Origin of the sequence: Phaeobacter sp. PT47_59 (assembly GCF_028890025.1) — a bacterium.
In the GTDB taxonomy this organism is placed as follows: Bacteria; Pseudomonadota; Alphaproteobacteria; order Rhodobacterales; family Rhodobacteraceae; genus Phycobacter.
This window is the reverse complement of the sequence record NZ_JARCJL010000015.1, coordinates 55480-105092: the sequence shown is the minus strand read 5'-3', so window position 1 is coordinate 105092 and position 49613 is coordinate 55480. Positions and strand designations below refer to the sequence as shown.

Annotated in this window: 49 protein-coding genes, 1 tRNA gene and 1 riboswitch; of the genes, 28 read left to right on the top strand and 22 right to left on the bottom strand. The window is 61.2% G+C overall.

From position 1 onward, the window contains the following. Positions 1-876, top strand: an 876-nt coding sequence (locus PXK01_RS14495) for a hypothetical protein (protein WP_274860640.1), incomplete at its 5' end; no start/stop codon positions are given. Positions 877-966: 90 nt separating this feature from the next. Here PXK01_RS14495 and fabA read toward each other — a convergent pair. Further along, on the bottom strand, positions 967-1476 hold the full coding sequence (fabA, locus tag PXK01_RS14490; protein ID WP_274849775.1) for a bifunctional 3-hydroxydecanoyl-ACP dehydratase/trans-2-decenoyl-ACP isomerase: 510 nt from the start codon (positions 1474-1476) through the stop codon (positions 967-969). Positions 1477-1690: 214 nt separating this feature from the next. Here fabA and irrA point away from each other — a divergent pair, with 214 nt between their 5' ends. Next, positions 1691-2107: an iron response transcriptional regulator IrrA gene (gene irrA, locus PXK01_RS14485; RefSeq protein ID WP_274849776.1), complete on the top strand. Its 417-nt coding sequence runs from the start codon at positions 1691-1693 to the stop codon at positions 2105-2107. 146 nt (positions 2108-2253) lie between these two features. Beyond that, a complete protein-coding gene (locus PXK01_RS14480) occupies positions 2254-3051 on the top strand; it encodes a phytanoyl-CoA dioxygenase family protein (protein WP_274860639.1) in 798 nt (265 codons plus the stop codon). 16 nt (positions 3052-3067) lie between these two features. Here the strand turns inward: PXK01_RS14480 and PXK01_RS14475 are convergent, their stop codons facing one another. After that, positions 3068-3733, bottom strand: a complete 666-nt coding sequence (locus PXK01_RS14475) for a hypothetical protein (protein ID WP_274860638.1) — start codon at positions 3731-3733, stop codon at positions 3068-3070. 10 nt (positions 3734-3743) lie between these two features. Beyond that, positions 3744-4613, bottom strand: a complete 870-nt coding sequence (locus PXK01_RS14470) for a glycosyltransferase family 2 protein (RefSeq protein WP_274860637.1) — start codon at positions 4611-4613, stop codon at positions 3744-3746. A gap of 130 nt (positions 4614-4743) precedes the next feature. Here PXK01_RS14470 and miaB point away from each other — a divergent pair, with 130 nt between their 5' ends. The 16 genes from miaB to PXK01_RS14390 all read left to right on the top strand — a co-directional run bounded on the left by miaB (position 4744) and on the right by PXK01_RS14390 (position 22404). Further along, positions 4744-6066, top strand: coding sequence for a tRNA (N6-isopentenyl adenosine(37)-C2)-methylthiotransferase MiaB (gene miaB / locus PXK01_RS14465; RefSeq protein WP_274860636.1), 1323 nt, complete (start codon positions 4744-4746; stop codon positions 6064-6066). Positions 6067-6396: 330 nt separating this feature from the next. Then, positions 6397-6927 carry an OmpA family protein gene (locus tag PXK01_RS14460; RefSeq protein WP_274860635.1) on the top strand — a complete coding sequence of 177 codons (531 nt, stop codon included), beginning with the start codon at positions 6397-6399 and terminating at the stop codon, positions 6925-6927. Positions 6928-6940: 13 nt separating this feature from the next. Beyond that, entirely contained in the window at positions 6941-7246 is a 306-nt protein-coding gene (locus PXK01_RS14455) for a hypothetical protein (RefSeq protein ID WP_274849719.1), read from the top strand. Between the two features lie 161 nt (positions 7247-7407). After that, positions 7408-8421: a PhoH family protein gene (locus PXK01_RS14450; protein WP_274849720.1), complete on the top strand. Its 1014-nt coding sequence runs from the start codon at positions 7408-7410 to the stop codon at positions 8419-8421. 13 nt (positions 8422-8434) lie between these two features. Then, complete coding sequence (ybeY, locus tag PXK01_RS14445; protein WP_274849721.1) at positions 8435-8947, top strand: rRNA maturation RNase YbeY; 513 nt, start codon at positions 8435-8437, stop codon at positions 8945-8947. 23 nt (positions 8948-8970) lie between these two features. Then, entirely contained in the window at positions 8971-9894 is a 924-nt protein-coding gene (locus PXK01_RS14440; RefSeq protein ID WP_274849722.1) for a hemolysin family protein, read from the top strand. Between the two features lie 77 nt (positions 9895-9971). Further along, positions 9972-11390, top strand: coding sequence for an apolipoprotein N-acyltransferase (lnt, locus tag PXK01_RS14435; protein WP_274860634.1), 1419 nt, complete (start codon positions 9972-9974; stop codon positions 11388-11390). Positions 11391-11452: 62 nt separating this feature from the next. Beyond that, a riboswitch (SAM-SAH riboswitch) is annotated at positions 11453-11503 on the top strand. Between the two features lie 6 nt (positions 11504-11509). Further along, positions 11510-12691 carry a methionine adenosyltransferase gene (metK, locus tag PXK01_RS14430; protein WP_274849724.1) on the top strand — a complete coding sequence of 394 codons (1182 nt, stop codon included), beginning with the start codon at positions 11510-11512 and terminating at the stop codon, positions 12689-12691. Between the two features lie 132 nt (positions 12692-12823). Beyond that, positions 12824-13717, top strand: coding sequence for a bile acid:sodium symporter family protein (locus PXK01_RS14425; protein ID WP_274860633.1), 894 nt, complete (start codon positions 12824-12826; stop codon positions 13715-13717). Positions 13718-13806: 89 nt separating this feature from the next. Beyond that, positions 13807-14532: a tRNA (guanine(46)-N(7))-methyltransferase TrmB gene (gene trmB / locus PXK01_RS14420; protein ID WP_274860632.1), complete on the top strand. Its 726-nt coding sequence runs from the start codon at positions 13807-13809 to the stop codon at positions 14530-14532. A gap of 105 nt (positions 14533-14637) precedes the next feature. Beyond that, positions 14638-15984, top strand: coding sequence for a 3-phosphoshikimate 1-carboxyvinyltransferase (aroA, locus tag PXK01_RS14415; RefSeq protein WP_274860631.1), 1347 nt, complete (start codon positions 14638-14640; stop codon positions 15982-15984). 107 nt (positions 15985-16091) lie between these two features. Then, a complete protein-coding gene (locus PXK01_RS14410; RefSeq protein ID WP_274860630.1) occupies positions 16092-16496 on the top strand; it encodes a hypothetical protein in 405 nt (134 codons plus the stop codon). Beyond that, positions 16493-17107 (top strand): (d)CMP kinase, encoded by a 615-nt coding sequence (cmk, locus tag PXK01_RS14405; protein WP_274860629.1) that lies wholly within the window; start codon positions 16493-16495, stop codon positions 17105-17107. Before PXK01_RS14410 ends, cmk begins: the two co-directional genes overlap by 4 nt. A 584-nt stretch (positions 17108-17691) precedes the next feature. Further along, positions 17692-19137, top strand: a complete 1446-nt coding sequence (locus PXK01_RS14400; protein ID WP_274860628.1) for a patatin-like phospholipase family protein — start codon at positions 17692-17694, stop codon at positions 19135-19137. Continuing rightward, positions 19055-20254, top strand: a complete 1200-nt coding sequence (locus PXK01_RS14395; RefSeq protein WP_274860627.1) for a hypothetical protein — start codon at positions 19055-19057, stop codon at positions 20252-20254. The genes PXK01_RS14400 and PXK01_RS14395 overlap by 83 nt, the downstream gene beginning before the upstream one ends. A 497-nt stretch (positions 20255-20751) precedes the next feature. Next, positions 20752-22404 (top strand): glycosyl hydrolase 108 family protein, encoded by a 1653-nt coding sequence (locus PXK01_RS14390; RefSeq protein ID WP_274849732.1) that lies wholly within the window; start codon positions 20752-20754, stop codon positions 22402-22404. A gap of 720 nt (positions 22405-23124) precedes the next feature. On the opposite strand, the gene PXK01_RS14385 is transcribed toward PXK01_RS14390, so the two are convergent. The 10 genes from PXK01_RS14385 to PXK01_RS14340 all read right to left on the bottom strand — a co-directional run bounded on the left by PXK01_RS14385 (position 23125) and on the right by PXK01_RS14340 (position 32594). Further along, the gene (locus tag PXK01_RS14385; RefSeq protein ID WP_274848001.1) at positions 23125-23943 is read right to left on the bottom strand and encodes a DUF2189 domain-containing protein; all 819 of its coding nucleotides are present in this window, start codon (positions 23941-23943) and stop codon (positions 23125-23127) included. Positions 23944-24282: 339 nt separating this feature from the next. Then, positions 24283-25068: a creatininase family protein gene (locus PXK01_RS14380; RefSeq protein WP_274860625.1), complete on the bottom strand. Its 786-nt coding sequence runs from the start codon at positions 25066-25068 to the stop codon at positions 24283-24285. Then, positions 25069-25983, bottom strand: a complete 915-nt coding sequence (locus PXK01_RS14375; RefSeq protein WP_274860624.1) for an isopenicillin N synthase family dioxygenase — start codon at positions 25981-25983, stop codon at positions 25069-25071. An 18-nt stretch (positions 25984-26001) separates the two neighbouring features. Continuing rightward, complete coding sequence (locus PXK01_RS14370) at positions 26002-26601, bottom strand: NAD(P)H-dependent oxidoreductase (protein WP_274860623.1); 600 nt, start codon at positions 26599-26601, stop codon at positions 26002-26004. Next, a complete protein-coding gene (locus PXK01_RS14365; protein WP_274860622.1) occupies positions 26601-27179 on the bottom strand; it encodes an NAD(P)H-dependent oxidoreductase in 579 nt (192 codons plus the stop codon). The genes PXK01_RS14370 and PXK01_RS14365 overlap by 1 nt, the downstream gene beginning before the upstream one ends. Beyond that, a complete protein-coding gene (locus tag PXK01_RS14360) occupies positions 27179-28603 on the bottom strand; it encodes an FAD-binding oxidoreductase (RefSeq protein ID WP_274860621.1) in 1425 nt (474 codons plus the stop codon). Before PXK01_RS14360 ends, PXK01_RS14365 begins: the two co-directional genes overlap by 1 nt. Position 28604: 1 nt before the next feature. Then, on the bottom strand, positions 28605-29879 hold the full coding sequence (locus PXK01_RS14355) for a cytosine deaminase (protein WP_274860620.1): 1275 nt from the start codon (positions 29877-29879) through the stop codon (positions 28605-28607). Positions 29880-29882: 3 nt separating this feature from the next. Continuing rightward, positions 29883-30761, bottom strand: a complete 879-nt coding sequence (locus PXK01_RS14350; protein WP_274848008.1) for an ABC transporter permease — start codon at positions 30759-30761, stop codon at positions 29883-29885. Further along, positions 30758-31543: an ABC transporter ATP-binding protein gene (locus PXK01_RS14345; RefSeq protein WP_274860619.1), complete on the bottom strand. Its 786-nt coding sequence runs from the start codon at positions 31541-31543 to the stop codon at positions 30758-30760. Before PXK01_RS14345 ends, PXK01_RS14350 begins: the two co-directional genes overlap by 4 nt. A gap of 55 nt (positions 31544-31598) precedes the next feature. Next, the gene (locus PXK01_RS14340; RefSeq protein WP_274848010.1) at positions 31599-32594 is read right to left on the bottom strand and encodes an ABC transporter substrate-binding protein; all 996 of its coding nucleotides are present in this window, start codon (positions 32592-32594) and stop codon (positions 31599-31601) included. Between the two features lie 100 nt (positions 32595-32694). Here PXK01_RS14340 and PXK01_RS14335 point away from each other — a divergent pair, with 100 nt between their 5' ends. Further along, on the top strand, positions 32695-33084 hold the full coding sequence (locus PXK01_RS14335; protein ID WP_274848011.1) for a RidA family protein: 390 nt from the start codon (positions 32695-32697) through the stop codon (positions 33082-33084). Positions 33085-33119: 35 nt separating this feature from the next. Here PXK01_RS14335 and PXK01_RS14330 read toward each other — a convergent pair whose 3' ends face one another. The 3 genes from PXK01_RS14330 to ychF all read right to left on the bottom strand — a co-directional run bounded on the left by PXK01_RS14330 (position 33120) and on the right by ychF (position 36563). Then, positions 33120-34109: an isopenicillin N synthase family dioxygenase gene (locus tag PXK01_RS14330; protein WP_274860618.1), complete on the bottom strand. Its 990-nt coding sequence runs from the start codon at positions 34107-34109 to the stop codon at positions 33120-33122. Between the two features lie 1063 nt (positions 34110-35172). Continuing rightward, positions 35173-35262, bottom strand: a tRNA-Ser gene (locus tag PXK01_RS14325). Between the two features lie 203 nt (positions 35263-35465). Beyond that, positions 35466-36563 carry a redox-regulated ATPase YchF gene (gene ychF / locus PXK01_RS14320; protein WP_274860617.1) on the bottom strand — a complete coding sequence of 366 codons (1098 nt, stop codon included), beginning with the start codon at positions 36561-36563 and terminating at the stop codon, positions 35466-35468. Between the two features lie 195 nt (positions 36564-36758). On the opposite strand from ychF, the gene PXK01_RS14315 reads away from it, so the two are divergent. Together PXK01_RS14315 and trpA are read left to right on the top strand one after the other, a co-directional pair. Continuing rightward, positions 36759-37250 carry an acyloxyacyl hydrolase gene (locus PXK01_RS14315; protein ID WP_274860615.1) on the top strand — a complete coding sequence of 164 codons (492 nt, stop codon included), beginning with the start codon at positions 36759-36761 and terminating at the stop codon, positions 37248-37250. 83 nt (positions 37251-37333) lie between these two features. Continuing rightward, entirely contained in the window at positions 37334-38125 is a 792-nt protein-coding gene (gene trpA / locus PXK01_RS14310) for a tryptophan synthase subunit alpha (RefSeq protein WP_274860614.1), read from the top strand. A 73-nt stretch (positions 38126-38198) separates the two neighbouring features. Here trpA and PXK01_RS14305 read toward each other — a convergent pair whose 3' ends face one another. Then, the gene (locus PXK01_RS14305) at positions 38199-39431 is read right to left on the bottom strand and encodes an ATP-binding protein (RefSeq protein ID WP_274860641.1); all 1233 of its coding nucleotides are present in this window, start codon (positions 39429-39431) and stop codon (positions 38199-38201) included. Positions 39432-39717: 286 nt separating this feature from the next. On the opposite strand from PXK01_RS14305, the gene PXK01_RS14300 reads away from it, so the two are divergent. The 6 genes from PXK01_RS14300 (at position 39718) to PXK01_RS14275 (ending at position 44545) form a co-directional block, all read left to right on the top strand. Next, positions 39718-40884 carry an alpha-hydroxy acid oxidase gene (locus PXK01_RS14300; protein ID WP_274848069.1) on the top strand — a complete coding sequence of 389 codons (1167 nt, stop codon included), beginning with the start codon at positions 39718-39720 and terminating at the stop codon, positions 40882-40884. Positions 40885-40997: 113 nt separating this feature from the next. Beyond that, complete coding sequence (locus PXK01_RS14295) at positions 40998-41621, top strand: 50S ribosomal protein L25/general stress protein Ctc (protein WP_274860613.1); 624 nt, start codon at positions 40998-41000, stop codon at positions 41619-41621. A 144-nt stretch (positions 41622-41765) separates the two neighbouring features. Next, positions 41766-42458, top strand: coding sequence for an aminoacyl-tRNA hydrolase (gene pth / locus PXK01_RS14290; protein ID WP_274848071.1), 693 nt, complete (start codon positions 41766-41768; stop codon positions 42456-42458). A 73-nt stretch (positions 42459-42531) separates the two neighbouring features. Beyond that, complete coding sequence (locus tag PXK01_RS14285; RefSeq protein WP_274848072.1) at positions 42532-43695, top strand: serine hydrolase domain-containing protein; 1164 nt, start codon at positions 42532-42534, stop codon at positions 43693-43695. Between the two features lie 11 nt (positions 43696-43706). Further along, on the top strand, positions 43707-44078 hold the full coding sequence (locus PXK01_RS14280; protein ID WP_274848073.1) for a DUF2237 family protein: 372 nt from the start codon (positions 43707-43709) through the stop codon (positions 44076-44078). A gap of 146 nt (positions 44079-44224) precedes the next feature. Further along, a complete protein-coding gene (locus tag PXK01_RS14275; RefSeq protein ID WP_274848074.1) occupies positions 44225-44545 on the top strand; it encodes an antibiotic biosynthesis monooxygenase family protein in 321 nt (106 codons plus the stop codon). 88 nt (positions 44546-44633) lie between these two features. On the opposite strand, the gene trpB is transcribed toward PXK01_RS14275, so the two are convergent. The 5 genes from trpB to rpsA form a co-directional block, all read right to left on the bottom strand. Beyond that, entirely contained in the window at positions 44634-45893 is a 1260-nt protein-coding gene (gene trpB / locus PXK01_RS14270; protein WP_274848075.1) for a tryptophan synthase subunit beta, read from the bottom strand. A 103-nt stretch (positions 45894-45996) separates the two neighbouring features. Beyond that, the gene (locus PXK01_RS14265) at positions 45997-46653 is read right to left on the bottom strand and encodes a phosphoribosylanthranilate isomerase (RefSeq protein ID WP_274860612.1); all 657 of its coding nucleotides are present in this window, start codon (positions 46651-46653) and stop codon (positions 45997-45999) included. 4 nt (positions 46654-46657) lie between these two features. Beyond that, positions 46658-47008 carry a lipopolysaccharide assembly protein LapA domain-containing protein gene (locus tag PXK01_RS14260; protein ID WP_274860611.1) on the bottom strand — a complete coding sequence of 117 codons (351 nt, stop codon included), beginning with the start codon at positions 47006-47008 and terminating at the stop codon, positions 46658-46660. Next, positions 47009-47293 carry an integration host factor subunit beta gene (ihfB, locus tag PXK01_RS14255; RefSeq protein ID WP_192964471.1) on the bottom strand — a complete coding sequence of 95 codons (285 nt, stop codon included), beginning with the start codon at positions 47291-47293 and terminating at the stop codon, positions 47009-47011. 334 nt (positions 47294-47627) lie between these two features. Next, on the bottom strand, positions 47628-49319 hold the full coding sequence (rpsA, locus tag PXK01_RS14250) for a 30S ribosomal protein S1 (protein ID WP_274848146.1): 1692 nt from the start codon (positions 49317-49319) through the stop codon (positions 47628-47630). Positions 49320-49613: the final 294 nt, after the last annotated feature.

Below are 49613 nucleotides of genomic sequence, written 5' to 3'. Positions count from 1 at the left end.
AGCAGGCTGGGACGACGACTTCCTACGCAACGTTCTCAATGGCTTAGCGGCGGCATGAGCCATATGCGATTGCCCTGTCTTGGGCTTAAAGTGCAGGAAGATATTGCGCGTTCTTCTAGAGCTATGGTCTGGGCTGCGCTCGGGTCAATTGTGATTGGGGTGAGCGGTGCTGCGGTCTTGATCTCCGCTCTTGTTGCTAGCCGCAAAGCAGTTGAGGCGTCGATTGAAAGCAATCGCATCGCTCTGGACACCAATGAACGCTCGCTTCGCGCGTACGTGAACGTGTCAATGACTGAAGTGTTTTATGAAGGTGGAAGATTGCGTCTGAGGATTACGATCTCAAACTCCGGGGCCACTCCCGCGAAAGACATGGTGTTTCAAGGTAGGGGAGAGTTTTCATGGTTTCCAAAAGATCACTTGCCTTCATTTCCCCCCTCTTTGGCTTCTCCATTCAGGCCGAAAGGAGGGTCTAAGACAACGCTTTCGAAGGAAGAAAGCTTTGTGGTGAACGAAGAAGTTGACCCCATCAGCATGGGAGACCTTTTCTTGCAGGCGGAAAGCAAAGATAAAAGAATAGAGGAAGCTTCTGATGCAGCCAATGAGGCAGCTAGAATTCTTAGGCGTCTCTTGAAGAATACACCAAGTCTATTCGATCATTTTCCTGATATGGGGCAGCATTTGGATTCTCTGGAGCAATATCCTCTTTCGGAGAAGAACGATATAAATTTGGGTTTCACCTATGTGATGTTCATCGCTTACCGGGATGTATTCAGAGTCAGGCGCAGGGCCTTGTACAAGGGCTATATCACCTTGGAACAGTTGGAAAACAACAAGACTATGCTGGAGGTCTGTCCGAAACACAATAGAATGACCTGAGTGGAGTTTTTTTTCATGGCCGCCAACAATCCAACAAAAAAGAGGCCCCGTGGGGCCTCCTGATCTTTTCACCGGATTGTGAGAAACCAATCAGCTCTCGCTGAGGGCGACCTTCATGTCCTTGACTTGGTAGATCACCTCTCCGTCGGCCTCTACGATGCCGTCGGCGACGCCCATGGTCAGGCGGCGGGTCTGGATGGCCTTGGTGAAATCCACCTTGTAGGTCAGCATCTTGCGGTCGGGGCGCACCATGCCGGTCAGCTTGACCTCGCCCACACCCAGGGCATAGCCGCGCCCCTGCCAGCCGCGCCAGCCGAGGTTGAAACCGGTCAATTGCCACAGCCCGTCCAGACCGAGGCAACCGGGCATGATCGGATTGCCGGGGAAGTGGCAGTCGAAGAACCACAGGTCGGGGGTGATGTCGAACTCGGCCAGGATGTGGCCCTTGCCATGGGCGCCGCCGTCGGCGCTCACCTCGGTGATGCGGTCCATCATCAGCATCGGCGGGGCGGGCAGCTGGGCATTGCCGGGGCCGAACAGCTCGCCTCGGGCGCATTTCAGCAAGTCTTCTTTGTCAAAGCTGCTCGGGTAATCGGCCATGCTGGCGGTACTCCTGCCTTCGGGTGTCAGTTGTTTAGCTGGCCCCCTGTAGCACCGCGCCAAAGGGTCCTGCAAGCCTTCTGCACGGGGTGGAAGGGGCAGGGGCATGGGGTCGCAGCAGTCAAGGTGGCTGGCATTCTAGAAGGATTCTATTTGAAAACAGCCCTGCAATGCCCCTATATATATGGTCAGCAACGCGAGGCAGGATCTGCACATGACGCCAAACAGCGAAGATCTGGCAACCAAATGGCTGGGACAGGCCGGTTTGCGCCCGACCCGGCAGCGGGTGGCGCTGGCCGAGCTATTGGTCGGGGATGGCCAGCATCGCCATGTCACCGCCGAGAGCCTGTTTGAATCCGCCAAGGACAAGGGCGCGGCCGTGTCGCTGGCCACCGTCTACAACACCCTGCGCGCCTTCTGCGAGGCGGGCGTCTTGCAGGAAATCACCGTGGACGGGTCGAAAAGCTACTTTGACACCAACACCCATGATCACCCCCATTACTACTGGGAGCAGGATGGCCGCGTCAGCGATGCGCCCTCGGATCAGCTGGTGATCCAGAGCCTGCCCGATGCGCCCGAGGGGATGGAGATCGCCTCGGTCGATGTGGTGATCCGCCTGCGCAAGAAGTGATCCGGCCCACAGCCCTTTGATGCGCCCTGCGATGATCCGCGGGGCGTTTTTCGTTGTGTGGCCTTCTGAGGCAGTTTGGGTTTGAACCCGGCGCGGATCGGGGGCAGGCTCTGGCCAGATACCGACAAGAACATTCGGAGGCCGCCATGATTCACCCGCTCCTGACCCAGGATCACATCGATCAGTACCAGCGCGATGGCGTCGTGGTGGTGCGCGGGCTGTTCCGCGATCAGCTGGAGCTGCTGCGCGCCGGGGTGGAGGCCAACATGCAGGCGCCGGGGCCCTATGCGTCGAACAATGAAAAGCCGGGGCAGACGGGGCGGTTCTTTGACGATTACTGCAACTGGACCCGCATTCCCGAGTTCGAGGAGGCGATCCAGGCCTCCCCGGTGGCCGAGGTGGCCGCCGATCTGATGCAATCGGACCGTGTGCAGATGTTCCACGACCATGTCTTGGTGAAGGAGCCGGGCACCTCGATGGCGACGCCCTGGCACCAGGATGGCCCCTATTACTTTGTCGAAGGGCAGCAGACGATCAGCTTCTGGTCGCCGCTTGATCCCGTGCGCGAGGCAACCCTGCGCTGTGTTGCGGGATCGCACGCCTGGGAAAAGGAAGTGCTGCCCACCCGCTGGGTGTCTGAAGAAGGGTTCTTCCCGGACGAAGGCCAATACATGCCGGTGCCCGATCCGGATGCCGAAGGCATGACGGTGCTGGAATGGGAGATGGAGCCGGGCGATGCCGTGGCCTTCAACTATCGCACCCTGCATGGCGCGCGCGGCAATACCTCTGACCAGCGCCGCCGTGCGTTCTCCCTGCGCCTGGTGGGGGAGGATGCGCGGTACGTAGAGCGTCCGGGCCGCACCTCTCCGCCCTATCCGGGGCACGACATGCAGCCCGGCCAGCGCCTGCGCGAGGATTGGTTTCCGGTGCTGTTGCAGCGGTAGAAAGATTGGCCGTTATCTATCGGGGGGCGGGGCAATTGGTTTTCGATTTGGGGAGAAAACCTGGGTCGATGGGGTAGAAATCGTTTCGGCGATAGCTCCACCCCATGAATTCTCCGTCGACTATCGCAATGGCGTGGCGGGGTGCCCAAGGACTGTAGATGAACGTTTGAACAGACGACCACAGGCTGCGGGTTTCAAGGCAGGTCGCGCCAAGTTCGGTGGCGCGTTTTTCCATACGTGTTTGAACGTCGCTGTTCATGATCCAAAGACTGACGATGGTTGCGGCAGCAATGGGAAGGATCAGAGCAATGTGCGCGAGGTCGCGTGCTTTGGTTTTTGTTCCGATCACAAGCAGAGCTGCACTGACACCGCCTGCGACGCCCCAAGCCAGCGTTGTTTCTGCCAGTGGCAAATGCAGGTCCTGGGCGGTTTCTATATAGAAAGATGCAGAAAGCAGCCAATAGAGCGGGAATAAAAGACCAAGAACCGCACCAAACAGGCCCAGTTGCAGCGTGCCCCACAGGGCGGAGAGCAGGCCGAATTGCAGCATGAGAGATGCGGACAATGGAAGAGCAGCCTGCCTGCGTCGCGCCCTCATGTACGCAAAGATAGGCCAGCCCCACCAGAGGGCGATGATGAGCAAACCCAAAATGGCTAAGAGGGCCAGTTTCACCCCGATCAATGATGCACCCTCAGAACCACTGACCCGGCTCCATCAGGCCCAGATCCAGCAGTTGCCGCGAGTGCCACTCGAACGGCACCGAGTTGCGCCAGCGGAAAGTCTGGATGTCGAAGGAGGATCCGGGGTTGCGCTTCAGGGCCTTGGCGGTGCGGAAGGAGCAAATGGCTGCTGTCAGGTTGTGATGCCAGGGGCAGGCGTAGGTGTTGTACTCGGCGATATTGAAGGTGTGGTTGGGCAGAAGCTCCAGATCGGCGCGGGCGCGGAACAGGCTGATCCGGTCGATCTTGCGGCTGGTCCAGGGGATGTGTTCCTCGTGCCGCCAGCGTACTCCGCCAAAGAAGTCGAGCTGCCGTTCTTCCGGGGTGCTGTTGGTCCCGATATAGCGGGCCTGGGCATAGTAGCCGGATTTGTCCAGATAGGCATCGCTCAGTGAGACGGCATCGGGCTGCGCCTCCAGATCGCCCGCATAAAGGTCGATCACATAGGTCAGCATTGCGCTGCGCTTTTCTTCGGTGTGGAAGGCCAGCATTTCCGCGACCGTGCGCGTTTCGCAGAAGGGAAAGAACAGGAATTCCGCGTTGTAGCAGTAATATAGCCAGCATCCCGGGCTGGCGGCGCGGATCACCTGGTTGACCGCGGCAAAGACCTCCTCTGATCGGCCGCAATCGAAAGAGACCCGTTCGATGCGCGCGGTCACATCGGCGGGCAGGTCGAACCCATCGGGCATCAGCGCGACCACCGACTTGAAGCCGCTTTGCAGATGGTGGCGCAGGGTGGCGGCAACTTCGACATCGTCCTCGACAAAGATCAGGGCAACCGGACCCTTTTCAAGCAGGGGCCGCCGGGCGCTCAGGAACATATCGAGGGAAGAATGGATCACGGTGGCCTGCTCCTGCCGTTCTGGCATTTGCCCCCAAAATCGGGTATCAGCGCGCGCATTGCAAGCGGCGTCATTCCCCTGTAAGGCAGGCCGCTGATTTCCCTTGTCCTGCTATAAAGGCATTGAACCCATGAGCGCGCCCAAGAAGCTGTTTATCAAGACCTACGGCTGTCAGATGAATGTCTATGACAGCGAACGCATGGCCGAGGCGCTGGGCGGGCAAGGCTATGTGGAGACGAAATCGGCCGATGACGCCGATATGATCCTACTCAATACCTGCCACATCCGGGAAAAGGCCGCCGAAAAGGTCTATTCCGAACTCGGCCGTTTCAAGGGGCTGAAGGCGGAAAAACCGGATCTGAAGATCGGCGTTGCGGGCTGTGTCGCCCAGGCCGAAGGCGAAGAGATCATGCGCCGCCAGCCGCTGGTCGATCTGGTGGTCGGCCCGCAAAGCTATCACCGCCTGCCGGAAATGGAGAGCAAGGCGCGCGAGGGGCAGAAGGTGCTCGACACCGATTTCCCTGAAGAGGACAAGTTCGAGAAGCTGAAGAACCGCCCCAAGGCCAAGCGCGGCCCGACCGCGTTTCTGACCGTGCAGGAAGGCTGCGACAAGTTCTGCGCCTTCTGCGTGGTGCCCTATACCCGTGGCGCCGAGGTCTCCCGCCCGGTTGTGCGCATCATCGGCGAGGCGCAGGAGCTGGTGGAACGCGGCGTGCGCGAGATCACCCTGCTGGGGCAGAACGTCAACGCCTACCACGGCGAGGGGCCGAATGGTGCGGATTGGACGCTGGCGCAGCTGATCTGGGAGCTTGACAAGATCGACGGGCTGGAGCGCATCCGTTTCACCACCTCGCACCCCAACGACATGATGGACGACCTGATCGAGGCGCATGGCAGCTGCAAGAAGCTGATGCCCTATCTGCACCTGCCGGTACAGGCGGGATCGGACCGGATCCTGAAGCGGATGAACCGCAGCCACACCGCCGAAAGCTATATCCGCCTGATCGAACGTATCCGCGCCGCGCGCCCCGATATCCTGATCTCGGGCGACTTCATCGTTGGCTTCCCGGAAGAGACCGAAGAGGATTTCCAGGCGACGCTGGATCTGATCGAGGAAGTCAAATACGGCACGGCCTATTCCTTCAAGTATTCGACCCGCCCCGGCACCCCGGCGGCGGAACGCGCCCAGGTCGAGGCCGCCGTGGCCGATGAGCGCCTGCAGCGCCTGCAGGCCCTGCTGAGCCGCCAGCAGCGCGAGGTTCAGGACAGCATGGTCGGGCGCGAGGTTGGCGTGCTTTTTGAAAAGGCTGGCCGCCTGCCCGGGCAGATGGTGGGGAAATCCGACTACCTGCACGCCGTCCATGTGGCCGATTGTGATCGCGCAATCGGTGATCTGGCACGGGTGCGGATCGTCTCTTCGGGGCCGAACTCGCTGGCCGGAGAGCTGATCTGATCCCGCCCTGCGATTCCGCCTGCCCCTGGCTGATGTCGCCGCTCTCCGGGTGTGCGCCCGGGTGAGTGAGTCCTTATTGCATCCATTTTGGAGACAATTTTAAGAAATTGGTTTGAGTGTTGGCTGAAACCGCATAGTTTCTTAAAAAAAATTGTTCTCACCACGCGCGCTGGGGCAAATAATCGTGTAGTTTTGCGTGTGTATATCGAATGTTGCCTGAAATCGCCAAGTTTGCGTATGGGTGGCAGGCTCCCTGGGGGCTTAGGGGAAGGAAATCTGGTTGTGCTGAATTTCAACAGAAAGAACATAGGCGCTGTGTTGGTCGCTGCCATGGCCGCACTCAGCCTGTCGACGGCGCCGGTTGCGGCGCAGGATTCCGGACAGCGGACGGTCGTCGGTGAACGCTACATTCCGACCATCTGGGTCGATCCGGATGGGTGCGAGCACTGGGTCATGGACGACGGCGCCGAAGGCTATATGACCCCGCATGTGACACCGGATGGCAAACCGGTCTGCCGCCGCGGGCTGTTGTGCGGGATGATGCCGACCGATCAGTTCTTTGCAACCGACAAACACTATATCAATGCCGCAGGCCGGTCGCGTCTGACCGAATTCTTCCGCAAGGCCATGCCGGGAACCCGCTATTTCGTGATTGCCGGTCACACCGACAGCCGCGCTTCGGATGAATACAACATCCGCCTGTCGCAGCGCCGCGCCAATGCGGTGGCTCAAGTTGCCCAGTCGGCCGGGGCGCGCATTGGGGATATCCGCGCCTATGGCGAACGTGACCCGCGCGTTCCCAATACCAGCGCGGCCAATATGGCGCAGAACCGTCGCGTCGAAATCTATTGTGTCCGCTAGGGGAGATTGCAAGATGACCATTCTCAAAGGAGCCGCTGCCCTGTGCCTGGCGCTCACGGTTTCCGCCTGTGGCGATGTGACCGACAAGACGCGGGACCAGAACATCTTTGACGGCAAGAGCGGAGACCTGTCGCAGCTGACCGCAGGCATCTGGGTGGACCCGCAGGGCTGCGAACACTGGATCATTGACGACGGGGTCGAAGGCTATGCCGACCTGCGCCGCACGCCGGACGGCAAGCCAGTCTGTAACAGCGAATTGCCGCGCAATGTCGCAACCGGCCCGTTCAAATCCGGATCGACCTTCGGCGATCCGCTCTGACGCGCGCCTGACCTGTCGCCAGACAGTACAGCCGTCCCATCCGGGGCGGCTGATCTCTTTTGCGTGTTTTGTTTCAGCCTTGTGAATTTTTGGTGCCTGCGCTTGCACAAGCCGCATGACAGGTTCACATTGAAAGGAACAACCAAGCAGAGGACCGCAGATTGGCCACCAGCGCCCCGACATCGACGCCCCACACTCATCCCGAGACGGCACATGAAGTGCTGCTGGAATTTCCTGACAATCGCCTGCTGATCGACCTGTGCGGAGAATACGACCGCAATATCGCCGAAATCGAGCAAAAGCTTGGGGTGCAGATCCTGCGCCGGGGCAATCTTTTGTCAGTGGTCGGCGAGGAGGGCGCCCGCGAACAGGCGGCTGCCGTTCTGACCGCGCTTTATGATCGGCTGGAGACCGGGCGCAGCGTCGAACACGCGGATGTGGATCGCGAATTGCGGATGGAACAGTCCGAGGCCGCGGATGCGGGCGGCCAGATGGAGATGTTCAGCGGCGGCAAGGTCGAGATCAAGACCCGCAAGAAGCTGGTGGAGCCACGCACCGATGCACAAAAGGCCTATGTGAAGGCGCTTTATGAACATGAACTGGCCTTTGGCATTGGCCCGGCAGGCACCGGCAAGACCTATCTGGCCGTTGCCGTGGGTGTCAGCATGTTCATCACCGGACAGGTGGACAAGATCATCCTCTGCCGTCCCGCCGTTGAGGCCGGAGAGCGGCTCGGCTTTCTGCCCGGCACCCAGGAAGAGAAGGTCGATCCCTACATGCAGCCGCTCTATGACGCGCTGAATGACTTCCTGCCCGGAAAACAGCTGGCCAAGCTGAAGGAAGAGAAAACCATCGAGATCGCGCCGCTGGCCTTTATGCGGGGGCGGACGCTCTCCAATGCATTCGTGGTGCTGGACGAGGCGCAGAACGCCACCACCATGCAGATGAAGATGTTCCTGACCCGCCTTGGCGAAGGCTCGCGCATGGTGATCACCGGCGACCGCAGCCAGGTGGACCTGCCGCGCGGGGTGCCTTCGGGGCTGGCGGATGCGGAACGGCTGCTGAAGTCGATCCCCAAGATCAGCTTCAACTATTTCACTGCGCGGGACGTGGTGCGCCATCCGCTGGTGGCCGCCATCATCGAGGCCTATGACGCCGATACCCCGGCGGGCTGAGTGAAGACCGGCCATGACGCTTGAGATTTCCCTTGAAGATGATCGCTGGAACGCGGTGGCGTTTGACCAACTGGCCGAGCGCAGCATCGCGGCCGCGCTGGATCATTTCGGGCTGGATGCGGAGGAATGCGAGATTTCGCTTCTGGCCTGCGATGATGCGCGTATTGCCGACCTCAACGCCGAGTTCCGCGACAAGCCCACCCCGACCAATGTGTTGAGCTGGCCTGCCGAGGATCTCGCGGCCGAGGAACCGGGCGGCACACCGCTGCCGCCTGAGGCCGATTTCACCGGCGAAATCCCCTTGGGCGACGTGGCGATCGCCTATGACACCTGCCTGCGCGAAGCGCATGAGGCGGGCAAGCCGCTGGCCGATCACCTGACGCATTTGCTCGTTCACGGAGTGTTGCATCTTTTGGGCTACGATCACATCCGCGACCCGGACGCCACAGTCATGGAAGCACTTGAGGTCGAAATACTTGGCAAACTGGGTATCGCTAACCCATATACGGAGAATGGAAGCCCCTGAACGGGGCGTATTGGATAGGACAGATGGGCGACATAGAAGGCAGTTCTAACGCAGCGCAAGGCGCGCTGCATATCCAGAGCGAGGCCCAAGAGGCTGCGGTCAACGGCAAGGAACACACTCCGGAGACGGAGGAAAAGACAGGGCTTCTGGGCCGTCTGTTGGGATCATTTTCCACGTCATCTGCGGATGCGCCAGCCGAGGAGGACCGTGTCACGGCCCCACAGGCGCAGCCCCATGGCATGATCAACCTACGCCGGATGCGGGTTGAAGACGTCGCCATCCCCTCGGCCGAGATCGTGGCCGTACCCGTCACCACCGACAGCGAGGATCTGGTCAAGGTGTTCCGTGAAAGCGGCCTGACCCGGATCCCGGTCTACGAGGGCACGCTGGACACGCCGCTGGGATTTGCCCACCTCAAGGATTTTGCCCTGACCCATGGCTTCAACTGCAGCGAGGAAGCCTTTGATCTGCGCAAGATGCTGCGGCCGCTGCTGTTCGTGCCGCCCTCGATGCCGATTGGCGTGCTGCTGTCGAAAATGCAGGGCGAGCGGCGCCACATGGCGCTGGTGATCGACGAATATGGCGGCGTGGATGGCCTGGTGACCATCGAGGATCTAATCGAACAGGTCATCGGTGAGATCGAGGATGAACATGACACGGGCGAGGATCAGACCTGGTTCCGCGAGAAATCCGGCTGCTATGTCGCCCAAGCCCGCACGCCCCTGGCCGAATTCGAGGCCGAGATCGGCCAGTCGCTGACCAATCACGATGATGTAGACGAGGAAGAAATCGACACGCTGGGCGGTCTTGTCTTCATGCTCTCGGGCCGGGTGCCCGCGCGGGGCGAGGTGATCGTTCACCCGGATGGTGCCGAATTCGAAGTGGTGGATGCCGATCCCCGCAGGATCAAGCGGCTCAGGGTTCTGGTCCCCAAATCCGAGGAATGAGGCGGCTGTCGCGCCTGCGCCACGGAGGATGGCAGCCCTGGCTGCCCCTCCTTTTGGCCGTTGCCTTGGGCGCGCTGATGGCGCTGGCCCTGGCGCCTGGCCATATTCTGTGGGTGCTGCCGGTCTCCTTGGGGGGGATTTCTGCCCTGCTGCTGCGGGACGGGAGCGTGCGCCGCGCCGCGCTTCTGGGCTGGGGCTTTGGATTTGGCTATTTCGCCCTTGGACTGTCCTGGATCCTTGAACCCTTTCAGGTGGATGCCGAGCGGCACGCCTGGATGGCGCCCTTTGCCGTTGTGTTTCTGGCGGGCGGGCTGGCGCTGTTCTGGGGCGCGGCTTTTGCCGGGGCGGCGCGTTGGGGGCGCGGCGCTGCAGGGCTCCTCCTGCTGATCGCCCTGTGGAGCCTTGCGGAATTCGCCCGTGCCTATGTGCTGACCGGTTTTCCCTGGGCTGCCTTTGGGCAGTTCTGGGTCGAGACCCCCGCCATGCAGCTGTTGCCATGGGTTGGCCCGCAGGGGCTGGCGCTTTTGACGCTTGTGGCCTTCCTGCCGCTGGCCATGCTCAGGACGAACCCGGTCTGGGCGCTGCTGCCCGGGGTGATGCTGGCCGCGGGTGTGGCGCTGCTGCCCCCCCCGCCCGAGGCCGATCGGACCGACCGCAAGGTGCGTCTGGTGCAGCCCAATGCGCCGCAGCATCAGAAGTGGGACCCGGAGTTTCGCTGGAATTTCGTGCGCCGCGCCATGACCTTCAACGCCGAAGATCCCCGTCCGGATATGATCATCTGGCCGGAAACCTCGGTGCCGCAGCTGTTGAACCATGCGGAGGACACGCTTGCGGCGATCACCGAGATGGCACCGGGGGTGCCGCTGCTCTTGGGGATCCAGCGCGAGGAAGACGGCGCCTATTTCAATTCGGCCGTTTTTGTCGGACCGGAGGGCAGAGTGCGGCAGATCTATGACAAGGCGCATCTGGTGCCCTTTGGCGAATATGTGCCTTTCGGCAACCTGATGGCGCGTTTTGGCATTCACGGCTTTGCCTCGCAGGCAGGCGCAGGCTATGCCGCCGGGCCGGGTGCGCAGCTCTTGGATCTGCCGATCGGCAGGGCGCTGCCGCTGATCTGCTACGAGGCGGTGTTTCCCCAGGATGTGCGCGCCGCGCCCGAACGCCCCGATGTGCTGGTGCAGATCACTAATGATGCCTGGTTCGGCACCCGGTCCGGGCCCTATCAACATCTGGTGCAGGCGCGCATGCGGGCTGCAGAGCAGGGCCTGCCGATGCTGCGGGCCGCAAATACCGGCATATCCGGCGTGATCGACCCTTATGGGCGCCTTGGACAGGCGCTGCCCCTGGGGGAGGCGGGCTATGTGGATGTGCTTCTGCCCGCGCCCCTGCCCGCGACGCTCTACAGCCGCACCGGGGATGGGCCGGTGCTGTTTCTGGCGCTGCTGCTGGCGGGGCTGGGCCTGCGTCGCGGCGTAAAATCGCCCGCGCGTTCATAGCTGATCAACCTATTCCTGCAAAAGCATTGACGACAGGCTGATCCCTGCGTACTGAGTTTTGATTCCTCCCACAACGGCTTCCTGGCGTGGTGAGGCGAAACCCAAATGGAGCACTTTTCATGACCCGCAAGAACTACATTTTCACTTCGGAATCCGTTTCCGAAGGACACCCGGACAAGGTCTGCGACCGCATCTCCGATGCCGTGCTGGACGCCTTCCTCGCGGAAGAGCCCGAAGCGCGCGTCGCGGCAGAAACCTTTGCCACAACAAACCGCGTGGTGATCGGGGGCGAGGTGGGTCTGTCCGACCAGGACAAGCTGCACGATTACATGGGCAAGATCGACGAGATCGCCCGCGCCTGCATCAAGGACATCGGTTACGAGCAGGACAAGTTCCACCACGAGACCGTGGAAATCACCAACCTGTTGCACGAGCAATCCGCCCATATCGCGCAGGGCGTCGATGCCTCTGGCAACAAGGACGAAGGTGCGGGCGACCAGGGCATCATGTTCGGCTTTGCCACCAATGAAACCGAGGCGCTGATGCCGGCGCCGCTGCAATACAGCCACGCCATTCTGCGCCGTCTGGCCGAAGTGCGTAAGAACGGCACCGAACCGGCGCTGGGCCCGGATGCGAAATCGCAGCTTTCGGTACGCTATGAGAATGGCAAGCCGGTGGGGATTTCCTCGCTGGTGCTGTCGACCCAGCACCTGGACGAGGCGCTGAGCTCTGCCGATATCCGCGCCATCGTGGAGCCTTACATCCAAGAGGTGCTGCCCGAGGGCTGGCTGACGGATCAGACCGTCTGGCACGTGAACCCGACCGGCAAATTCGTGATCGGTGGCCCCGATGGCGATGCGGGTCTGACCGGTCGCAAGATCATCGTGGACACCTACGGCGGTGCGGCGCCGCATGGCGGCGGCGCCTTTTCCGGCAAGGATCCGACCAAGGTGGACCGCTCGGCAGCCTATGCGGCGCGCTACCTGGCGAAGAACGTCGTGGCGGCGGGCATGGCGGATAAATGCACCATCCAGCTGTCCTATGCGATCGGCGTGTCCAAGCCGCTGTCGATCTATGCCGACACCCATGGCACCGGTGATGTCGCCCCCGCAGATATCGAAAAGGCCATCGATCAGGTGATGGATCTGACCCCGCGCGGCATCCGCTCGCATCTGGGTCTGAACAAGCCGATCTACCAGCGCACCGCAGCCTATGGCCACTTTGGCCGCGAACCCGATGCGGATGGCGGTTTCAGCTGGGAGCGCACCGATCTGGTCGAGGCCCTGAAAAAGGCGATTTGAGCCGGGTGGTTCTTCAAGATTGCAAGGCCCGTCGCATTGCGGCGGGCTTTTGCTTTGCCGGGCCGCTGAGGAGACTGTCTTCCGAGGCCTGAGCCCATGCCCTGACGAAACCTTTGGTACTCTTCCGCTTCTGTGCCACCCTCGCGCGGCGAACAGGGAGGAAGACCAATGCTCATCGATGTGGGGCTGCCGCTATCACTTGCGTTCATCATGTTCTCATTGGGCTTTGGCCTGACCTTTGCCGATTTCGCCAGGGTTTTGGCCATGCCCAAGGCGGTTCTGACTGGCGTGGTGATGCAGGTCGGGGCGGTGCCCTTGGTCGCCTATCTGCTGCTCATGGTCTTTGACCTGCCGCCCGCGATGGCCTTTGGCGTGATGATCCTGTCGTTCTGTCCCGGTGGGGTGACCTCGAACATCCTGACCAAGCTGGCAGGGGGCACGGTGGCGCTGTCGATCACCTTGACGGCCGTGGTGAGCCTTTTGTCGGTGATCACCGTTCCGATCTTGGTGGCATGGGCCGGGGCGGTGTTTTTGGGCGCGGCCGCGCCCGAGGTGGATGTATTGGCCATCGGCCTGTCGATGTTTGCCATCACGGCGGTGCCGGTGATCATCGGGCTTCTGGCCCGGTGGATGGCGCCGGGTGTGGCCGACAGGTTCGAGAAGGGCGTGTCAGCCCTGTCCTTGCTCCTGTTCATCGTGATCGTGATGGCGGCGCTGGCCACGAACTGGGATCTTATGACCGCCAATATGTGGACGCTGGGTCCGGTGTTGATGCTCCTGAATGCGGCTCTGCTGGTGGCGGGCATCGGTGTGGCGCGTCTGATCGGGCTGTCCGGCCCGGATGGGCTCTGTATCTCGGTGGAGATGGGGGTGCAGAACGCGACGCTGGGCATCGCTGTCGCGGGCATGGTGGCGCAGGCGTCCGGCATTCCGGAATATGCGGTTCCGACCGCTCTTTATGGCATCACGACCTATGTGGTGACCATTCCCGGCATGTTCATTCTCAAGCGTGTTTTCACCTGGTGACCGCGTAGTGCAGCCCGTCGAAAGGGGCTTTGACTTGACCTTGGGCGCCTCGTGCGGCAAAGGCACGGGCGATCCAAGCGAGAGAGACGATGTCTGACAAGCCGAGCGACAATCACCCGTCGGGCGCGCCCTGGCGTAATTTCTATGGCCGCTTCAGTGGCAAGACCCTGAAGGACAGCCAGCGCCGCTATCTGGAAGAAGACCTGGGCGCGCTTAGCCCTGGGGCCGTCGATTGGGACGAGAACCCCGACCGGACTCCTCTGGATCTGCAGGCACTGTTTGGCGGGCGCGATGTCTGGCTGGAGGTCGGTTTCGGCGGTGGCGAACATCTGGTGCATCAGGCGGTGAGCAATCCGGACGTGGGCATCATCGGTGCGGAGCCCTTCATCAACGGGGTGGCCATGCTGCTGGGCAAGATCCGCAAGGCGGGGGCCGACAATATTGCAGTCCATCCCGGCGATGCGCGCGATCTGATGGACGTGCTGCCCGAGGCGTCGATCTCGCGGGCCTTCCTGCTCTATCCCGATCCCTGGCCGAAGAAGCGCCATCACCGCCGCCGCTTTGTGACGCCCGAACACCTGGAGCCGCTGGCCCGCTGCCTGAAGCCCGGTGCGATCTTCCGTGTGGCGACCGATATTCCCGACTACGTGCGCCAGACCCTGGAAGAGGTGCCAGGGGCCGGATTCGAATGGCTGGCGGAACGGCCTGCCGACTGGCGCGAGCCGTGGGAGGACTGGATCTCCACCCGCTATGAACAAAAAGCCCTGCGGGAAGGGCGCACGCCCCATTACCTGACCTTCCGCCGTCTGGGGTGATTTGCGGCTGATCTGCGCTGGACCGAGGGTCGGCAATTCGGTACCGATAGCGGAACCAGGCGCGCATGCGATGCGGCCCGCGATACTTTGACGAAGGAACCCCATATGTCCGGACACGGTACGCCCATCCCGATGACCTCTCACCGTGCTGCCGCGCTCACTGGCGTGGCCGAGGTGCCGGGCGACAAGTCGATCTCGCATCGTTCGCTGATCCTGGGCGCCATGGCGGTTGGCGAGACCAAGATCTCGGGGCTGTTGGAAGGCGAGGATGTGCTGGACACCGCCAAGGCGATGCAGGCCTTTGGCGCCGAGGTGGTGAACCATGGCGGCGGCAACTGGTCGGTGTTTGGCGTGGGCGTCGGCGGCTTTGCCGAGCCGGACAATGTGATCGATTGCGGCAACTCGGGCACCGGGGTGCGGCTGATCATGGGGACCATGGCGACCTCCCCCATTACGGTGACCTTCACTGGCGATGCCAGCCTCAACAAGCGCCCCATGGCGCGGGTGACTGACCCGCTGGCTTTGTTCGGCGCGCAGGCCGTGGGCCGGTCCGGCGGGCGGCTGCCGATGACCATCGTCGGCGCGGCAGATCCCGTGCCGGTGCGCTATGTGGTGCCGGTGCCCTCGGCACAGGTGAAATCGGCGGTGCTGCTGGCGGGGCTCAATGCGCCGGGCCAGACCGTGGTGATCGAACAGGAAGCCACACGCGACCACACCGAGCGTATGCTCGAAGGTTTTGGCGCCGAGATCACCACGGAAGAAACCGACGAGGGCCGCGTCATCACCCTGACCGGGCGGCCCGAGTTGAAACCGCAGGTGATCGCCGTGCCGCGCGATCCCTCCTCGGCGGCCTTCCCGGTCTGCGCGGCCCTGATCACGCCCGGATCGGATGTTCTGGTGCCGGGCATCGGTCTCAATCCCACCCGTGCGGGCCTGTTCACCACCCTGCGCGAGATGGGTGCCGATCTGACCTATGAGAACGAGCGGATCGAGGGCGGCGAACCCGTGGCCGATCTGCGCGCGCGCTACTCCCCCGAGATGAAGGGGATCGAGGTGCCGCCCGAGCGCGCCGCGTCCATGATCGACGAATATCCGGTGCTGTCCATCGTCGCCTCATTCGCCACGGGCGAGACCATGATGGCGGGCGTCAAGGAATTGCGTGTCAAGGAAAGCGACCGGATCGATGCCATGGCGCGCGGCCTGCGCGCCAATGGCGTTGCCGTGCGCGAGGGCGACGACTGGTGGGCAGTCATGGGGATGGGCCCCGAAGGCGTCCCCGGTGGTGGCACCTGCGAAAGCTTCCTCGATCACCGCATTGCCATGTCCTTCATGGTGATGGGGATGGCGGCGCAGAACCCTGTGTCCGTGGATGATGGCGGCCCCATTGCCACCTCCTTCCCGATCTTCGAGCCGCTGATGACGGCGCTGGGCGCCAAGTTCACCCACGCATGATGAGCTGGCGCGCTGCATATTGGGTCTCCGTTCTGGCAGCACTCGCAGTCTATGCCGCAATGGTGTTCTGGACTTTGCCGACGATCGCACACGAGGCCGGAGGGCTGGTGCCCTTCGATCTGCGCCCCTTGGGCTATACCGAGGCTGAGGCGCGAGCCTTTCTGGCCGCGCTTGGTGCAGAAGGGCACGCGATCTATAGTGGTCCGCAGCGAATTCTGGACCTGTTCTACCCGGCGCTGCTCGGCATTTCTTTGGCGGGCCCGATATTGTGGCTGGTTGCCTCTAGGCGATTGCAGGCCGTGTTCATTTGCGTGATCGTGGCTGCGGTGGCGTCTGACTATCTGGAAAACTTTTTTGTGGCTCGCTTGCTGGCCGGGGGTGTCAGCGGCGGTGCAATCGCTTCCGCCTCCTACGCGACGATGGTGAAATCGGGGCTGGACAGCATCGCCTTCCTGATCGTTCTGGCCGTATCACTGCGCGCGGGTGTCTTGAAGTGGAAGAAAAGAACATGAACCGGAGCTTCACCATTGCAATCGACGGTCCGGCGGCTGCCGGGAAGGGCACGATCTCCAAGGCCGTAGCGGAACATTTCGGGTTTGCGCATCTGGATACCGGCCTGTTGTACCGCGCCGTGGGGGCGAAAGTTCTTGCCGGTGAAAAGCCGGTCGCGGCCGCCCAGGCCCTGGTGGCCGAGGATCTTGAGGTCGATGGCCTGCGCACGGCCGAGGTTGCCCAGGCCGCATCGAAGGTGGCGGTGATCGCAGAGGTGCGCCAGGCCTTGGTGGATTTCCAGCGCAGCTTTGCCCGCCGGGCAGGGGGGGCAGTGCTGGACGGGCGCGATATCGGCACGGTGATCTGTCCCGATGCCGAGGTGAAGCTCTTCGTGACCGCCAGTGCCGAGGTGCGCGCAGAGCGCCGCTTCAAGGAGTTGCGCGCGGCGGGATCGGACAGCAGCTACGAGACCGTGCTGGCCGATGTGAAGGCGCGCGATGATCGTGACATGAATCGCAGCGAGGCGCCCTTGAAACCGGCTGAGGATGCGGTGGTCATCGACACCAGCGCGCTGAGCATCGAGGCGGCGATCGCCGCCGCCGTTGCCGCTATCCATCAATCACAGGGCTGATGGCGTCTTCCCGAACCCGTGGCGGGTTTCGGGTTTGTACCGCTCAGCCCGCATAGCCCCCGCATTGTGAAGGTGTCCCGCCGCACCCTCAGGGCCGAGATTGGCTTTTCCAGGTCGGTCGTGACATGAATGCCTTATCCCGGTGCGAGCGCCATTGGTGAAGCCATGCTGGACATGTGTTGCTGTCTTATCTCGAAGGCCAACATCGGGCCGAACAGATGCCAATAAGGCCGATTTGCTTCGTGGCTCACGGCGGCATCCCGTTTGTGCATCAGTCGCTCCACTTTCACTTTAGATTATGGAGAGCGGTTATCGAGAATCCCTGCCAATCGAATGATTTCACGTTTCGCTTGAAAGACTTATATGGATGCGCTCCCAGCGCATGAGAAATATGGTTGATAAACGGGGCAGCACGTAAAGTTCGCATCCTGCGCATTTCTAAAAATCCCCATTGTGGCCACTCCGGTGTGCGAGTGCGCACTTCATTCAAATTCTTACACCCCACTGTAAGTCGCCATTTCATCCTGTGGTATACTGCATTCAACATATGTTGAATTGCGTTGTAACGAATGAGAGTCCGGAAAATGAATTCAGATCAAAAAGCCGCCGAGGCCTTTCTGGCGGAAATGCGCACCAGGCTGGCGACACAACCGCTTCCATTCAAACATGGCGACGAGACGGCCGCTCTGGGTAGCCTATTCAGCCTGTTTGGGCTGGCACGGGAGATAATAAAGGCGAACCCGGGCTGCCGAGAATTTGCCGATTTGGCTGATGAGATTCTCAATACCGATATCCGCCCGTTTACGGCGCGCTGGCAAAAGTTCAAGGAAGACGGGCATTTGCAAACACGAAACGGCGCGGTCGAGTTTCGGGCCGGGCTCGTGGAGATTCAGGGTAAGCTCAATGGGCGCATTGGCACGCTTTGGCAGATGGCCTATGGCGAAGAAGAGCAGGAAGAAGCCCATAAGGTTGAAGCTGCCTTTGCCGCGCGCAGCATGCTGTTGAAAACCGCTGAGCGCCCGTTTGCCCCAGAAACTGTTGGCGTATGGGCGGCGGGGGAACCGGAGGACGAAGAACAGCCGCCGATGGTATTTGGAATACCCGAAAACAAGTTGATAGACGACGAAACGACGGCCCTGATCAACAACGCCGAAGCCAGGGAAATCCGCACCATTCGGGACGCGAATGGAAAAGCTAAGGGGGCAAGGGATTCCCCGATCACTGACGCGGCCGGCCTGGCATTTTCCGGGGGTGGCATACGCTCGGCGACCTTCTGTCTTGGTGTTGCGCAGGTCCTGGCGGACAAGGGTTTGTTCAAGGACTTTGACATCATGTCCACCGTATCTGGGGGCGGCTATACAGGTGCATTCATCACCCGGCGCCTGGGTGACCGGCCCCTGGAGCCTGGAACCAGCCGCAAGGACATATTCGGGAGCGCAGACGGACCCGATACCGATGAAATCGCCTATGTCCGCACCCGTGCCTCCTACCTGTCGATGGTGTCACCTTTGGCCACGTTTGTTGCGGCGTGCCGATTGCTTGGCGGGACATTGCACAACTGGTCCGCACCGGCCTTTGTGATTGCGGTATTGGTCTGGATCAGCTTGGCCGTAAGCAGGTGGGGGCCGGACATTGACTGGTCGTCGCTCCCGCTTTTCGCCCTGAGCGTGATTGGGCGGCGGTGTCGTTGTTTTTGGCCTTCTGTCTTTTTGGGAAAGTGCGCGCAGCTGTGCAGTGCGGCTTTTTGCCTTGGCCATTGCCGCGGCGCTTGCCTTACTCTCTGTCTGGGTGATCCATCTGTTGTACCAAACGGTCACTATGAGGGGGCAGGGCGTCTCACCTTTCACCGCCTTGGCTCCAGCGATTTTGGCGATTGTTCCCACGCTTGGAAAAGCTCTTCCGGCCATAGACAAGACCATCATCAGCACAGCACTGGCTGGCGGCTCCTTGATCGTTGCAGCCGTGGCGACCCCCATTGCGGCATTGTTTTTCGGGTTTTATCTGTTCAATCTGGGATACCCTTTGATTGATGGCGACCTGTCAGCGGCCTGGATGTTGCTAGTTGTGACGACGATTTTGGGCGTGTTGTCGTCATCTTTGAACATCAACGCGACCGGGCCACATGGTTTCTACCGCATGCGTCTGGCCCGCACATTTGTCGCGCAAAAGAAAGCCCACAACGGCGATGTAACCCTTGCAGAGCTGAACAAGTCGCACCACGCGCCGTATCAGCTGATCAACGCTGCGATTAATCTTCCCTCGAGTAAATCTCTCAGGCTGCGCGAACGCAAAAGCGACTTTTTCCTGTTTTCCAAGTGCTTCTGCGGTTCGCCCACGACCGGCTACCTTAGCTCTGAGCAATACAAGAACGGTCGGAAGGACATGGACATAGCGACTGCTGTCGCCGTGTCGGGCGCTGCTGTTGCGCCGCTCATGGCCTTGAACACGATTGCGCCAGTGCGCATGCTGTTGGCCTTCTTGAACATCCGTCTTGGTTTCTGGATGAAACAACCAAACATCAAATCCAGGGTGCCTAAACCAGTTCCCGGCCTGTTGTGCCTTCTGCGAGAGATGTTCGGAATCGGAATGGACGAGCACAAACCCTGGATCAATCTCTCGGATGGTGGCCATATTGAAAACTCTGGCATCTACGAGCTGCTGCGCCGCCGGTGCCGTTTCATCGTTTCTGTTGACTTCGGGCAGGACGGAGGAAACGACTTTGCGACGCTGACAACCCTGATCCGGCACGCCCGGATCGACCTGGGTGTAAAGATCGATCCGGCATTTGACCCGCTCCGCGTGGATGAAGAAACCGGCCACTCCCCGGCCCATTCAATTCTAACAAGAATTCAATATCCAGACACCGAAACCACAGGATTGCTGCTCGTTCTCAAGCTGTCGTTGACCGGTGATGAAAGCGAGTTGATCAAGGGATACCACCGCGCAAACCCCAACTTTCCGCATCAATCGACTGCCGATCAGTTCTTTGACGAAGCACAGTTCGAAGCCTACCGCCAACTGGGCGCGCACAGCGCCAAGGAATTGTTCCAACCCGCGCTGCTTGACAACAGCATGGAGCCAAAGACCGTGGGCGAATGGTTGACAAAACTGTCAAAGACAATATCGGCGTCGAGTTCACAAGACTAGCTAGGTTCAGAATTAATGGGTGCTGAACATAACAGAGCAATTCCTTGCGTGGCTTTGCGATTGTCCTTGAATTGGAGGTCGTTGTCGTCAGCTGTTTCGGCACGCTTGATGCGGTTTTGAAAGGCTTAGTCAGTTTTTTGCTTGGGTCATCTCGGGGGTCGTCTGGCCTATCGTAGTGTTTTGGAAACGCGAAATGATGTTGCGGGCAGATCTTTGGAAAGGCCGAAATGTCGATCGAGGTGCGTTTTTGGTGTTCAGGTTTTGGGTATGTCAATTTCAAGCCCGGTGGGCGCTCAAGACCTCCCGCTCCCCAAGGCTATACGATGATGTGACATTTCCTTAAGGTTGTGTTAGAATTCGCGATGCGCGTCAATCGTGTCCTTTTCAGTTCCATGCAATGCACAGATTGCACTGGCCGCATTCGCTCAGGTCGCCTGATAAGGCTTTGAAAAACAGCTTTTTCAAAAGGAAATACGAATAGCCGAAAGGAAATTACCATGGCAAATCCCGCAGCCAGAGACAGTGACATTTCCAAGCTTCACCCCGCAATCCGCGAAAAGGTCCGCGCGATCCGGGACCAACTGCAGGCAGAAGGCATCCCATTCGAAGTATTTGAAGCCTTTCGAACACCAGAGCGACAAGCGAAACTGCAGGCAAAACGACCCAAGGTCACCTGGGTCGGTCCTTGGGGCTCGATCCACCAATACGGATTGGCGGTGGACTTCGTTCTGAAGCTCGACGGGAAATGGTCGTGGGACGACAAGGGGGCAGAAGCGCCCTACTGGGACCGCATGCACGAATTGGCCAAAGAACACGGCATGACGCCGCTTTACAACAAGAATGGTGAGTTGATCGAAAAGCCTCACATTCAGTTGATCGGTGCCTCGGCTTCCGAAATGCGAAATGGGCATTATCCCGAAGGCGGAGACGACGTCTGGGCAGAGTACCTGATCCAGCTCATCGACAACTGGGAAGGTGGCAATGCACCGCGCAAACCCACGATGGCCGCAGAACGGCCGCCTCTGAACGCCGATCATGTCCCCGACAACGACGGCTCTGCGGATCCGTCGACCGCTACCGCGATAGCCGCATCGGACGCAAAGTTTCAAAGGCTGCACGGGTTCATCAAGCACTGGGAAGGCGGCTTTGTAAATCACCCGGCTGACAAGGGCGGGGCCACGAACATGGGTATCACGATCGGGACACTGGCCGCTTGGCGCGGCCAGGAAGTTTCGATCGAGGACGTGCGCAATCTATCTCGGGCCGAAGCCGACGAGATTTTTCGAACTCGCTACTACGCGGTCAGCCGCTGTTCCGAGATGCCTGAGCGGATGGCGATGGTGGTCTACAATTGCTCGGTCATGTCAGGGCCAAAAAGGGCAATTGAGCTCGTGCAAAAATCGTTCAATGCACTAGGCATGACCGTTGATGGCGCAAAGTTGGTTGTCGATGGCATTCTGGGGCGGCTGACCATGGCCGCGATTCAAAAGACGGATGCCAGCGTCCTGGCCTCGGGTTTCATGGACGAGCAGGAAGCCTATCTGCGCACCCTCGATACATTTGATGTTTTTGGCGACGGCTGGCTGAATCGCATGGCCGCGCTGCGTGAATTCGTAAATACATTGCCGCAAGGAGCGGGCCTGCGCCCGAGAAAAGTGATGAAAGTATCCGAAAGCAACGTCGATCTGGACGATATTCTGACCATTGTTTCTGCAGTACAGGGCGGCGATCGAAGGGCCGCGCTTGCCAAGGCCGCGGAACTGTTGCTGCAGGACAAGCCCGGTGACAGCGACGAGTTGGCGCGAGGCAAAGACCTGGTTCAACTGCTTCTCGGCGTCAGCGGCGTCACATCAGCAGAGGCTGTGACGGTCACCAGAGACGCCGATGGCAATGTCCCGTTGACGCCGATCAATGCGGCGCTTGGACAAACCGTCGGTCGCGCCATCAACGGCAAGAAATCGGTGTCCGGGGTGATCGGGCTTTTGTTGACGGCGATGCTGCCGAAACTTGGCCTGTCCGGAGACATCGTCACCTTCATCGCCAGCAACAGTGACGTGTTGCTGACGCTGTTTTCGATGCTCTTTGGCTGGGGCTTGGTCGGCAAGCTGGACAAGGCCATTCGCCTGGTTGGAATGATCGGGGGGCGCTGACCTGGCTGAAAATGCTAGTCCAGCTGGATTGGTTTGCTCTCAGGCGAAAATAGGGGGGAATGGTGACGATCGAGCCTGCGCTGCGGTTGGTTTGACAAACGGCGGCTGCACCGACGTATTACTCCAACTTGTTGTTCAAGGCGACAGTTTCGGCGTGGCATTTCTCAAGCTGCTGGCGCAGTTCTTCGTTTCCGGTCGACAGTTTTCTTTGCTGAGCCTGGGCGTCTGCCAGATCTGCCAAGCTCTTGCTGAAGCTATGAACGTTCCATGTCTACGATCCCAACCTCTCGCGCCAACGGCTTATTGTCAGCTAGAAAGGAAGCAGTATTTGCCAAGGTCGAACTTGAATAGAGCCCGAAAACAGCGGCTGCAGTTATGGCAAACACAAAGGAGATGGTGCTGATAAGCCAGCCCCACCGGGTCCTTTGGGCCAATTTCATCTGTTTTTCCTGGGCGAGCTGTTCGTCTTCTCGCGGTTGAGGCGCCTCGTCCCTGGCGCGCTGTTTGCTCAGCAACATTGCCCTCTTGCTTTCGCGCTCTTCTTCAAGCCCTGTTTCTTCGCTTGAATGTCCTCACGGTCGTGTCCTTCAGGGGCGGTGAATGTCTGAAATGCAGGCGGCTGTCGCAGCATCCAGACCAGTCGGCCAACGGCAGCTATGGGTCGAAAGCGATGCGTTGTCATCACGAACACGCGTTCGCTTCACAGCGTGATTGGACAGATCACCCCTTCGTTGTCCGCACAGCCCGCTGATAAAGATGCCATGTCGTGTGGCCCAGGATTGGCAGGGTAAAGATCAGCCCCAAAAACGCCGGAACCAGCGACAGCAGCATGGTGACCGCGATGATCGCCGCCCAGGTGAGCATGACCATCGGACTCTCCTTGACGACACGAATGGAGGTGAGCATCGCGGAAATGAAATCCATTTCCCGGTCGAGCAACATAGGCATGGCGACGACGGTCACCGAGAACAGCACTGCAGACAGAAAGGCACCGACGCAGGTGCCAATGGCAAGGAAGGTCCAGCCCTCCGGCGTGAAGAATATGGTGTTCAGGAAACCGTCCAGATCCGAGAAGGACGAATCTTGCAGCACGATCACAAGCACTGTCCGAAATTGGTAGAACCACACCCAGAAAATGAACAGGGTGACAAAGGCCATCCAGCCCATCTCGCGCTTGCGCTGGCGGGCCATGACGGTGAGGATGTCAGACCAGCCGAAGCTCACATCGTTCTGCAGTCTGCGGGACATCTCATAAAGCCCGGCGGCGGCGAAAGGCGCGATCAGCGGAAAACCCACGGAAACGGGAATGATCATCCATACCTTTCCGAGCCAGACCAGGCTCCAAACAACCAGAATCCCGAAGACCCCGTAGAACAGACCAAAGAAACCACTCATGACGGGGCGTGCCAGAAAGTCGGAAAGCCCGGCCTGAAGCGACGCCTTGATATCATGCGCCGTTACCCTGTTGACCTCAGGCATGGTCGATTGCTGCGGCGCCCGATTGTCCGGTTGCGGGGAACCTGTGGTCTTGGATGTCATCTGCACGCCTCCCAAGTCAGGCCAGCACGCTGCTCCGTTGGCCATCGAAGAGGCAATGAAAAAGGCATCCCTCTTCCACCTGTAACTTTGCATGAAGTCCGTCAGGCGGGCAAGGAGCGGACATCGCAGTAAGGCCCTGCATGCCCGGAATGATGGGTCGCACCATGGTAGACTGAAGGCATGGCACAGATTCTGAGCGGGCAGTTCGTTTAGGCGCCGCGATGCCGTTGAACTCTCTTCCCATGCGATGGCAATCGCACGGACTTCTGTCGATGGCCGGAGTGAAGACTGCCAGATCGCGGTGGCACTCGGTCTGGTGCTGGACCATGCGCCAGTGGTTTAGGACAGCGCGGCGGGGGCCGTTGGGACGGGCATTTCTCTCACCTGGCGCAACAGGTCGATAAAGCCCGCCACTTGGTGATCGCGGGTGCTGTAGCCCTTGTCGGCGGTGGCGGCGGAGGCATCACCCACGGTCCCGTCCGGGTTCAGATCAGAGGCGATCCAGCCGCGGCTGATCGCGCCGGTGGGGGCGATGGGATCGCTTTCGGCCTGGGATTTGAAATCCCGTGCCTTGGACATGTCCACGCGGTCGCCCCACATTGCCAGCATCAAAGAGGTCTCGATATCGCCGCCATGGATGCCGAAGGCGCGTTCCGAGGGGCCATAGAGGCCTTCTGGATAGCCGAAGCTGCCCCACTGGCACTTGACTGCGAGCATCCCCGCTTGCACGCGCAATTCGCGCGACAGGATGGAGATCAGGTCAAGATTGCCGCCGTGGCTGTTGATGATGACGATCTTCTTGAAGCCCGCGCGAGCGACGGAGAGACCGATCTCGGTCCAGGCGGCCAGCGCCGTGGCTGCGGTCAGGGTCAGGGTGCCCTGCGCCCAGAGGTGTTCATTGGATTTGCCAACCGCCTGAATGGGCAGGATCCATGGGTTAAGATCCTCGGGGCAGGCGGCGCGAAAGGCGTCAAGCATGCCGCTCATGATCAGCGTGTCGGTGCCCACGGGAAGGTGCGGCCCGTGCTGTTCAATCGCCGCAGTGGGCAGGATCGCAATGTCCGTCTCGGGATTGATGGCTTTGAAGTCGGGGGCGCGGCGATCGGCCCAGTCCAGCTGTCTCATTCAGGCTCCAAGGGGTTTGTAGGTCGCATCAAGGCGTGAGCGCAGGTAGTCGGCGGCGGTGATGGCGGGGTAACGCGACTCCCCGGTGCCGGGCAGGGCTTCGATCACGCTGTCGGGGTTGGGATCAAGGAAGAAGGCAATCGAGCGCCGCGCACGCGGCGGGGCAAGCACGCGGTGGGGCGTGGAGATATAGTTGCGGTTCGACCAGCGCATCAGGCAGTCACCGATATTGACGATGAAGGCGCCATCGACGGCGGGCACATCCATCCAGTCCTGTCCGCGCGGTTTCACCTGCAGCCCCGGTGCGCCATCGGTCATCAGCAGAGTGATCGAGCCATAGTCGGTATGGGCGCCTGCGCCGATGCCTTCGCCGCTCGGGACGGCGGGGTAGGAGAGCATCCGCAGCGTTGCCATCGGCGCATCGAAATGGGCGTCGAAATAGTCGAGCGGCAGGCCAAGATCGGCGGCAAAGGCGCGATGGAGCGCGATGCCCATGGATTGCACCGCGTCGAAATAGGCGAGCGCGGTGGCTTTGAACCCGGGCAGATCGGGCCAGATATTGACCCCGCGAAACGGCTCGCCCGCCAGCACGCGCGGATCGTCGGGGGCAAGGTCGAAGCCGACATTGAAGGCCTGTTTCTGGTCGATTTGCCCCGAGGTCTCGTCCAGGCTTTCGGTGCCCATGGCGGCCCAGCCGCGGTTGTGGGGGTTGTTCGAGATGGCCAGCGGGCGCTTCTGCGCGTCGGGAAGGGCAAAGAAGGCGTCGGCCTGCTGGAACATCTGCGCGATCAGCTCCGCTGCCACGGGGTGGTTTTCGATGACAAAGAACCCGTGGTCGCGACAGGTCCTGCCGAGTTTGGCGGCAAAGCTCTCGGGGCTTTGGAGGAACTCGCCCCAGTCAAGGATCGGAACCATGCTGTGTCCTTTCAATGCTTAGGCGCGCAACAGGCGGTCGACCTTGGCGCCGACCCGCTTGAGGTGCCTGGCGCGGCTCTCAGGGGTGGAGCTGTCCATGCGGTAGTGGGCGGCAAAGGCGGTGCGGCAGGTTCTGGCGCAGATCAGCCTCAGCCCGCGCAACAATGTGCGCCGCCCCGGCGCGCCGATGAACCAGGTCAAATGCCGACTGGCACCGCAGGTTGTGAAGACGCCAAGGCGGGTGATGTGGGTGAGGGCGGGGCGGATGTCACCGCCTTCGGGGGGCGGCAGGTGGAAGGCCACGCCCGAGACCAGCACGCGGTCGAGCCAGCCCTTCAGCATCGCCGGCAGCCCATACCACCATGTCGGGTAGACAAAGATCAGCGTGTCGCACCATTTGAGCGCCTCGCAATGCTCCTCGACGCCTTTCTGATTGAGGTACTCATCCTCTATGAACTCCAGCCCCTGGGCGCTCAGGCGTGGTTCGAACCCGCTTGCATAAAGGTCGATGAGGCGCGCCTCGGCACCTGCCGCCTTGATGCGCTCCATCACCAGATCGCGGATCGCGGCGTTGTAGCTCTGGGCGCGGGGATGGGCGTAGACGACAAGGACCCGCATCAAAACGCCTCCATCTCGCGGCGCACGCGCTCAAGGTGCGCGGTCAGTTGCGGCTCTGTGTTGTTGTTCATGTCGTAAAGCGCGATGTAGCGTTTCCTGGGCATCCCGCAGGCATACCAGACGTGGCGGGTGACGCATTTTCGCGGCGGATCGCCATTGAGAAACGCGCGAAACCGCGTGCCGCCGTAGGTGGTGCATGCGGCGAGTTTCTTGATGTTGGTAAGGCCGGGGCGGACACCTCCATGGGCCAGTTTGAAGCTGACCCCGGGCAGGAAGACCCTGTCGAGAAAGCCCTTGAGAATGGCGGGGTAGCCGAAGTTCCAGACCGGGAAGACCATGACCATCGCTTCCGCGGCCTGAAGCCTTTCGACATAGGGGCGCACAGGCTCGATGTTGCTTGGCTCGTCGTGATATTCGCGCCGCTCGATTTCCGAGAGCACGGGGTAGAATCCTTCGGCATTGAGATCGAGATCATCGACCTCGTGGCCCTTGGCCGTCAGCGTATCGACCACCACCCGATGCACCGCAGCATTATAGCTGTCGGGGACGGGGTGGGCGAAGAGGACGAGAACGCGCATCACGCGTCCTCCGTGGGCAAGGGGGTCATGCCCGGGTAGGCGTAGATGTCCTTGAAATCGAAGTCGGGGGTCTCAAACGAGATCATCTTGCCAGGGTTCAATAGCCCCTTTGGATCGGCCTCTTTCTTGAAGGACAGTTGGCGTTCGTCGGAGTGTTGGCGCCCGCCCTCTTCCAGCGTGTAGCGGTGCGGGTTGAAGATCAGCGCGCCCGCCTCCTCATGGATGCGGATGATCTCGTCAAGGCGCTCTTCCGTGGTGAACTTGACCATCGTCAGGCCCGCGAAGGCGACCTTGCCGTTCATGCGGATGGCCTCGAGGTGCTGGATAAGCTCGTCGCCGAACGCGGCGCGGATCTTCTCGATCAGTTCCTTGTGGTCGGGGAAGCCGTAGCGCACTTGCAGATAGGTGATCTCGGGGTTCACCTTAAGCGCGCGCAGGGTGGTGTGGTTCCAGCCGTACTCAAACGCAACGCCAGGGCTGCGGGGCCAGTCGTTGTCGTCGGAGCGGTAGATCAGGCTGAGGTCGTCGCGGCGGCCAAGGTAGGTGATCAGCGCATCCATTGCATGGGGGGCGACCATCAGGCCGACCATGTGATCGTCCTCTTCCACATAGGCTTCCATGCGTTTGAAATAGGCCTTCGCCGTTGGCGCCTCGAAGACGGAGGCGAGTTTCAGCAGGATGCCGTCCTCATTGGCGAGGTCTTCGGCGCAGGCCATGGCCGCGCCGAAGTCTTTGGTTGTGATGAAGCAATGCACCCAGTCGTAGGCGGGCGCGAGCGGCAACTCGAGCTCGGTGATGATGCCGTTGGTGCCGTAGCCGTGGGAGACGCGGGCCAGTTCCTCGCCGCGAAACTCGAGGATGCGGGGCTCTTCCTCCATGGTCACAACGCGCAGACGGATGATGTTGCCGAGGTCGCGAAGCTGGCCCCAGGTGACGGAGCCGACCCCGCCCGAGCCGCCTGCGACGAAGCCGCCAACGGTGGCCGTGGCCCATGTCGAGGGCATCATGCGAGACTCGTATCCACAGGCTCCGATGCAATGGGCATCGAGATCCTTGAGCACACAGCCCGGTTCGACAATGACCCGCCCCGGCGCGCAGGAGATGACCTTGTTCATATGGACCAGATGCATCACGCAGCCGCCGCGCATGGGCATGGCCTGGCCGTAGTTGCCCGTGCCTGCACCGCGGGTGGTGACCGGCACGTCGTAGGCGTAGCAGGTCTTGAGCACCTCGATCACCTCGGCCTCGGATTTCGGGCGCACGACGAAGTCGGCCAGGAGGTGATCCATGCGGGTCTTGAGCACGGGGGAGTACCAGAAGAAATCGCGCGAGGCACGTTTGATCGCGTTCTCGTTTTCCTCGATGTCGAGGTGGGCAAGGGCGGCTTTGGCGGCGGCGATGTCGGGGGTGGGAAGGGTCGTCATGTCAGGCCTCAAAAAGGTGGTCGAGTTCAGCGTAGTCGGGCAGGGTGCGATCGATCTGGACCCCGTCACGCAGCACGATGCGGTCGGATTGCGGACGGGCCATCAGCTCGGTCCAGGTGCGGGCGCGGGCGATGACAAGATCAGCAGGGGCGCCCGGGATGATCTGCCCCACGTCGAGGCCCATGGCAGCTGCAGGGGTCGCGGTGAAGGCATTGAACCAGTCGGTATCGGAGTGATCGAGATGGGCAATGCGGGTCGCCTCGCGCATCACTTCCAGCATGTCGAGATCGCCATAGGCGTAGAAGGGGTCGCGGGTGTTGTCGGAGGCAAAGCTCACGGGGATGCCCCGGGCCTTCATCTCGTGGACGAGGGTGACGCCGCGCCCGCGCGGGGTGCGGCCCGTATTGCGGTCCTGCAGATACATGTTGCACATCGGCAGGCTGACCACGTCCAGCCCCGCTTCGGCGACCTTGTCGAGCGTATCAAGCGCGCGGGCCTCCACCTGGGTCGAGAGCGAGCAGAGGTGGCCAACCTGCACCCGGCCCGAATAACCCGTCGCCAGCTTTGCCGCACAGATGTCGCGCAGGGTCTCGAAACTGGGGTCCATCGTCTCGTCGACGTGGAAGTCGGTGTCGAGGCCACGCTCGGCGGCGATTTCGAAGAAGCGGCGCAGGAAGGCATCAAGCCCGTCCATGGGCAGCGTGACCATGCCCAGCACGCCACCATGTTCCGCCACCAGATCGGCGGTGCGCAGGAAACGGCCGTCGATATCGGTGACGATGGAGGTCGAGAGCGACGATCCTTGCAGCGTGATTTTCCCCGCCCATTTCTCGCGCAGTTCAGACAGCACCGGCCAGGAGATTTCGTCCTGCGGCGGGATGCAATCGAGATGGGTCCGGATCGCCTTGGTGCCATGGGCATAGGCGCAGCGCAGGGAGAAATCGGCGCGGGTAAAGACGTCCTCGGCCTTCCAGTTGGCGTGATCCTCGGCGACCGTGTCCTTTGCGCCCCAGAAGGTGCCGTCGGGATTGGAGGCGCGCGGCAGGATGTGGCCCTTGTCGAGGTGGGTGTGGGCATCGACGAAGGCGGGCATGACGAATGCGCCCTTCATGTCGATAGCCTCGCTGCCCTCGGGCGCGGTGCCGATGGCGGCGATCTTGCCGTCCCGCACGGTGATCGACGTGCGGCTCAGATCGCCCTCTTGGCCAAGCGCGCAGGCGGGGACGGTCACGTTTTGGAGCGTGAATTCGCCCGTGGGAAGTGTCTTGAAGTCCATGGGTTAGTCTCGTTTGAGGGCGCTTTCGTGCCAGCGGAAAAGGAGGAGATGGGAGATCAGGCTCATCAGGCCGAAGATCACGACCCCCATGACGGAGATCAGGATCAGCGCCCCATAGAGCCGTCCGAAGTTGAAGCGGTAGGAGGCTTCGAGCAGGGTGGAGGCAAGGCCCAGACCCGTGCCAGAACGGCCGATGACGAACTCGGCGACCACCGCCCCGATCAGCGCCAGCCCGCCCGCGATCTTCAGCCCGCCGAGGAAGTAGGGCAGGGCGGAAGGGGCTGCGAGAAAGCGCAGGCGCTGCCAGCGGGTCGCGCCATAGATCGAGAAGAGGTCTTCGAGATTATGGTCGGTCGATTTCAGCCCGATGGTCGTGTTCGACAGGATCGGGAAGAAGGCGACGATCCAGGCGCAGAGCAGGGCCGCAAGAAAGGCACTGTCGACGTAGATCTGCAACAGCGGCGCAATGGCGACCACGGGGGTGACCTGCAGGATCACCGCGTAGGGAAACATCGCCATCTCGACCCAGCGGGACTGGGTGAAGGCCACGGCAATGGAAAGCCCGCCGAACACGGCGAGCAGGAGCGCAAGCAGCGTGAGCCGCCCCGTGGTGACCATTGCAGGCCAGAGCAGCGCCCAATCCTCGACCAGCGTCTTGGCGATCAGCAGCGGCGAGGGAAGGATGTAATGAGGGATTTCGGCGAGGGTCACATAGGCCTGCCAGCCGCCGATGAAGGCGACCATGACGAGCGAGGGCAACAGCCAGCGGGCAATGGCGGCCACCTTGGCGCGGCGGGCCCGGCGTTCTTCGTCAAGATCGATGGCGGGTTTGGCAGAGCTGTCTGGGGCGGTGGTATCGGGGAGGGTGTCTGTCGCGCTCATGCGGCGGCCTCCATGGCATAATGCAGCGCATCCGAAGCCTCGCGCGCATAGGCGGTGTATTCCGGCGAGGTGCGGAAGCCCTCGGTGCGCGGGTAGGGGGCGGCGACCTCAAGCTCGCGGATGACACGGCCCGGGCGTGCGGCCATGACCACGATGCGGTCCGACAGGAAGACGGATTCAAAGACGGAGTGGGTGACGAAAACAACCGTGCAGCCCACGGCATCGCGGAGCGCCAGGAGGTCGTTGTTGAGCTTGTGGCGGCTGATCTCGTCAAGCGCCGCGAAAGGCTCGTCCATCAGGATCAGGCGCGGTTTGGTGACCATTGCGCGGGCGATGGAGACGCGCATCTTCATGCCGCCCGACAGTTCGCGCGGATAGGCGTTTTGGAATTTCTCGAGACCGACGAGCTTGAGCGCGGCCAGCACCTCGTCCTTCACCTGCCCATAGGTCTTGCCGCGCAGGCGGTAGGGCAGCCAGACGTTGTCCTTGATCCGGGCCCAGGGCATCAGGGTCGGCTCTTGGAAGACGACACCGAGGTCGCCCTCGCCTTGTCCGCCCTGCCAGGTGATGGAGCCGGAGGTCGGGTGCATCAGCCCCGCGATCAGGCGCAGCGCTGTGGACTTGCCACAGCCCGAGGGGCCGAGGAGGGAGATGAAATCGCCCTGATTGACGGTGAGATTCATGTCGTTGAGCGCGATGACATTGCCGCGGAAGGTCTTGTTGATGTGCGTCATCTTCAGTAGCTCGGGGCGCTCGCCCAGAGGGGCACGTTTGAGGGGCATTGGTGGTCTCCGAAAACGGGGGGCGCAGCGCGCGCCCCCTTGGTGGTGGGGCGGCTTACTTCACAAGATCCATGCCGAGGCCCTTGCCGACGAAGGCGGTGGTGTAGCCCGCCGAGTAGTCCAGGCCCGCCTCGAAGACGCCTGCCTCCACGAGCTTGGCGTAGAAATCGTCGACCTTCGCGTCGGTGATCACGCCGATGCCCATAGTCTCCGCGTCGCCCGAAATGAGGATGCCTTCGGACTTCATCTTGTCGATCGCGTAGTCGATCTTGTCCTGGGTCATCTCGGGGTTGTCGGCCATGATCATCTCGTTGGCCGCCGCGTTGTCGCCATAGAGGTAGTTGTACCAGCCCAGGATCGAGCCCTCGACGAAGCACTTCACCTCTTCGGGCTTTTCATCAACGGTGGCGGCCATGGTTTCGATGGTGGTCGAATAGGTCGAATAGCCCGCATCCGCGATCAGGAAGACATCGGGGGTGAAGCCGCCTTCTTTCTCGATGAGGTAGGGTTCGGAGGAGAGATAGCCCTGCATCGCCATGTTCTCGTCGGCAAGGAAAGGCGCGGGGTTGAAGGTATAGGGTTCGCGTTGCTCGGCGGTGAAGCCATAGGCGGCCATCATCCACTGGTAGAAGCCCTGGAAGCCGTTGTCGCCGATCAACAGGGTCAGATCCTTGAGGTCCTCGAAGGTTTCCGCCTTGCCCGGATGGGTGATGAGCACCTGAGGGATCTTCTGGAACGAGGCGGCAACGGCGACGATCGGGATACCTTCCTTGGCGGCGTTGAAGACGCCTGTGAGGTCGGAGCCCATGTGATAGTCAAGCTTGCCCGCCAGGAGCAGCGCGCGGTTGTTGACCTGCGGGCCGCCCTGCACGATCGACACGTCCAGGCCGCAGGCCGCGTAGGTGCCGTCGGCGGCAGCCTGATAAAAGCCGCCGTGTTCGGCCTGGGCCAGCCAGTTGGAACCGAAGGTTACCGGGGTGCCCTCGGCAAGTGCGCCCGTGGCGGCGGTGGCAAGCGCCGTGGCGGCGGTCAGTGCAGTGGTCAGTTTCATGTGCGTCGTCTCCTTGTTGAACGTTTTGGTTTTTTTGGTCTTATTGGTGGGAACACGGGGGCGGTGGTGCGCCCGCAGTCCTCACAGATGGGAAGATGAGATGATCAAGAGCGTGACCCCGGGCGATATGGCGCCGCCCTTTGCCCGCTATGCCCATGGCGTGGTCGATGTGCGTGCGGGGGTGCTGATGACCTCGGGGCAGTTGGCGCTTGATCTTGACGGCACGATCCCCGAAGGGGCAGAGGCACAGGCCGCGTTGATCTTCGCCAACCTCGAGAAAATCCTGACAGAGGGCGGCACCGACAAGGCGCATGTGCTGAAGCTCCACGCCTATGTCACCGATCGCGCCCATATGGCGGGCTACATGGTCGCGCGGGATGCCTGGCTCGCGGATATTCCGCATCTGCCCGCCTCGACGCTGATGATCGTGAGCGGCTTTACCCGCCCCGAATTCGTGGTCGAGATCGAGGTCACGGCCAGCATGCCCTAGGCCCAGGGCCCGGCAGGAGATCGCAGCCACCCGCATCACGTCTTGCTGAAGTTGGCGCCAAGGCGCATCTGGATGTAGTCGTGGCCGGTGATCGGCGCGTAGAGCTTTTCGGGGCCTTGCAGGACCGTATCCATATTGGCCTGCGCGAAATAGGCGATGGAGTAGCGCGGCCCGAGGCTTTCGCCCTCTTGCGGCATGCGCACGCGGTGCAGGTTGGAGAGCAGCTTGTCGTCGGTCCAGCGCATCAGCATGTCGCCGATGTTGCAGGTGATGACGCCACCCACGGGCGGCACATCGGTCCAGCCCAGGGCGCGCCCCTCGCTGTCCTTGCCGGGGCAGACCTGCAGGCCGCCCTGGCCCTGTTTCTGGTGCAAAAGGGTGAGGCAGTCAAAATCGGTATGGGCGCCCGCCCGCCAGAATTTGAAGTCCTCGGGGCTGGCGTCCTCCATGCCGAGGTAGTGGATCAGGCGCAGGGTGGATTGATACTGCGGCGACAGCGGGTCATGGCCGTCGGTGAACGTGTCGGGGGCAAAGCCGAGCTTGTCGCCGAAGCATGACAGAACCCGCATCGCCAGCGCCCAGTTCATCCGCTCGAAGGCGAGCATGGTCGGTTTGAAATCAGGCACCTGCGCGCCCGAGGGCCAGAGCCCCGCCATGCGGGGCAGGGTGATCTGATAGCTTTCCTTCTGGTCGGCGGTGCCCGTCGAGGGGCGCACCTGCGCCTTGAACTCCCAGCCCGCATTGGTGCCGGGTTTGAGGGGGAAGGCGGATTTGCTCTCGGCGTCGAGGTCGAAGAAGGCCGCGGAGCGCGCGAAGGCGTCATCGATCAGCGACTGCGGGATGCCGTGGCCCGTAAGTTGGAAGAAGCCGATGTCGGTGGCCGCATCCCACAGCTCGGCGGTGATCTGGTCGCGGCGTGCGTGGAAATCGGACATGTCGATTTGCGGGATATCCCGCTCGATGACGGTTCCGAGCCCACCAATGCGGCTCTCTTTTTGCAACTCTTTCAAAGGCGTCGTGCCCATTACATACCCTCCTTGTCCGCACGCGGCTTCTGGCGTGAGGTTGAAAAAGGGAGCAATGACCTGCGCATGGGGCGCTGCCTGCTTCTACTCCGGTTTGTCGTCGTGGCTGCCCGAATGGGCAGACCTGTGGATGTCGGGGAGGCGCGCCGTTTTGGTGATGTCCCGCCCCTGGCAGAGCGCGTGATTATGCGTGTCTCACACAGGACGTATGCGTTTCCCTCGTCCCTTCACGCTAGACTGAAGAAATTCTAGCTGTCCTCTTCGCGCATGCAGAAAACGCGCTGCGCAGCAGCAATCTGCCCGCAAAGCGAGCGAAAATTCTTTCGGATGGCAAAAATTCAGGCCGAGTTCGGATGGTTGTGCGGGCCAAATCAGCGCGGTCAGCCGGGGCCCAGGCGATGCAGACGTGCCGACTCGCCCCCCTGCGTGCGCCCCCATGGGCGGCACCTTGCATGGCCTTGGGACCTCCCCTGTCGTGCAATGCGACAAGCGGAAGCAAAGAGGACGCCGTGTTGCAGCGATGTTCAATTGGACGAAGCTCGGGTATCGGCCGAGTGCGCTTTGCCATCCGGTGCAGCCTGGGAAAACGCCGCAGGATTATGGGATAGTGGGCGCCCTCTGGATAGAATTGCAGCTGAACTGACCCGTATCCAATTCCTCGAGGGGCCTTGCCATGCCACTTTCCGAAATCCTGGTTCGCATTGTTGCGCTTTTCACCGGCACAAAAGACACCGTCCGATGTGCCACGCCCCTCGTAAGAAAGAGCGCTGGCGCCTCACGTGAAACCGTCGAGCAACAGCGGCCCAATCCTGACGAATTGGATGAAGTTCAGAGCAGCGCAGAGAGCACATCAGGCCCAGCGGAAGCTCCGAATCGGAGAGACAATATCAACTAAGCTCGTCCGGGGAGCCCCTGTTTGGTGTGAGAATGTCCAGAGTCAGTGCGCCTGAGGACGATCTGGCGCTTGTCGCCCAAGATAGCATCCAAGCGCAAATCAGTTGGCGAGTATTTTGGCGAGTAGGGTGCTGAAATCGCCAATTTTTCCAATGATTTCAATGGTGGGTGGCGGAGACGAAGGGATTCGAACCCTCGAGACGGTTTCCCGCCTACTCCCTTAGCAGGGGAGCGCCTTCGACCACTCGGCCACGTCTCCGTCGGCCGGTATATGGGCCAAGCCCAAGGGAAACAAGGCCGAAAATCGCGGTTCGGGGCATTTTTCAATCCGGCATCGAAAAACCGCCAGGATGCAACTGGCGGGCGTTTCACGTCGGGCTCTCTGGCATGCCTGTTGCACAGCACAGAAAAACGCCCGCCAGAAAGATCTGACGGGCGCCATGTTTCAGCTGAAGGCAGGGATCAGGTGTTGAACAGGAAGTGCATCACATCGCCGTCCTGCACGATGTAGGATTTGCCCTCGGCGCGCATCTTGCCTGCTTCCTTGGCGCCCTGTTCGCCATTGTTGGCGATGAAATCCTCATAGGCGATGGTTTCGGCGCGGATGAAGCCTTTTTCGAAATCACCGTGGATGACACCGGCCGCCTGGGGCGCCGAGGTGCCCTTGCGGATGGTCCAGGCGCGGGCCTCCTTGGGGCCGACGGTGAAATAGGTTTCGAGGTGCAACAGCTCGTAACCGGCGCGGATCAGGCGGTCGAGACCGGCCTCGGTCAGGCCCATTTCCTCAAGGAACATCTGCGCCTCGTCCGCCTCCAGCTGGCTGATCTCTTCCTCGATCTGGGCCGAGATGATCACATGGGCATTGCCCTGGGCCGCCGCCATTTCGGCGACCTTGGCGGAGTGTTCATTGCCCTCGACGGATTCGGATTCGCCGACGTTGCAGACATAAAGCACCGGTTTGGTGGTCAGAAGCTGCAGCATGCGCCAGGCCTTGGCGTCTTCGGCGTCGACCTCCACCAGGCGGGCGGGCTTGCCGTCCTCCAGCATCGCCTGGGCCTCGGCCAGAAGGCGATCCTGCTGCTGGGCTTCCTTGTCGTTGCCCTTCAGCTTGCGCACCAGGCCCGCGCGGCGTTTCTCGATGCTTTCCAGATCCGCCAGCATCAGCTCGGTCTCGATGGTTTCGGCATCGGCCACCGGATCGACGCGCCCCTCCACGTGGGTGACATCGCCATCCTCGAAACAGCGCAGCACATGGGCAATGGCGTCCACCTCGCGGATATTGGCCAGAAACTGGTTGCCGAGGCCTTCGCCCTTGGAGGCCCCTTTGACGAGACCCGCGATATCCACAAAGGTCATCCGGGTCGGGATGATCTGTTTCGAACCGGCGATGGCCGCAAGTTTGTCGAGACGCGCATCGGGAACGCCAACTTCACCCACATTGGGCTCGATGGTGCAGAACGGAAAATTCGCCGCCTGTGCCGAGGCGGTTTTCGTCAACGCGTTGAACAGCGTCGATTTGCCAACATTGGGCAGACCGACGATTCCCATTTTAAAGCCCATACCGGCCTCCTGATGCCACTTGGCTGCGCTTCTAGGCAGCAATGGAGCATGGTGCAAGCGGTCATGGAAAAAAGGCGCTGCCGAGATCTTGCTCACGGGTTTTCACGGTTTCTATCATTTGCTTGATTTTTCTGTCGGAACGAGACTTCAATGCACATGTTGCGGTCACCAGACGCAAACAAGCCGAGATTGATCATGAAATACATTGCCGCCCTGACAGCCGTTCTCCTGACTGCGCATGCCGCCCATGCCGAAGATCGTGAGATTGCCATCGGAATCGGATATTCCGACTATTCCCGCCCCGGGTCAGAGAATGGTGCGCTGGTGTCGCTTGACTATCGGCACAGCCCGTTCTGGGAAAAGGGTAACTTTGCGGCCCGTTTTGGTGCCGCGCTGGATGTGCAGGAAACCGGAGATGTCTTCATCGGGGCCGGTGTGGCCGGGAGATGGGATCTGGGCCGGGCCTGGTTCATCGATGCTAGCATCCTGCCGGGGGCCTATTTCGAGAGCGTGGCGTTGAACGATCTGGGCTCGACCTTCGAAATACGAAGCGAGATCGGGGTCGGGCGCGGCTTTGCCAACGGAACCGCCGTATCGCTGGCAGTATCGCATAAATCCAATGCCTCCACCGCCAGTCTCAATCCCGGCGTGAATTCCGTGCACCTGCGCTGGCACATTCCGCTTTAGGCGGCTTTGCGCGCCGGGGTTGGGATTGATTTTAGCCCCAACATTCGGCACACCGGGGCGAACAGTAAACACAAGGCCCGACCATGACCCGCATCGATGCAAAATTCGCTGACCTCAAGGCAGCAGGGAAGAAAGCTTTCGTCTCTTACGTCATGGCCGGGGACCCGGATTACGAAACCTCCCTGCAGGTGGTCAAAGGCCTGCCCGCCGCCGGTGTCGACATCATCGAGCTGGGCCTGCCTTTCACCGACCCGATGGCGGACGGGCCGACCATTCAGCTGGCCGGTCAGCGGGCGCTGGATGCGGGCATGACGCTGGAGCGCACGCTGCAGCTGGCCACCGAGTTCCGCAAGGAAGACAACACCACGCCGATCGTGCTGATGGGCTATTACAACCCGATCTACAATCGCGGTGTCGACACCTTTCTGCAGGATGCCAAGGCCGCCGGGATCGACGGGCTGATCGTCGTGGACCTGCCCCCGGAGGAGGACGAGGAGCTCTGCATTCCGGCCCAGGCCGCAGGGCTGAATTTCATCCGTCTCGCCACCCCGACGACGGACGACAAGCGCCTGCCGCGGGTTCTGCAGAACACCTCGGGCTTTGTCTATTATGTCTCCATCACCGGCATTACCGGCGCGGCCGAAGCCGAAGCGGGCGACGTGGGACCGGAAGTGGCCCGGATCAAATCCGCCACCGATCTGCCGGTGATCGTCGGTTTCGGGATCAACACCCCGGAAAAGGCGCAGAATATCGCTTCGGTCTCCGATGGTGCCGTGGTGGGCAGCGCCATCGTCAGTCAGATCGGCGCCGGGAAATCGGTTGATGAGGTGCTGGCCTTCGTGAAATCCCTGTCGGACGGCGCCCACGCAGCCTGACGTCACTGCGCCTGACGGTGCCGACATCCTGAGTGGCGCTGGCCAAGGCTTTTGGCCGAAACCGCCAAGGTCTTCAGGTCGTGGCCCCTTTGCAGGGCAGCCGGTCATGGGTATCGCACAAGAGGCGCGCAATCGCCGGGAAAAGGTCTGCCTTTCGGGTCGGCTTTGCCACGTGGTCGGACATGCCGTTCGCCATGTATCCTTGGACCTGGTGCAACATCGCATTGGCAGAGATCGCGATGATCGGAACCGGTTGGCGTTCCTCTTGGCTCTCGACCTCGCGGATCTTGCAGGTTGCGGTCACCCCGTCCATCACCGGCATGTTCACATCCATCAGGATCAGGTCAGCCCCCTCCGCCTGCCAGAGATCGAAGAGTTCCGCCCCGTCAGACACGATGGTCAGATCCAGGTCGAACTCTTTCAGCAGGTGGCGCAGCACCAATTGATTGGTCAGGTTGTCTTCCGCCGCCAGCACCCGCCAGCGCCGATCCGCCAGGACGGCACGGCTCCAATCGTTTTCTTCCTGTGCCGTTTGCTTCGGTGGTTCTGCCGCCTCCAGCACGAGCGAGACATGGAATTCGCTGCCCTCTCCCTCGGCGCTGGTGAATTCGATGCCACCGCCCATTTCCTTGCAGATCTGCTGTGCCACCACGAGGCCCAGCCCGGTGCCACCATGGCGCCGGTTCACGCTGGCCTGAGCCTGGGTGAAAGGGTTGAACAGCTTGCCGTGCTGCTTTTCATGAATGCCGGTGCCGGTGTCGCGAATGTTGAAGTCGAGCAGGATCGTCTCCTCTCCCAGATGCGCTGCCGATACCGAGAAGGACACGGCGCCCTCTGCGGTGAATTTCAGCGCATTCGACAACAGGTTCCCAAGTACCTGCCGCAATCGGGTCGGGTCCAGTTTGGCCCAGACTTCGCCCTTGACCATCAGCCCGCTTAGAACGGTGGTAAAGGACAGCCCCTTGGCCTCGATGCGGGGGCGGTACTGCTGGCACAGCGACATGAAAATCTCGTTCACGTTGCTCGGCAGGGTCTCCAGCTCCAGCTTGCCCGCCTCGACCTTGGAGAGATCCAGAATGTCATCGACGATGGTGAGCAGCAGGTTGCCACTGTCGGTTATGGTGTCGAGGATCTCTTGCTGATCTTCCCGCAGCCCGCTGTCGGCCAGGGCCTCTGCCATTCCGAGGACACCGTTCAGCGGCGTCCTGATCTCATGGCTCATGACCGCCAGAAAGGCGGATTTGGCCTGATTTGCAGCCTCGGCTTCCTTGCGGGCGGTTTGCTCCCGCTTGAAGGCCGCACGCATGTCAGCCAAGCTGCCCGCCTCGGGAAATGAAGAATCGAATTCTGTTTCCACGTTTGACCCGGTTTCCCCCTGAAATTCTGTCCGCTCCCACGACAGCCAGGCAATCGTCCCCGGCGCAAACGGCGCCACCCCGACCGGCTGTCAGGAGAATCCTAGCAATGGCAAGTGATAAATCTAACGTAAAATGCCGAAGGGGGACATTTTGTCCAAGCGCAAAGGCAATCATTGCGCTGGCGCCACACAATTGGTAAAGAATGTTGACCAACATTAGGCGAGGACTGAACCAGTGCCTGTAATTACCAATATCAATGACTTGAAGCGCATCTACGAACGCCGTGTTCCCCGGATGTTTTATGATTATGCCGAAAGCGGCAGCTGGACCGAGCAGACCTTCCGCGAGAACACCTCGGATTTCGAACAGATCCGCCTGCGTCAGCGTGTGGCCGTGGACATGTCGGGCCGCTCTACTGCCAGCCAGATGATTGGCCAGGATGTCGCCATGCCTGTCGCGCTGGCTCCTGTCGGGCTGACCGGCATGCAGCATGCCGATGGCGAGATCAAAGCGGCCCGCGCCGCCGAGGCATTCGGCGTCCCCTTCACCCTGTCGACCATGTCGATCAACTCGATCGAGGATGTCGCTGAGGCAACCAACAAACCCTTCTGGTTCCAGCTATACACCATGAAGGACGAGGACTACGTGCGCCGCCTGATCGAGCGCGCCAAGGCGGCCAAATGTTCGGCCCTGGTGATCACGCTGGACCTGCAGATCCTGGGTCAGCGCCACAAGGACCTGAAGAACGGCCTGTCCGCTCCGCCGAAACTCACCCCCAAGACCATCGCCAACCTGATGACGAAATGGGCCTGGGGCATTGAAATGCTGGGCGCCAAGCGCCGCGAGTTCGGCAATATCGTCGGCCATGTGGAAGGCATCTCGGATGCCTCGTCGCTCGGCGCCTGGACGGCGGAACAGTTCGATCCCTCGCTCGACTGGGGCAAGATCGAAAAGCTGAAAGAGATGTGGGGCGGCAAGGTGATCCTGAAGGGGATCCTGGACGCCGAGGACGCCAAGATGGCCGCCAAGGTCGGCGCCGATGCCATCACGGTCTCCAACCACGGCGGGCGCCAGCTGGATGGTGCGCTCAGCTCGATCCGCATGCTGCCGCAGATCATGGATGCCGTCGGCGATCAGGTCGAGGTCCATCTCGACAGCGGTATCCGCTCGGGCCAGGACGTCTTGAAGGCGCTGGCGCTGGGGGCCAAGGGCACCATGATCGGCCGCGCCTTTGTCTATGGGTTGGGTGCCATGGGGCAGAAGGGTGTCACCACCGCGCTGGAGGTGATCCAGAAGGAACTCGACACCACCATGGCCCTGTGCGGCGAGCGCAACGTGAAGGATCTGGGACGTCACAACCTGCTGGTCCCCGAAGGATTCGAGGGCGTCTGGCAGGGCTGATCCGCCTTTGGCTTTTTTGCGCTTTGCATCCGGGGGATTCTCGGCTATACGCGCGGCTTCACGCGGGGTGACAGCCTTGGAGGCATCCCGCCCTAACATATTGGAGAATTCAAATGGCTGGAGAGATTCCTGATCTCGTTTGCCAGGAACGTGCGGGGACGGGCAAGGGCGCCGCTCGCGCAGCGCGTCGCGCTGGCATGGTTCCTGGTGTTGTTTTTGGTGGCGATGCTGAGCCGGTGGCGATTCAGATCCCCTTTAACGAGCTGTTCAAAAAGCTGAAGGCCGGTCGCTTCAAGTCGACCCTGTGGAACCTGAAGGTCGAAGGCCAGGAAGACGTCCGCGTCATCTGCCGCGACGTTCAGCGTGACGTGGTCAAGGACCTGCCGACCCACTTCGACCTGATGCGCCTGCGCCGCACCACCAAGATCAACCTGTTCATCCCGGTTGAATTCACTGGTGAAGATGTGGCCCCCGGCATCAAAAAAGGCGGCATGCTGTCCGTCGTACGCCCCGAGGTGGAACTGGTCGTGACCGCTGGCGATATCCCGGAAAAGCTGACCGTGGACATCTCCGAGCTGCAGATCGGTGACACCGTCACCATCTCTGCGGTTGAACTGCCCGGCGGCGCCAAGCCGACCATCGACCGCGACTTCGTGATTGCAAACATTGCAGCACCTGCCGGTCTGGCTTCCTCTGACAACGAGGAAGAAGGCGAAGCGGAAGCCGCAGAAGAATAAGATCCACGCCGCAGGCTGGATCATTGAGCGGAGCCCTTGCGGGCTCCGTTTTCTTTTGGAGGTCGCAGATAACGCACCCCTGGATTTTCACGGGCTGAGCGGGCATGTATCCCCGCAAGACGTCTGCAAACAGCGAGAGACCCCATGAAACTCTTTGTCGGCCTTGGTAACCCCGGCGCAAAATATGCGCATAACCGGCATAACATCGGCTTCATGGCGCTGGACCGGATCGCCGAGGATCACGGCTTTTCACCTTGGAAATCGAAATTCCAGGGCGAGATCAGCGAAGGCACCCTGGACGGGACCAAGGTGCTGCTGCTGAAACCTCAGACCTTCATGAACAACTCCGGCCAATCCGTGGGCGAGGCGATGCGGTTCTACAAGCTGACGCCTGCCGATGTGACCGTGCTGCATGACGAGCTCGATCTGGCGCCCGGCAAGGCGCGGGTGAAACAGGGCGGGGGGCATGCGGGGCACAACGGGTTGCGTTCGATCCATGCCCATATCGGTGCCGACTATGCCCGCGTGCGCCTTGGCATTGGCCATCCCGGCCACAAGGATGCGGTCGCGGGATATGTGCTGCGCGACTTTCCCAAGGCCGATGAAGCCTGGCTGGATGACCTGATGCGCGGGATTTCCGATGGGGCTGCCCAATTGGCCAAGGGCGATGGCGGCAAGTTCATGAATGCGGTTGCCCTGCGCACCGCACCGCCGCGCAGTTCCACCTCTGCCGGGGGCAAGGACAAGCTCGCAAAAGAGGCAAAGCCGGAGGCGGAACCCGCCAAACCCGAGGATGCCCGCTCCCCGCTGGAACGGCTGGTCGACAAGTTCCGCTAGGCTGCCTTCCGTCGGGTCCGCTTTGCGCGGGGTCCTCCCCGCGGCTAGGCTGATGGCCAAAGGGAGGAAAGATATGCGCAAGTTCATGCGGATCGCCGGGCGGATCCTGGCTGTTGCAGTTGTTGTCGCCGTTGCAGGTGGCCTGTGGAAACGGGAAGAGATCATGCGCCTCTGGGCGGTGAACTCTCTGTTTTCAGAGGAAAAGATCGTCGGAAACTTCTCCAACATGAATGCTGCCTTCCTGACCCGGCCCGTGCCGCGCGGGGCAGGGGCGGTCTCTGCGCTGCCTCAGGGGGCCGAGATGACCCTGCCGGATGGTACGGGCAGCTGGATCGAAGATCGTGCGGTGACCTCTCTTTTGGTGCTGAAGGACGGGCAGATCCGTCACGAAAGCTATCACCTTGGCACCGGTGAGGATGACCGCCGCATCTCCTGGTCGGTGGCCAAGAGTTACCTGTCGGCTTTGTTCGGGGTGCTGCTGGAAGAAGGCGCGATTGCCTCCATCGACGATCCCGTCACCAAATATGCGCCGCTCTTGAAAGGCAGCGCCTATGATGGCGCCAGCATCCGCAACGTGTTGAACATGGCCAGCGGTGTCACCTTTGACGAGGATTACCTGGACTATGATTCGGATATCAACCGCATGGGTCGCGAGGTTGCATTGGGCGGCACGCTGGATCAATTCGCGGCCGATCTGAAGGAAACCTTCGCCACGCCTGGTGCCACCTGGCAGTATGTCTCGATCGACACCCATGTGATCGGCATGGTGATCCGCGGTGCCACCGGGCGCAGCATTCCCGACCTTCTGTCGGAGAAGATCATCGCGCCCCTGGGGTTGGAGCAGGAGCCATACTACGTGACCGACGGTGAAAGCGTCGCCTTCGTCCTGGGCGGGCTCAACATCACCACGCGGGACTATGCCCGCTTTGGCCGGATGATCGAGCAGGACGGGCACTATGGCGGCCAGCAGATCGTTCCCGCCGCGTGGATCCAAGACTCGACCCGTGCCTCGGCGCCGACTGAGGCGGGCAAGATCGGTTATGGATACCAGTGGTGGATCCCCATCGGCGCCCATGCGGGTGAATTCATGGCACGCGGGGTCTATGGCCAATACATCTATATCGATCAGGCCCGCGATGTTGTCATTGTCAGCACCGCTGCCGACCGGAAATTCCGCGACAAGGGCGTAAACCGCGCTAATATCGAGATGTTCCGAAAGATCGCCCGCGCATTATAGGCCAAGCACCCATGGAAAAAGACGACAGTATCAATGTTCTGGGCAGCGCCCTTCAGCCCTGTTCCAATGATCCTTTGACCGGCTTTTTCCGCGATGGTGCCTGCAACACCTGCGCGGCCGATCAGGGCAGCCATACGGTCTGCGCGGTGATGACGGGGGAATTCCTCGCCTATTCGAAATATGTGGGCAATGACCTCAGCACTCCCAGGCCCGAGTTTCAGTTTCCCGGCCTGAAACCCGGCGACAGCTGGTGCCTGTGTGCCGCGCGCTTCCTGCAGGCCGCGGATGAAGGCTGTGCGCCACGGGTGAAGCTGGCCAGCACCCACAGGCGTGCGCTGGATCTGGTGCCGCTGGAGATCTTGCGCGCCCATAGTGCCCAATAGCAGCCCCTGCGCGTTCAGGTCTCACCCGCTCTGCATTGACCGGACCGGGATTTCTCAGATACTGAGACCTATCGCCAGCCCGGGTGCGTGCTCTTGCCCGCCTTCGCCAGCCTTATGCAACCGCAGAAGAGAGGGCCAAGGGCACCATGACCTTTATTGCCATGAACCGCTTCAAGATTCGTCCCGGACGGGAAGGGGATTTTGAAACCATCTGGAAAAACCGGGAAAGCCGCCTGAACGAGATGAAGGGGTTTCAGGAGTTCCGGCTGCTGAAGGGACCGAAAACCGAGGAATACAGCCTCTATTCCAGCCATGTGATCTGGGACAGCCAGGATGATTTCGAGGCCTGGACCAAGTCCGAGCAATTCCGCAATTCGCATCGCAACGCGCGGCAGAACGAAGGCGAAAGCCCCTTTATCGGCCATCCGCAGTTCGAAGGTTTTGAAACCGTTCTGGAGGAAGGCTGAGCCTCCCGTTGCGCTGTGTAAGCGCTAGCTGGACAATGAAAAAGGCGCCCCAAGGCGCCTTTTTTGCATTTTTTGACCGGGGCAGGGCTCAGTCGTCCAGGTCGCGCCCCTCTTCGGTGTCGGACATGTCAAAGCCCAGGTGCCGTGCCACGGTGAAGATATCCTTGTCGCCGCGGCCACACATGTTCATGACGATGATATGCTCTTTCGGCAGGGTCGGCGCGATCTTCATCACATGGGCCAGCGCATGGCTTGGCTCCAGTGCGGGGATGATCCCCTCCATCGCGCAGGACAGCTGGAAGGCCTCCAGCGCTTCCTTGTCGGTGATCGAGACATATTCGGCGCGACCCGTATCATGCAGCCAGGCGTGTTCGGGGCCGATGCCCGGGTAATCCAGACCGGCGGAGATCGAGAAGCCTTCGAGAATCTGACCGTCGTCATCCTGCAGCAGGTAGGTGCGGTTGCCGTGCAGCACGCCGGGCCGCCCGCCGGTGAGCGAGGCGCAATGCTGCATCTTCTCGTCAACGCCCTTGCCGCCGGCCTCGACGCCGATGATGTTCACGCTCTTGTCGTCCAGGAAGGGATAGAACAGCCCCATGGCGTTGGAGCCGCCACCGATGGCCGCAATCACCGTATCCGGCAGGCGGCCTTCGCCCTCTTGCTCGGCCAGCTGCCAGCGCACCTCCTTGCCGATCACCGATTGGAAATCGCGGACCATCGCCGGATAGGGGTGCGGGCCGGCCACGGTGCCGATGCAGTAGAAAGTGTCACGCACATTGGTCACCCAGTCGCGCAGCGCGTCGTTCATCGCATCCTTCAGCGTGCCACGACCCGAGGTCACCGGGATCACCTCGGCGCCCAGCAGGCGCATGCGGAAGACATTCGGGGCCTGACGTTTCACATCATGGGCGCCCATGTAGACCACGCATTTCAGACCGAACTTGGCGCAGACGGTGGCGGTGGCCACCCCATGCTGGCCGGCGCCGGTTTCAGCGATGATGCGGGTCTTGCCCATGCGGCGCGCCAGCAGGATCTGCCCCAGCACGTTGTTCACCTTGTGGGCGCCGGTGTGGTTCAGCTCGTCCCGCTTCATGTAGATCTTGGCGCCGCCCAGGTGCTCGGTCAGGCGATTGGCGAAATAGAGCGGGCTGGGACGGCCCACATAGTGCTTCCACAGATCGTCCATCTCGGCCCAGAACGTGGGATCGTCCTTGGCGCGGTCGTATTCCTCTTCCAGGCTCAGGATCAGCGGCATCAGCGTTTCGCTGACGAAACGCCCGCCGAAGATGCCAAAGCGGCCCTTTTCGTCGGGTCCGTTCATGAAGCTGTTGAAAAGATCTTCGGCCATGATTGTTCCTCTCTGCGCGGCACGGCTAATGACTATAGCGCGTCAGGCGAGGGGTAAAGAGAGCAAGGCGCAAAACCTCGCGGGTCGCGTCGATAGGACCGTGTCAGCCGCGTGCGGCGTGGGCGGCAGAGACGAAGGCGGCGATCTTCTCGGCGTCCTTCTGGCCCGGTGCAGATTCAACCCCGGAAGAGACATCCACCTGCCGCGCACCGGTCATGCGGATCGCCTCGGCCACGTTTTCAGGGGTGAGCCCGCCGGCCAGCATCCAGGGTTTGCGCCAGTATTTGCGCCTGGCCAGCAGGCGCCAGTCGAAGGCCAGCCCGTTGCCGCCGGGCAGATCGGCGCCTTTGGGCGGTTTGGCATCGATCAAAAGCTGGTCGGCCACATCCGAATAGATATCGATCTGCACCAGGTCCGCCGCATCGGCGACGCCGATCGCCTTCATCACCGGCAGGCCGTAGCGGGATTTCACTGCCGCCACGCGTTCCGGCGTTTCCTTGCCGTGCAGCTGCAACATGTCCAAAGGCACCGCATCCACCAGCGCGTCTAGCTCCGCATCTGTGGCATTGACCGTCAGGGCGACCTTGCACAGGCCCACCGGAGCCTGGGCCGCCAGGCTGGCAGCGGTTTCAACGGAGACATTGCGCGGCGATTTCGGGAAGAACACGAAGCCCGCATAGGCTGCCCCTGCACGCGCGGCGCAATCCACGTCCTGCGGCGTGCTGAGGCCGCAGACCTTGACCCGAATATCCGTTGTCATTGGATCAGACCGCGTCATCCAGCAGGGCCAGAACCTCGTCCTTGCCTTCGTGTTTCTGCTTTTTCAGCTTCTGCACTTCGCGGGAGAGTTTCTTGACCTCGCGGCTGTGCTGACCGGCCTCTCGGCGATGCTTGTGTTCACGCAGCCATTCCCAGATGAAGCCAACCACAACACCAACGGCGACCCCGCCCAGAACCACCACGAAGAGCGGCAGCGCGATGGTGGGGTTCCAGCCGACCAGTTCCGCAAGGGCGGTGGGCATCAGCTTCAGCTCTACGACAGAGCGATTCGCCAGGCACACGGAGATCAGGACAATCCCCAAGGCGCCCAGGATGGCATAACGAAGATAGCGCATTTAGGCCTTTCCGTTCAGACGGTCCCTCAAGAGCTTTCCGGTCTTGAAGAACGGCACATGTTTTTCCTCTACATGGACCGTTTCGCCGGTGCGGGGATTGCGACCAACCCGCGCATCCCGCTTTTTCACCGAAAAAGCGCCAAAGCCACGCAATTCGACCCGGTCACCCCGGGCCATCGCGTTGGTCACTTCCTCGAATACCGTGTTCACGATCCTCTCGACGTCCCGCTGATACAGGTGCGGGTTTTCGTCTGCAATCTTCTGAATCAGTTCAGAGCGGATCATCCTTCCTGCCCTCCCAAGCCAACGCAATCCTTCGCCAAAGTACTCATGACTATAACAAGGAAAACGACGCGCCGGGAACAAGAACCGCCGATGCCGATCTCCATATTCCGGAAGATTGCCTGAAATTGCCATGTAAAACCAGAGATTTGCTGCGCAGGGTGGCTTCGCGTCGCACTGTGGGTGGGATTTTGCCGATCACGCGGCCTGCATGCGGGTTTGATTCGCGTCCTGCCTGCCGTGGCGGCACCCTGTCCATGGCCGCCCCTGCCAATAGAAAACGGCCCCGCCAGAGGCAGGGCCGTTCCCAAGATTTTCAGCGAAAAGAAGCGGGCGATCAGTCGCCGGTCTTCAGTGCGGCGCCAAGGATATCGCCCAGCGATGCACCGGAGTCCGAGGAGCCATACTGTTCCACGGCTTCTTTCTCTTCCGCGATCTCGCGTGCCTTGATCGACAGGCCCAGACGGCGGGTCTTGCTGTCGACGTTGGTGACGCGCACGTCGATCTTGTCACCGACCGAGAAACGCTCGGGGCGCTGATCGGCACGGTCACGCGACAGGTCGGAGCGGCGGATGAAGGACTTCATGCCTTCGTATTCCACTTCGATGCCGCCGTCTTCGATGGCGGTCACTTCGACGGTGATCACGGAGCCACGCTTCACGCCGCCCACGGCTTCGGCGAACTTGTCACCGCCCAGGGCTTTGATCGACAGCGAGATACGCTCTTTCTCGACGTCCACTTCGGAGACAACGGCCGAAACCATGTCGCCTTTGCGGTAGTTCTGGATCGCATCCTCGCCACGCTCGTCCCAGGACAGGTCGGAGAGGTGAACCATGCCGTCGATGTCGCCGTCGAGGCCGATGAACAGGCCGAATTCGGTGATGTTCTTGACTTCGCCTTCGACCTCGGTGCCCTCGGGGTGAGTCTCGGCAAAGAGCTCCCAGGGGTTGCGCATGGTCTGCTTGAGGCCCAGGGACACGCGACGCTTGGCGCCGTCGATTTCCAGAACCATGACGTCGACTTCCTGCGAGGTCGACACGATCTTGCCGGGGTGCACGTTCTTCTTGGTCCAGGACATCTCGGAGACGTGGACCAGACCTTCGACACCGGGCTCCAGCTCAACAAATGCACCGTAATCGGTGATGTTGGTGACGCGACCCTTGTGCACCGAACCCAGCGGGAACTTGGCGCCAACCAGATCCCACGGATCTTCCTGCAGCTGCTTCATGCCGAGGGAGATACGGTGGGTGTCCTTGTTGATCTTGATGACCTGAACCTTGACGGTTTCGCCGATCGACAGGATCTCGGAGGGGTGGTTCACACGGCGCCATGCCATGTCGGTGACGTGCAGCAGGCCGTCAACGCCGCCGAGGTCAACAAATGCACCGTATTCGGTGATGTTCTTGACCACGCCGTCAACCGCATCGCCTTCGGACAGTTTGCCGATGACTTCTGCACGCTGTTCGGCACGCGATTCTTCCAGGATGGCGCGACGCGACACAACGATGTTGCCACGGCGACGGTCCATTTTAAGGATCTGGAACGGCTGCTTCAGACCCATCAGCGGGCCTGCATCGCGCACGGGGCGCACGTCAACTTGCGAGCCGGGCAGGAAGGCCACTGCGCCGCCGAGATCGACGGTGAAGCCACCTTTGACGCGGCCGAAGATCGCGCCTTCGACGCGGGCATCGTCTGCGTATGCTTTTTCCAGGCGGTCCCAGGCTTCTTCGCGGCGGGCCATCTCGCGGGAGATGACGGCTTCGCCACGGGCGTTTTCAGCCGAGCGCAGGAAGACTTCCACTTCATCGCCAACAGCGATTTCAGGAGCTTCGCCGGGATTTGCGAATTCTTTCAGATCAACGCGGCCTTCCATTTTGTAGCCGACGTCGATGATGGCCTGGCCTGCTTCAATTGCGATGACCTTGCCTTTGACAACGGAACCCTCGTCCGGGGTGTCCATTTCGAAGCTTTCGTTCAGGAGGGCTTCGAATTCCTCCATCGATGTGTTCTGAGCCATGTGGTCTCGGATTTCCTTTTCATACGTCTTTGCTGGCCATGCGGTTGTCTCCGCCGGTCTGAATGGGTTGGTCGGTCCGAGATCACGCAGTTGGACGCCCTGGAGCAAACAAACACAAAGGGCCGGAGGTTGCCCCGACCCTGCTCAGAGTGTCTTTCGTGCGTTTTCGCATCTCTGTCGACAGGCGCCGTATAGGGGGTTTGGGCCTTTGTGGCAAGGGAAAAGGGACTCTTTGCACCGGAAGGTAGGGACTCGCCCATCTCCTGTAGCGCCTCCTGTAGCGCCGCACCCTATCACACCTGCAAG

Excerpts from the sequence above, each read along its gene's own strand:
- fabA (WP_274849775.1), bottom strand. The coding sequence starts at position 1,476 with ATGGCCGATTACCCGAGCAGCTTTGACAAAGAAGACTTGCTGAAATGC.
- irrA (WP_274849776.1), top strand. The coding sequence starts at position 1,691 with ATGACGCCAAACAGCGAAGATCTGGCAACCAAATGGCTGGGACAGGCC.
- PXK01_RS14480 (WP_274860639.1), top strand. The coding sequence starts at position 2,254 with ATGATTCACCCGCTCCTGACCCAGGATCACATCGATCAGTACCAGCGC.
- miaB (WP_274860636.1), top strand. The coding sequence starts at position 4,744 with ATGAGCGCGCCCAAGAAGCTGTTTATCAAGACCTACGGCTGTCAGATG.
- PXK01_RS14460 (WP_274860635.1), top strand. The coding sequence starts at position 6,397 with ATGGCCGCACTCAGCCTGTCGACGGCGCCGGTTGCGGCGCAGGATTCC.
- PXK01_RS14455 (WP_274849719.1), top strand. The coding sequence starts at position 6,941 with ATGACCATTCTCAAAGGAGCCGCTGCCCTGTGCCTGGCGCTCACGGTT.
- ybeY (WP_274849721.1), top strand. The coding sequence starts at position 8,435 with ATGACGCTTGAGATTTCCCTTGAAGATGATCGCTGGAACGCGGTGGCG.
- PXK01_RS14440 (WP_274849722.1), top strand. The coding sequence starts at position 8,971 with ATGGGCGACATAGAAGGCAGTTCTAACGCAGCGCAAGGCGCGCTGCAT.
- lnt (WP_274860634.1), top strand. The coding sequence starts at position 9,972 with ATGGCGCTGGCCCTGGCGCCTGGCCATATTCTGTGGGTGCTGCCGGTC.
- metK (WP_274849724.1), top strand. The coding sequence starts at position 11,510 with ATGACCCGCAAGAACTACATTTTCACTTCGGAATCCGTTTCCGAAGGA.
- trmB (WP_274860632.1), top strand. The coding sequence starts at position 13,807 with ATGTCTGACAAGCCGAGCGACAATCACCCGTCGGGCGCGCCCTGGCGT.
- aroA (WP_274860631.1), top strand. The coding sequence starts at position 14,638 with ATGTCCGGACACGGTACGCCCATCCCGATGACCTCTCACCGTGCTGCC.
- cmk (WP_274860629.1), top strand. The coding sequence starts at position 16,493 with ATGAACCGGAGCTTCACCATTGCAATCGACGGTCCGGCGGCTGCCGGG.
- PXK01_RS14400 (WP_274860628.1), top strand. The coding sequence starts at position 17,692 with ATGAATTCAGATCAAAAAGCCGCCGAGGCCTTTCTGGCGGAAATGCGC.
- PXK01_RS14390 (WP_274849732.1), top strand. The coding sequence starts at position 20,752 with ATGGCAAATCCCGCAGCCAGAGACAGTGACATTTCCAAGCTTCACCCC.
- PXK01_RS14385 (WP_274848001.1), bottom strand. The coding sequence starts at position 23,943 with ATGACATCCAAGACCACAGGTTCCCCGCAACCGGACAATCGGGCGCCG.
- PXK01_RS14380 (WP_274860625.1), bottom strand. The coding sequence starts at position 25,068 with ATGAGACAGCTGGACTGGGCCGATCGCCGCGCCCCCGACTTCAAAGCC.
- PXK01_RS14375 (WP_274860624.1), bottom strand. The coding sequence starts at position 25,983 with ATGGTTCCGATCCTTGACTGGGGCGAGTTCCTCCAAAGCCCCGAGAGC.
- PXK01_RS14370 (WP_274860623.1), bottom strand. The coding sequence starts at position 26,601 with ATGCGGGTCCTTGTCGTCTACGCCCATCCCCGCGCCCAGAGCTACAAC.
- PXK01_RS14365 (WP_274860622.1), bottom strand. The coding sequence starts at position 27,179 with ATGCGCGTTCTCGTCCTCTTCGCCCACCCCGTCCCCGACAGCTATAAT.
- PXK01_RS14360 (WP_274860621.1), bottom strand. The coding sequence starts at position 28,603 with ATGACGACCCTTCCCACCCCCGACATCGCCGCCGCCAAAGCCGCCCTT.
- PXK01_RS14355 (WP_274860620.1), bottom strand. The coding sequence starts at position 29,879 with ATGGACTTCAAGACACTTCCCACGGGCGAATTCACGCTCCAAAACGTG.
- PXK01_RS14350 (WP_274848008.1), bottom strand. The coding sequence starts at position 30,761 with ATGAGCGCGACAGACACCCTCCCCGATACCACCGCCCCAGACAGCTCT.
- PXK01_RS14345 (WP_274860619.1), bottom strand. The coding sequence starts at position 31,543 with ATGCCCCTCAAACGTGCCCCTCTGGGCGAGCGCCCCGAGCTACTGAAG.
- PXK01_RS14340 (WP_274848010.1), bottom strand. The coding sequence starts at position 32,594 with ATGAAACTGACCACTGCACTGACCGCCGCCACGGCGCTTGCCACCGCC.
- PXK01_RS14335 (WP_274848011.1), top strand. The coding sequence starts at position 32,695 with ATGATCAAGAGCGTGACCCCGGGCGATATGGCGCCGCCCTTTGCCCGC.
- PXK01_RS14330 (WP_274860618.1), bottom strand. The coding sequence starts at position 34,109 with ATGGGCACGACGCCTTTGAAAGAGTTGCAAAAAGAGAGCCGCATTGGT.
- ychF (WP_274860617.1), bottom strand. The coding sequence starts at position 36,563 with ATGGGCTTTAAAATGGGAATCGTCGGTCTGCCCAATGTTGGCAAATCG.
- PXK01_RS14315 (WP_274860615.1), top strand. The coding sequence starts at position 36,759 with ATGAAATACATTGCCGCCCTGACAGCCGTTCTCCTGACTGCGCATGCC.
- trpA (WP_274860614.1), top strand. The coding sequence starts at position 37,334 with ATGACCCGCATCGATGCAAAATTCGCTGACCTCAAGGCAGCAGGGAAG.
- PXK01_RS14305 (WP_274860641.1), bottom strand. The coding sequence starts at position 39,431 with ATGCGTGCGGCCTTCAAGCGGGAGCAAACCGCCCGCAAGGAAGCCGAG.
- PXK01_RS14295 (WP_274860613.1), top strand. The coding sequence starts at position 40,998 with ATGGCTGGAGAGATTCCTGATCTCGTTTGCCAGGAACGTGCGGGGACG.
- pth (WP_274848071.1), top strand. The coding sequence starts at position 41,766 with ATGAAACTCTTTGTCGGCCTTGGTAACCCCGGCGCAAAATATGCGCAT.
- PXK01_RS14285 (WP_274848072.1), top strand. The coding sequence starts at position 42,532 with ATGCGCAAGTTCATGCGGATCGCCGGGCGGATCCTGGCTGTTGCAGTT.
- PXK01_RS14280 (WP_274848073.1), top strand. The coding sequence starts at position 43,707 with ATGGAAAAAGACGACAGTATCAATGTTCTGGGCAGCGCCCTTCAGCCC.
- PXK01_RS14275 (WP_274848074.1), top strand. The coding sequence starts at position 44,225 with ATGACCTTTATTGCCATGAACCGCTTCAAGATTCGTCCCGGACGGGAA.
- trpB (WP_274848075.1), bottom strand. The coding sequence starts at position 45,893 with ATGGCCGAAGATCTTTTCAACAGCTTCATGAACGGACCCGACGAAAAG.
- PXK01_RS14265 (WP_274860612.1), bottom strand. The coding sequence starts at position 46,653 with ATGACAACGGATATTCGGGTCAAGGTCTGCGGCCTCAGCACGCCGCAG.
- PXK01_RS14260 (WP_274860611.1), bottom strand. The coding sequence starts at position 47,008 with ATGCGCTATCTTCGTTATGCCATCCTGGGCGCCTTGGGGATTGTCCTG.
- ihfB (WP_192964471.1), bottom strand. The coding sequence starts at position 47,293 with ATGATCCGCTCTGAACTGATTCAGAAGATTGCAGACGAAAACCCGCAC.